The 56,983-nt window shown below is 70.8% G+C and carries 51 protein-coding genes and 7 tRNA genes (1 of these 58 only partly in view); 43 read left to right on the forward strand and 15 right to left on the reverse strand.

Going from position 1 to position 56,983, the window contains the following annotated elements:
- Positions 1-53: 53 nt before the first annotated feature.
- The 6 genes from ACFQ6S_RS34845 (at position 54) to ACFQ6S_RS34870 (ending at position 9,070) form a co-directional block, all read left to right on the forward strand.
- Positions 54-692 (forward strand): GNAT family N-acetyltransferase, encoded by a 639-nt coding sequence (locus ACFQ6S_RS34845; RefSeq protein ID WP_383418691.1) that lies wholly within the window; start codon positions 54-56, stop codon positions 690-692.
- Between the two features lie 113 nt (positions 693-805).
- A complete protein-coding gene (gene cbiE / locus ACFQ6S_RS34850; protein ID WP_383418693.1) occupies positions 806-2,017 on the forward strand; it encodes a precorrin-6y C5,15-methyltransferase (decarboxylating) subunit CbiE in 1,212 nt (403 codons plus the stop codon).
- A gap of 368 nt (positions 2,018-2,385) precedes the next feature.
- The gene (gene cobT, locus ACFQ6S_RS34855; RefSeq protein WP_383418695.1) at positions 2,386-6,393 is read left to right on the forward strand and encodes a nicotinate-nucleotide--dimethylbenzimidazole phosphoribosyltransferase; all 4,008 of its coding nucleotides are present in this window, start codon (positions 2,386-2,388) and stop codon (positions 6,391-6,393) included.
- Positions 6,394-6,551: 158 nt separating this feature from the next.
- Positions 6,552-7,784 (forward strand): uroporphyrinogen-III C-methyltransferase, encoded by a 1,233-nt coding sequence (gene cobA, locus ACFQ6S_RS34860; protein WP_383418697.1) that lies wholly within the window; start codon positions 6,552-6,554, stop codon positions 7,782-7,784.
- A gap of 64 nt (positions 7,785-7,848) precedes the next feature.
- Complete coding sequence (locus ACFQ6S_RS34865; protein ID WP_383418699.1) at positions 7,849-8,667, forward strand: TrmH family RNA methyltransferase; 819 nt, start codon at positions 7,849-7,851, stop codon at positions 8,665-8,667.
- A 10-nt stretch (positions 8,668-8,677) separates the two neighbouring features.
- Positions 8,678-9,070, forward strand: coding sequence for an NUDIX domain-containing protein (locus tag ACFQ6S_RS34870; protein ID WP_383418701.1), 393 nt, complete (start codon positions 8,678-8,680; stop codon positions 9,068-9,070).
- Positions 9,071-9,107: 37 nt separating this feature from the next.
- Here ACFQ6S_RS34870 and ACFQ6S_RS34875 read toward each other — a convergent pair whose 3' ends face one another.
- Entirely contained in the window at positions 9,108-10,553 is a 1,446-nt protein-coding gene (locus ACFQ6S_RS34875) for a protein kinase (protein WP_383419023.1), read from the reverse strand.
- A gap of 196 nt (positions 10,554-10,749) precedes the next feature.
- On the opposite strand from ACFQ6S_RS34875, the gene ACFQ6S_RS34880 reads away from it, so the two are divergent.
- The 4 genes from ACFQ6S_RS34880 to ACFQ6S_RS34895 all read left to right on the forward strand — a co-directional run bounded on the left by ACFQ6S_RS34880 (position 10,750) and on the right by ACFQ6S_RS34895 (position 13,126).
- Positions 10,750-10,989, forward strand: a complete 240-nt coding sequence (locus tag ACFQ6S_RS34880; RefSeq protein WP_383418703.1) for a hypothetical protein — start codon at positions 10,750-10,752, stop codon at positions 10,987-10,989.
- A gap of 235 nt (positions 10,990-11,224) precedes the next feature.
- Positions 11,225-11,422, forward strand: a complete 198-nt coding sequence (locus ACFQ6S_RS34885; RefSeq protein WP_383418705.1) for a hypothetical protein — start codon at positions 11,225-11,227, stop codon at positions 11,420-11,422.
- Positions 11,423-11,813: 391 nt separating this feature from the next.
- Positions 11,814-12,752 (forward strand): phosphotransferase family protein, encoded by a 939-nt coding sequence (locus ACFQ6S_RS34890; protein ID WP_383418707.1) that lies wholly within the window; start codon positions 11,814-11,816, stop codon positions 12,750-12,752.
- A gap of 80 nt (positions 12,753-12,832) precedes the next feature.
- The gene (locus ACFQ6S_RS34895; protein WP_383418709.1) at positions 12,833-13,126 is read left to right on the forward strand and encodes a zf-TFIIB domain-containing protein; all 294 of its coding nucleotides are present in this window, start codon (positions 12,833-12,835) and stop codon (positions 13,124-13,126) included.
- 53 nt (positions 13,127-13,179) lie between these two features.
- On the opposite strand, the gene ACFQ6S_RS34900 is transcribed toward ACFQ6S_RS34895, so the two are convergent.
- From ACFQ6S_RS34900 to ACFQ6S_RS34920, 5 genes are all read right to left on the reverse strand, one after another.
- Positions 13,180-13,251 (reverse strand) — tRNA-Val (locus ACFQ6S_RS34900).
- Between the two features lie 46 nt (positions 13,252-13,297).
- Positions 13,298-13,369 (reverse strand) — tRNA-Val (locus ACFQ6S_RS34905).
- Between the two features lie 20 nt (positions 13,370-13,389).
- Positions 13,390-13,461: transfer RNA gene (locus tag ACFQ6S_RS34910), tRNA-Val, on the reverse strand.
- A gap of 1 nt (position 13,462) precedes the next feature.
- Positions 13,463-13,536 (reverse strand) — tRNA-Cys (locus ACFQ6S_RS34915).
- Between the two features lie 38 nt (positions 13,537-13,574).
- Positions 13,575-13,647: transfer RNA gene (locus tag ACFQ6S_RS34920), tRNA-Gly, on the reverse strand.
- Between the two features lie 178 nt (positions 13,648-13,825).
- Here ACFQ6S_RS34920 and ACFQ6S_RS34925 point away from each other — a divergent pair.
- The 3 genes from ACFQ6S_RS34925 (at position 13,826) to ACFQ6S_RS34935 (ending at position 16,694) form a co-directional block, all read left to right on the forward strand.
- On the forward strand, positions 13,826-14,965 hold the full coding sequence (locus ACFQ6S_RS34925) for a chorismate-binding protein (RefSeq protein WP_383418711.1): 1,140 nt from the start codon (positions 13,826-13,828) through the stop codon (positions 14,963-14,965).
- A 6-nt stretch (positions 14,966-14,971) separates the two neighbouring features.
- On the forward strand, positions 14,972-15,793 hold the full coding sequence (locus tag ACFQ6S_RS34930; RefSeq protein ID WP_383418713.1) for an aminotransferase class IV: 822 nt from the start codon (positions 14,972-14,974) through the stop codon (positions 15,791-15,793).
- Positions 15,794-15,869: 76 nt separating this feature from the next.
- A complete protein-coding gene (locus tag ACFQ6S_RS34935; RefSeq protein WP_383418715.1) occupies positions 15,870-16,694 on the forward strand; it encodes a GNAT family N-acetyltransferase in 825 nt (274 codons plus the stop codon).
- 8 nt (positions 16,695-16,702) lie between these two features.
- Here the strand turns inward: ACFQ6S_RS34935 and ACFQ6S_RS34940 are convergent, their stop codons facing one another.
- Positions 16,703-17,230: a DsbA family protein gene (locus ACFQ6S_RS34940; protein WP_383418717.1), complete on the reverse strand. Its 528-nt coding sequence runs from the start codon at positions 17,228-17,230 to the stop codon at positions 16,703-16,705.
- A 216-nt stretch (positions 17,231-17,446) separates the two neighbouring features.
- Here ACFQ6S_RS34940 and ACFQ6S_RS34945 point away from each other — a divergent pair, with 216 nt between their 5' ends.
- Entirely contained in the window at positions 17,447-17,902 is a 456-nt protein-coding gene (locus ACFQ6S_RS34945) for a hypothetical protein (protein ID WP_383418719.1), read from the forward strand.
- Between the two features lie 155 nt (positions 17,903-18,057).
- Entirely contained in the window at positions 18,058-18,210 is a 153-nt protein-coding gene (locus tag ACFQ6S_RS34950; protein ID WP_004002639.1) for a hypothetical protein, read from the forward strand.
- Between the two features lie 101 nt (positions 18,211-18,311).
- Here ACFQ6S_RS34950 and ACFQ6S_RS34955 read toward each other — a convergent pair whose 3' ends face one another.
- Both ACFQ6S_RS34955 and ACFQ6S_RS34960 read right to left on the reverse strand, forming a co-directional pair.
- Positions 18,312-18,872 (reverse strand): CGNR zinc finger domain-containing protein, encoded by a 561-nt coding sequence (locus ACFQ6S_RS34955; RefSeq protein ID WP_383418721.1) that lies wholly within the window; start codon positions 18,870-18,872, stop codon positions 18,312-18,314.
- A 307-nt stretch (positions 18,873-19,179) separates the two neighbouring features.
- Positions 19,180-19,593: an SsgA family sporulation/cell division regulator gene (locus ACFQ6S_RS34960; RefSeq protein ID WP_004002642.1), complete on the reverse strand. Its 414-nt coding sequence runs from the start codon at positions 19,591-19,593 to the stop codon at positions 19,180-19,182.
- A gap of 191 nt (positions 19,594-19,784) precedes the next feature.
- On the opposite strand from ACFQ6S_RS34960, the gene ACFQ6S_RS34965 reads away from it, so the two are divergent.
- From ACFQ6S_RS34965 to ACFQ6S_RS34995, 7 genes are all read left to right on the forward strand, one after another.
- A complete protein-coding gene (locus ACFQ6S_RS34965; protein ID WP_383418724.1) occupies positions 19,785-20,243 on the forward strand; it encodes a TIGR02611 family protein in 459 nt (152 codons plus the stop codon).
- Between the two features lie 87 nt (positions 20,244-20,330).
- Positions 20,331-20,402: transfer RNA gene (locus tag ACFQ6S_RS34970), tRNA-Val, on the forward strand.
- Positions 20,403-20,807: 405 nt separating this feature from the next.
- Positions 20,808-22,097 (forward strand): ABC transporter substrate-binding protein, encoded by a 1,290-nt coding sequence (locus tag ACFQ6S_RS34975; RefSeq protein ID WP_383418726.1) that lies wholly within the window; start codon positions 20,808-20,810, stop codon positions 22,095-22,097.
- Positions 22,097-23,098, forward strand: coding sequence for a carbohydrate ABC transporter permease (locus ACFQ6S_RS34980; RefSeq protein WP_383418728.1), 1,002 nt, complete (start codon positions 22,097-22,099; stop codon positions 23,096-23,098). Before ACFQ6S_RS34975 ends, ACFQ6S_RS34980 begins: the two co-directional genes overlap by 1 nt.
- Positions 23,095-23,973: a carbohydrate ABC transporter permease gene (locus ACFQ6S_RS34985; protein ID WP_383418729.1), complete on the forward strand. Its 879-nt coding sequence runs from the start codon at positions 23,095-23,097 to the stop codon at positions 23,971-23,973. The genes ACFQ6S_RS34980 and ACFQ6S_RS34985 overlap by 4 nt, the downstream gene beginning before the upstream one ends.
- 13 nt (positions 23,974-23,986) lie before the next feature.
- A complete protein-coding gene (locus tag ACFQ6S_RS34990) occupies positions 23,987-24,586 on the forward strand; it encodes a hypothetical protein (RefSeq protein ID WP_383418731.1) in 600 nt (199 codons plus the stop codon).
- Between the two features lie 97 nt (positions 24,587-24,683).
- Positions 24,684-27,419, forward strand: a complete 2,736-nt coding sequence (locus ACFQ6S_RS34995) for a Tat pathway signal sequence domain protein (protein ID WP_383418733.1) — start codon at positions 24,684-24,686, stop codon at positions 27,417-27,419.
- 69 nt (positions 27,420-27,488) lie between these two features.
- On the opposite strand, the gene ACFQ6S_RS35000 is transcribed toward ACFQ6S_RS34995, so the two are convergent.
- Complete coding sequence (locus tag ACFQ6S_RS35000; RefSeq protein WP_383418735.1) at positions 27,489-29,924, reverse strand: SCO7613 C-terminal domain-containing membrane protein; 2,436 nt, start codon at positions 29,922-29,924, stop codon at positions 27,489-27,491.
- A gap of 101 nt (positions 29,925-30,025) precedes the next feature.
- Here ACFQ6S_RS35000 and ACFQ6S_RS35005 point away from each other — a divergent pair, with 101 nt between their 5' ends.
- Positions 30,026-30,484, forward strand: a complete 459-nt coding sequence (locus tag ACFQ6S_RS35005) for an SRPBCC family protein (protein ID WP_383418737.1) — start codon at positions 30,026-30,028, stop codon at positions 30,482-30,484.
- A gap of 39 nt (positions 30,485-30,523) precedes the next feature.
- Positions 30,524-30,595 (forward strand) — tRNA-Val (locus ACFQ6S_RS35010).
- A gap of 55 nt (positions 30,596-30,650) precedes the next feature.
- Here ACFQ6S_RS35010 and ACFQ6S_RS35015 read toward each other — a convergent pair.
- Complete coding sequence (locus ACFQ6S_RS35015) at positions 30,651-31,376, reverse strand: 3'-5' exonuclease (RefSeq protein WP_383418739.1); 726 nt, start codon at positions 31,374-31,376, stop codon at positions 30,651-30,653.
- 169 nt (positions 31,377-31,545) lie between these two features.
- Here ACFQ6S_RS35015 and ACFQ6S_RS35020 point away from each other — a divergent pair, with 169 nt between their 5' ends.
- From ACFQ6S_RS35020 to thrS, 3 genes are all read left to right on the forward strand, one after another.
- Entirely contained in the window at positions 31,546-32,112 is a 567-nt protein-coding gene (locus ACFQ6S_RS35020; protein ID WP_383418741.1) for a DUF4365 domain-containing protein, read from the forward strand.
- The gene (locus tag ACFQ6S_RS35025; RefSeq protein ID WP_383418743.1) at positions 32,109-33,338 is read left to right on the forward strand and encodes a hypothetical protein; all 1,230 of its coding nucleotides are present in this window, start codon (positions 32,109-32,111) and stop codon (positions 33,336-33,338) included. The genes ACFQ6S_RS35020 and ACFQ6S_RS35025 overlap by 4 nt, the downstream gene beginning before the upstream one ends.
- Positions 33,339-33,469: 131 nt before the next feature.
- Positions 33,470-35,446, forward strand: coding sequence for a threonine--tRNA ligase (gene thrS, locus ACFQ6S_RS35030; RefSeq protein ID WP_383418745.1), 1,977 nt, complete (start codon positions 33,470-33,472; stop codon positions 35,444-35,446).
- Positions 35,447-35,481: 35 nt separating this feature from the next.
- On the opposite strand, the gene ACFQ6S_RS35035 is transcribed toward thrS, so the two are convergent.
- Entirely contained in the window at positions 35,482-36,141 is a 660-nt protein-coding gene (locus ACFQ6S_RS35035) for a potassium channel family protein (protein WP_383418747.1), read from the reverse strand.
- Positions 36,142-36,219: 78 nt separating this feature from the next.
- On the opposite strand from ACFQ6S_RS35035, the gene ACFQ6S_RS35040 reads away from it, so the two are divergent.
- Positions 36,220-36,768 carry an HIT family protein gene (locus ACFQ6S_RS35040; protein WP_383418749.1) on the forward strand — a complete coding sequence of 183 codons (549 nt, stop codon included), beginning with the start codon at positions 36,220-36,222 and terminating at the stop codon, positions 36,766-36,768.
- 128 nt (positions 36,769-36,896) lie between these two features.
- Here the strand turns inward: ACFQ6S_RS35040 and ACFQ6S_RS35045 are convergent, their stop codons facing one another.
- The gene (locus ACFQ6S_RS35045; RefSeq protein ID WP_383418751.1) at positions 36,897-38,558 is read right to left on the reverse strand and encodes a hypothetical protein; all 1,662 of its coding nucleotides are present in this window, start codon (positions 38,556-38,558) and stop codon (positions 36,897-36,899) included.
- Between the two features lie 203 nt (positions 38,559-38,761).
- A complete protein-coding gene (locus ACFQ6S_RS35050; RefSeq protein WP_383418753.1) occupies positions 38,762-40,960 on the reverse strand; it encodes an elongation factor G-like protein EF-G2 in 2,199 nt (732 codons plus the stop codon).
- A 279-nt stretch (positions 40,961-41,239) separates the two neighbouring features.
- Here ACFQ6S_RS35050 and pgsA point away from each other — a divergent pair, with 279 nt between their 5' ends.
- The 15 genes from pgsA (at position 41,240) to ACFQ6S_RS35125 (ending at position 56,617) form a co-directional block, all read left to right on the forward strand.
- Positions 41,240-41,929 (forward strand): phosphatidylinositol phosphate synthase, encoded by a 690-nt coding sequence (pgsA, locus tag ACFQ6S_RS35055; protein ID WP_383418755.1) that lies wholly within the window; start codon positions 41,240-41,242, stop codon positions 41,927-41,929.
- On the forward strand, positions 41,926-42,852 hold the full coding sequence (locus tag ACFQ6S_RS35060) for a phosphatidylinositol mannoside acyltransferase (RefSeq protein ID WP_383418757.1): 927 nt from the start codon (positions 41,926-41,928) through the stop codon (positions 42,850-42,852). Before pgsA ends, ACFQ6S_RS35060 begins: the two co-directional genes overlap by 4 nt.
- Positions 42,849-44,030, forward strand: a complete 1,182-nt coding sequence (locus tag ACFQ6S_RS35065; RefSeq protein WP_383418759.1) for a glycosyltransferase family 4 protein — start codon at positions 42,849-42,851, stop codon at positions 44,028-44,030. Before ACFQ6S_RS35060 ends, ACFQ6S_RS35065 begins: the two co-directional genes overlap by 4 nt.
- A gap of 89 nt (positions 44,031-44,119) precedes the next feature.
- Positions 44,120-44,662 carry a hypothetical protein gene (locus ACFQ6S_RS35070; RefSeq protein WP_383418761.1) on the forward strand — a complete coding sequence of 181 codons (543 nt, stop codon included), beginning with the start codon at positions 44,120-44,122 and terminating at the stop codon, positions 44,660-44,662.
- 128 nt (positions 44,663-44,790) lie between these two features.
- The gene (gene pdxS / locus ACFQ6S_RS35075) at positions 44,791-45,696 is read left to right on the forward strand and encodes a pyridoxal 5'-phosphate synthase lyase subunit PdxS (protein WP_383418763.1); all 906 of its coding nucleotides are present in this window, start codon (positions 44,791-44,793) and stop codon (positions 45,694-45,696) included.
- A gap of 12 nt (positions 45,697-45,708) precedes the next feature.
- On the forward strand, positions 45,709-46,317 hold the full coding sequence (gene pdxT / locus ACFQ6S_RS35080) for a pyridoxal 5'-phosphate synthase glutaminase subunit PdxT (RefSeq protein WP_383418765.1): 609 nt from the start codon (positions 45,709-45,711) through the stop codon (positions 46,315-46,317).
- 49 nt (positions 46,318-46,366) lie between these two features.
- The gene (locus ACFQ6S_RS35085; protein ID WP_383418767.1) at positions 46,367-47,119 is read left to right on the forward strand and encodes a YebC/PmpR family DNA-binding transcriptional regulator; all 753 of its coding nucleotides are present in this window, start codon (positions 46,367-46,369) and stop codon (positions 47,117-47,119) included.
- A 138-nt stretch (positions 47,120-47,257) separates the two neighbouring features.
- Positions 47,258-47,797: a crossover junction endodeoxyribonuclease RuvC gene (ruvC, locus tag ACFQ6S_RS35090; protein ID WP_383418769.1), complete on the forward strand. Its 540-nt coding sequence runs from the start codon at positions 47,258-47,260 to the stop codon at positions 47,795-47,797.
- Positions 47,794-48,399, forward strand: a complete 606-nt coding sequence (gene ruvA / locus ACFQ6S_RS35095; protein WP_383418771.1) for a Holliday junction branch migration protein RuvA — start codon at positions 47,794-47,796, stop codon at positions 48,397-48,399. The genes ruvC and ruvA overlap by 4 nt, the downstream gene beginning before the upstream one ends.
- Positions 48,400-48,457: 58 nt before the next feature.
- Positions 48,458-49,528, forward strand: a complete 1,071-nt coding sequence (ruvB, locus tag ACFQ6S_RS35100; RefSeq protein ID WP_383418773.1) for a Holliday junction branch migration DNA helicase RuvB — start codon at positions 48,458-48,460, stop codon at positions 49,526-49,528.
- 175 nt (positions 49,529-49,703) lie between these two features.
- Positions 49,704-50,204, forward strand: a complete 501-nt coding sequence (gene yajC, locus ACFQ6S_RS35105) for a preprotein translocase subunit YajC (RefSeq protein WP_383418775.1) — start codon at positions 49,704-49,706, stop codon at positions 50,202-50,204.
- Positions 50,205-50,336: 132 nt separating this feature from the next.
- The gene (gene secD, locus ACFQ6S_RS35110) at positions 50,337-52,088 is read left to right on the forward strand and encodes a protein translocase subunit SecD (RefSeq protein WP_383418777.1); all 1,752 of its coding nucleotides are present in this window, start codon (positions 50,337-50,339) and stop codon (positions 52,086-52,088) included.
- A 1-nt stretch (position 52,089) separates the two neighbouring features.
- The gene (secF, locus tag ACFQ6S_RS35115; protein WP_383418779.1) at positions 52,090-53,214 is read left to right on the forward strand and encodes a protein translocase subunit SecF; all 1,125 of its coding nucleotides are present in this window, start codon (positions 52,090-52,092) and stop codon (positions 53,212-53,214) included.
- Positions 53,211-53,750: an adenine phosphoribosyltransferase gene (locus tag ACFQ6S_RS35120; protein ID WP_383418781.1), complete on the forward strand. Its 540-nt coding sequence runs from the start codon at positions 53,211-53,213 to the stop codon at positions 53,748-53,750. Before secF ends, ACFQ6S_RS35120 begins: the two co-directional genes overlap by 4 nt.
- A 347-nt stretch (positions 53,751-54,097) precedes the next feature.
- Positions 54,098-56,617, forward strand: coding sequence for a RelA/SpoT family protein (locus ACFQ6S_RS35125; RefSeq protein WP_383418783.1), 2,520 nt, complete (start codon positions 54,098-54,100; stop codon positions 56,615-56,617).
- 76 nt (positions 56,618-56,693) lie between these two features.
- Here ACFQ6S_RS35125 and ACFQ6S_RS35130 read toward each other — a convergent pair whose 3' ends face one another.
- Positions 56,694-56,983 carry the final stretch of a DUF349 domain-containing protein gene (locus ACFQ6S_RS35130; protein ID WP_383418785.1) on the reverse strand. It continues 940 nt past the right edge of the window, so 290 of the gene's 1,230 nt are visible here — the last part of the coding sequence; its start codon lies off the right edge, out of view; its stop codon occupies positions 56,694-56,696.

Raw genomic sequence — 56,983 nt, forward strand, 5'->3', positions numbered from 1 at the left:
ATGCTGGGCAGTTCAGCGGCATTGAACGTTCGTCGAAGGTTACGGAGCGGCGCATGACTAGCACCTTCCCCAACATCTCCATCAGCACGGAGCGGTTGGTGCTGCGTCCCCTCGACGAGGACGACGTGCCCGCACTGGCCGAGATGATGAACGACGAGCAGGTCGGTGCCTGGACCGATGTCCCCCAGCCCTTCACCGAGGACGGCGCACGTACCTGGATCACCGAGTACGCCCCCACCGAGCGGGAGGCCGGCCGCGGACTCGACCTCGCCGTCACGGAGTTCCTCACCCAGCGCCTGGTCGGCATCGTCCAGCTGACCAAGACCAACTGGCACATCCGGTCCACCGAACTGTCGTACACCGTCGCCCCCTGGGCCCGCGGCGAGGGCTACGCCTCCGAGGCCGCGCTCGCCACCGCCCAATGGCTCTTGGGCGACCAGAAGTTCGAGCGCATCGAGATCCGCACCGCCGCCGACAACACCGCCTCCCAGCAGGTCGCCCAGAAGATCGGCTGCATCAGCGAGGGCGTCCTGCGCAACGCGTGCATAGCGCACGTCCGCACGGACGACGGCAGCTGGGCCGATGTACGCACCGACTTCATCGTGTGGAGTCTGCTCCCGGAGGACCTCGACGGTGCCGGCGAGCAGCTGGCCGACTCCGGCGGCTTCACCTCGTTCGGTGAGTGGAACTGACGGAAAACGAACCCCTGGGCACCAGGGGTGCCGAATCGGCGACCGGGTACCCTCACGGAGCCTGCCCCTCGGGCTGCCCTACGACTACCTGCGCAAACCCTGGAGACTGACGAATGGCCGACCGCGTCACGGTGATCGGCTGGGACGGCTCGCCGCTGACCGCCGCGGCACGCTCCGCCCTCGGTGCCGCCACGCTCGTGGCCGGTGCCGCACACCACCTGGCGCTGGCCGAGGTGCCGCGCGCCGCCGAGCGCATCCGCCTGGGCAGCGTCGCCCTCGCCGCCCGCCGGATCGCAGGCCACCGTGGGACCGCGGTGGTGCTGGCCGACGGCGACCCCGGCTTCTTCGGAGTCGTACGGACCCTGCGCGCGCCCGAGTTCGGCCTGGAGGTCGAGGTCGTCCCCGCCGTCTCCTCGGTCGCCGCCGCATTCGCCCGCGCCGGTATGCCCTGGGACGACGCACAGGTGGTCGTCGCACACCGTCGCACCCTGCGACGCGCGGTGAATGTGTGCCGCGCCCACACCAAGGTCGCGGTCCTCACCTCACCCGGCGCCGGACCCGCCGAACTCGGCCTGCTGCTGGAAGGCGTCCACCGCACCTTCGTGATCTGCGAGGAGCTGGGCACCGAGCGCGAGCAGGTCACCGTGGTGACCTCCGACAAGGCCGCCGACCACAGCTGGCGCGATCCGAACGTCGTCATCGTCATCGGCGGCCCGGCCGGGGCGACGGAGTCCGGCGGCTGGCTCGCCGGACGCGATCCGAGCGCCGGCCCGCGCGGCTGGACGCTGCCCGCCGAGGCCTACGGAGGCCTCATGGGCGAGAGCGAACTGGAACCGCTGCGCGCGGCCCAACTCGCCCGGCTCGGCCCGCGCGTCGGCGACCTCGTGTGGGACATCGGCTGTGCCAGCGGCGCCTTCGCCACCGAGGCCGCCCGGGCCGGCGCGGCCGTCATCGCCGTCGACCGCGACCCGCAGGCCTGCTCCCGCACCGAGGCCAACGCACGCGCCTTCGGCGTCCAGCTCCAGGTCGTCGACGGCACGGCCCCGCACATCCTGGAGAACCTCCCCGAACCGGACGTCGTCCGCGTCGGCGGCGGGGGAGCGGCCGTCGTGTCCGCCGTCGCCGACCGGCGCCCGCAGCGCATCGTCACGCACGCCGCGACCCGCGACGACGCCGAACTCATCGGCCGCGACCTCACCTCGCACGGATACGACGTCGAGTGCGCCCTTCTCCAGTCCGTCGAACTCGACACGCGGGCCTGGACGGAACGCGAGCGCAGTGTCGCCTTCCTGCTCAGCGCGGTACTGCCCGATCGCACGGTGTGACCGTCCACCCCTCCCGGTGATCCGGTTGTCGTACCGCGCGCGGTAGGCTGGCCGATCGTTGTACCGCACGCGGTCGCCCGGCTTTTCGTCGGTCAATGTCCGGGAAAACACGCCCCGTTTGGGGTGGGTGTGGTACGGCGGAACCGGAGGACGCGCAACGTGGCGCAGTCCACAGCGGCCTGTCGCGGATCAACCTGTCGCGACGGCCGAACGGCCACGACAATGCCACTCAATGGCTTTGTCGCCATTTTGGTGCGGGTCGTTCGTGCCGCTGAGCACGCACGCTCGTTCTTCACTGCGGGGGCGGTCGGTGCGCCGTTCCCGGTGAGCTGGTCGTAGAAGCACTAACCGATGGGCGAGGGGTACGCATGACCGACACCGGCCAGGTCCCGGGCGAGGGACTGCCGGAGAGCGCAGGCATGGCGGAGCACCCGGGCGCCCCCGCGGCGCACGGTGCGTACGGCTACCTCTCCGAGACCACCGCCGAGGACGAAGACCTGCTGATGCCCGGCTCTCACGGCGCCTGGGGCAACGAGGTCGCCCCGCCCGCGCCGGAGCCGGTCGTCGAGGCCGTTCACCAGCCGGGAGCGCACGAGATCTCCGGCCGCGACAGCGGTTCGGTCGACCTCAGTGACGTCCGCCTGTCGACGCCCACGGCCCCCTCGGCGCCCATCCCGCCGATCACTCCCCGGCGTCCCCTGCACCTCGGCCCGCTCATTCCGGACGCCTCCGCCAGCCCGGTCCGCTCCCTCGCCGACCGCGGCGCCGTCGCCGGGCCGGCCCGTCAGCCCGGCCTGGCCCCGGCCGGCCCGGAGTACCTCGACGCCACGGTCCCGCAGCCGGCGACGGCCTGGCCCGCCCCGGCCCCGTCCGGAGTCCAGGCCCAGGTTCCGGCTCCCGTGCCGGTGGGCGCGGAGGCGGCGGCTGCCGAAACGGTTGTCCCCACCGAACAACCGGTGGGCGCCGCTCAGGCGGTCGTGGCGAGGGTCGCCACCGAGGCAGGTGCGGTGACGGGCGCGGCTCAGGAGGCCGCGGCCGTTGACGCCGGTCAGGAGGCTGTGGCCGCTCATCCCTCGGGCGCCGGTGTTCCGGGTGCCGACGAGGATGCCGGGGTCGTGTCCGCTCCCGCGGTCGAACAGGTAGAACAGGTCCACCAGGTCGCACAGGTCGCCTTCGTCGGAGAGGCGCCCGAGGGTGGCCAGGGTGTCGAGGACGGTCCGGTGCTTGTCGGTGCCGAGGCCGCCGACGCCGTTGTGGGCGAGGTGGCGCAGATCGCCGAGGTACCGGTGGCTGCGGTCGGTCAGGTTCCCGATGGCTCGGGTCCCGGGGACGCTCCGGTTTCCGAGGTGCCGCTTGTCGCTGAGGCCGGCCAGGTGGTCGGGATGCCTGCCGCCGAAGCCGGCCAGGTGGTCGGGATGCCTGCCCCCGAGGCCGGCCAGGTTGTCGAGATGCCGGTGGCCGAGGTCGGCCAGGCCGCCGAGGGCGCTGTTCCGGGGACGGGTCATGGCGCCGCCCCCGAGAGCGAACCGCTGCCGGAGGCGCTTGCCCCGCAGGCCGTGTCGGTTCCGGACGCCCCGGCCCCTGACGCCCCCGCCCCGGAGGCCGTCCAGTTGCCGGACGCCCTCGCTCCCGAGCCCGTTCACGTACTCGGCGATGCCGTGCCCGAGGCCCCCGCGCAGCTCTCCGAGCCCCTCGCCCCGGAGGCCGTCCAGGCTCCTGAGGCCGCTCAGGTCCTGCCGGACGCTGCCCAGGCGATCCCGGAGGCCGCCCCCCTCCCACCCGCACCGGATGCCGCCCAGGCCCCCCAGCCCGTGGACGCCGACCCCGTCGTACCGGCACCGCAGCCGACCGACGCCGGCCCCGCCCCCGTCGACGACGCCCCCGTCGTCGTAGCCCCCGAACCGGTGCCGCATCCCGCCGACGCCGATCAGGCAGCCCAGCAGCAGAGCGCACCCCTTGCCCCGGCCGAGCTGCCCGCTCAGGCCCCGGAGGCCCTCATGGACCCGAACCTCGCGCAGCAACCGACCCAGGACGGCGCCGACGCCGAAGCGCACGCCGTGCCCGTGAGCGCGCCCGCCGTCGAGGTGGGAGCCCCCGTGGCGGACCCGGCGCCCGTCGCGGAGCCCGACGCGGGCCAGATCCCGGACGCCCCGCGGGCCCCGGATGTGGCCGCCGAGTCGGCCGTGGCCCCCCAGCCCCTCCCCGCCGCCGCTCCGCAGCCGGCCGCGGTCGAGACCCCCGAGCCCTTCGTCGCCGAACCCGCCGGCCCGCAGCTCCGGTCCGCGCAGGTCGTCGAGGTTCAGGCCGCACCGTCCGTCCCGCTCGCCGAGTACGGCGAGGGCGAGGCCACCGACGTACTCACGACCGGCATGGCCCAGGAGCCCGCGCCCGAGCAGCCGCTGGGCCAGTTCGTGGCGGTCGAGGGCTCGGTGCCGACCACCCCGCACCTCGCCCCCACTCCGCCGCAGCCGATCGTCCTGCCCATGGAGCAGGGGCCGGGTCCCGTTCCCATGGTCCCGGCGCCGCGCGAGGGCGACCCCGAACTCGTACAGCACGCGGACGACCTGGACACCCGGGCCGCCGACCAGGAAGACCAGGCAGAAGAGAGCACGGCCGTGGTCGAGGAAGCACGACAGTCCACCGGCCCCGCGGCGCCCGCCTACGACGACGCCGAACGCGAGGCCGTCCTGAAGGTCATGCGCGAGCGCCGGGACATCCGCAACGGCTTCCGCAGCGACCCCATCCCGCACGAGGTACTGCTGCGCGTCCTGGAGGCCGCCCACACCGCGCCCTCCGTCGGCCACTCCCAGCCCTGGGACTTCGTGGTCATCCGCTCCTCGGACACCCGGCGCACCATGCACGAACTGGCCATGCGCCAGCGCGAGGCGTACGCCAAGTCGCTCCCCAAGGGCCGGGCGAAGCAGTTCAAGGAACTGAAGATCGAGGCCATCCTCGACACCCCGGTCAACATCGTCGTCACCGCCGACCCCACCCGCGGCGGCCGGCACACCCTCGGCCGGCACACCCAGCCGCAGATGGCGCCCTACTCCGCCGCGCTCGCCGTCGAGAACCTCTGGCTCGCCGCCCGCGCCGAGGGCCTCGGCGTCGGCTGGGTCAGCTTCTTCGACGAGCGCGAGATGGTCCGCGCGCTCGGCCTGCCCGAGCACCTGGAGGTCATCGCCTACCTGTGCGTCGGCTACGTCGACGAGTTCCCGGACGAGCCCGAGCTGATGCAGGCCGGCTGGTCCAAGCGCCGCCCGCTGTCGTGGGTCGTGCACGAGGAGACGTACGGCCGTCGCGCGCTGCCCGGCGAGGAGCCGCACGACCTGCTCGGCGAGACCGTCGCCCAGATCCGCCCGCTGGACGCCAAGGCTCTCGGCGAGGCCTGGGAACGCCAGAAGCGGATGACCAAGCCGCCGGGCTCGCTCGGCATGCTGGAGATCATCTCCGCCCAGCTGTCCGGGCTGTCCCGGCAGTGCCCGCCGCCGATCCCGGAGCCCGCGGCCGTCGCGATCTTCGCCGGCGACCACGGCGTGCACGCCCAGGGGGTCACCCCCTGGCCGCAGGAGGTGACGGCCCAGATGGTGGCCAACTTCCTCGGCGGCGGGGCGGTCTGCAACGCCTTCGCCGGACAGGTCGGCGCGGAGGTCTGCGTCGTCGACGTGGGCGTCGCCGCCGACCTGCCCGCCACCCCCGGTCTGCTGCCCCGCAAGGTCCGTGCGGGCACCTCCGACATGACGACCGGCCCCGCGATGACCCGCGAGGAGGCCAAGCAGGCCATCGAGGTCGGCATCGAGACGGCCCGCGACCTGGTGGCGGCCGGCAACAAGGCGCTGCTGACGGGTGAGATGGGCATCGCCAACACCACCGCCTCGGCCGCCCTGATCTCGGTGTTCACCGGCGCGGAACCGGCCGAGGTCACCGGCCGCGGCACCGGCATCAACGACGAGACCCTCGCCCGCAAGACCGAGGTCGTCCGCCGCGCCCTCGAGCACCACCAGCCGGACCCGGCCGACCCGATCGGCGTCCTCGCGGCGATCGGCGGCTTCGAGCACGCCGCGATCGTCGGCCTCCTGCTGGGCGGTGCCTCCCTGCGTACGCCGGTGATCCTGGACGGCGTCAGCGCCGGCGCCGCGGCCCTGGTCGCGCGTGCCATTGCCCCCGAGGTCCTGGCCGCCTGCATCGCGGGCCACCGCAGCGCCGAGCCCGGCCACGTGGCCGCCCTCAACAAGCTGGGCCTGCGCCCCCTGGTCGACCTCGACCTCCGGCTCGGTGAGGGCACGGGCGCGCTGCTGGCACTGCCGCTGGTGCAGAGCACGGCGCGGGCGATGCACGAGGTGGCGACGTTCGACTCGGCAGGGGTCACCGAGAAGTAGATCGGCAACAGGGGGGCCCGGGGAGTGCAACCCCGGGTCCCCCGTCACGTCGCCGTGGTCGCCCAGCCACCGGACGCCCGAACCGTCACCAGCGCCCGCAGCATAAAATCCGCACGTCAGGGCATCGCACCGCCGCCGCGAAAGGGAGCCGCACCCTCATGGCCGAAAACCCCGCCTACCCCGTAGGCCTCCGCCTCTCCGGCCGCAAAGTGGTCGTCCTGGGCGGTGGCCAGGTGGCCCAGCGCCGCCTCCCGGCCCTCATCGCAGCGGGCGCCGACATCGTCCTCGTGTCGCCCGAGGCGACCCCGTCGGTCGAGGCCATGGTGGACGCGGGCGAGATCACCTGGCACCAGCGCCCCTACGAGGACGGCGACCTCGCCGACGCCTGGTACGCCCTGATCGCCACCGGCGACAAGGAAGCCAACGCACGGGCCTCTGCCGAGGCGGAGCGGCACCGCGTCTGGTGCGTCCGCTCCGACGACGCGGACCAGGCGACGGCCTGGACCCCCGCCACCGGCCACAGCGAGGGCGTCACCATCGCCGTCCTCACCACCGAGGCCCGCGGCCGTGACCCCCGGCACACCGCCGCCATCCGCGACGCGGTCGTCGAGGGCCTGCGCGACGGCTCGCTCGTCGCCCCGCACCACCGCACCCGTACCGCGGGCGTCGCCCTGGTCGGCGGCGGCCCCGGCGACCCGGACCTCATCACCGTGCGCGGCCGTCGTCTGCTCGCCGAGGCGGACGTGGTCATCACCGACCACCTGGGCCCGCGCGACCTGCTCGCGGAACTTCCCGCGAGCGTCGAGGTGATCGACGCGGCGAAGCTGCCGTACGGCCGCTTCATGGCCCAGGAGGCCATCAACAACGCGCTGATCGAACACGCCAGGCAGGGCAAGTCGGTCGTACGTCTCAAGGGCGGCGACCCCTTCGTCTACGGCCGTGGCATGGAGGAGGTCCAGGCGCTGGCCGAGGCCGGTGTGCCGTGCACGGTCGTGCCCGGCATCTCCAGCTCGATCTCGGTGCCCGGCGCCGCCGGCATCCCGGTCACCCATCGGGGCGTGGCCCACGAGTTCACGGTGGTCAGCGGCCACATCGCACCCGACGACGAGCGTTCCCTGGTCGACTGGCCGGCACTCGCCAGGCTGACCGGCACGCTGGTGATCCTCATGGGCGTGGGCACGCTCGCGAAGGTCGCCGAGACCCTCATCGCCCACGGCAAGTCCCCGGACACCCCGGTCGCCCTGGTCCAGGAAGGCACGACCGCCGCCCAGCGCCGGGTCGACGCGACCCTCGCCACGGCCGGCCAAGCGGTGGCGGACCACGAGGTGAAGCCGCCGGCGGTCATCGTCATCGGCGAGGTCGTCACGGTAGGACCCAGCGCCTCAGAGTAACCGCGGGTAACGCAACCCGTTCCGAACCGTTGGCACCGCATCCAGGACAAGGCAGTATCACTCTGTGGCCGATCTCATCACCGTCGATGACCCCACCGACCCGCGCCTGCGCGACTACACAGGCCTGACCGACGTCGAACTGCGCCGCAAGCGCGAGCCGGCCGAGGGACTGTTCATCGCCGAGGGCGAGAAGGTCATCAGACGGGCGAAGGAAGCCGGCTACGAGATGCGGTCGATGCTGCTGTCGGCCAAGTGGGTCGACGTCATGCGCGACGTCATCGACGAGATGCCGGCCCCGGTCTACGCGGTCAGCCCGGAGCTCGCCGAGCAGGTCACCGGCTACCACGTGCACCGCGGGGCGCTCGCGTCGATGCAGCGCAAGCCGCTGCCGACGGCGACCGAACTGCTCCAGACCGCACGCCGCGTGGTCGTCATGGAGTCGGTCAACGACCACACCAACATCGGCGCCATCTTCCGCTCGGCCGCCGCCCTCGGCATGGACGCGGTCCTGCTCTCGCCGGACTGCGCGGATCCCCTGTACCGCCGTAGCGTCAAGGTCTCCATGGGCGCGGTCTTCTCGGTGCCGTACGCCCGCCTGGAGACCTGGCCCAAGGGCCTGGAGTCGGTCCGCGAGGCGGGGTTCACCCTGCTCGCGCTCACTCCCGACGAGAAGGCCAAGAGCCTCGACGAGGCCGCTCCGCAACGGATGGACCGGGTCGCCCTGATGCTGGGCGCCGAGGGCGACGGCCTGTCCACCCAGGCCCTGGTGGCCGCCGACGAATGGGTCCGCATCCCGATGTCCCACGGCGTCGACTCCCTCAATGTCGGCGCGGCGGCCGCGGTCGCCTTCTACGCGGTGGCCACCGGCCGCCCGCAGGCCTGAGGGGCCGTAGATGAGCCGGGGCGAGGCGATCGTCGCGGTCCTGCTCCGCGCCGACCGCCTGCTCGCCATCCGGCGCGGCCCGGGTGTCGCGCGTCCCGGCTACTGGCAACCCGTCAGCGGCAGGATCGAGCCGGGGGAGACCCAGCGCGAGGCGGTCGTCCGGGAGGTCCGCGAGGAGGTGGGCCTCACCGTCGCGCCGCTGGCCAAGGTCTGGGAGTCGGAGACGGACGACGGCCGCTTCCGCCTCCACTGGTGGACGGCACGCGCCGACACCGGCGATGTGGTCCCCGACCCCGACGAGGTCGGCGAGGCCCGCTGGGTCACGCCGGCGGAGTTCCTGGCCCTGGACCCGGTCTTCGAGGGCGACCGGGAGTTCTTCGAACGGATCCTGCCGGGTTTGTGAGCCCCGTCCGTGCCAGGCGGTCGCCCTCGCCCGTCGTCTAGTCGCGGATCTCGAGCGTCGACTCGTACCGCTCGGACATCAGATCCCCGTCCAGCGGTGTGAATCCGGGGTCCACCCGCCCCTGCTGCGGCCGTACGACGTCCCCCTCGTCGCCAAGGCCGCGATCCGGGCCCTGGCAGCCCTGCGCCGCCGCGATGCCGAGCGCCACGAGCACCGTCACCACGACGAACACGAACAGCCGCTGCCGGAGCAGCTGAGGGTTGGCGGGCCGCCGTCCCGCTCCCGTGTTCCGGGGCGCCGGACGTCCGTTGCCGCTCCGCTGGACGGGCCTGCCACCGCCCGGCTGGACGGGCCTGCCGCCGTTGGCCGAGCGGGAGGTGGTGCGGGGGCCGGGCATCGGCGGCCGGGCCCCGGCGCGGGACGACGCCGTACCGCCCTGGGGGACCCCGCCGCCCCTCGACGGAGCCGCGTCGCGCGCCGGGCCGGGGCCGCGCGAGTTGCCGTTTCCCCGTGGCATGGCGGTACCGCGGGGCGGGGGAGCGCCCTGCGCGCGCCGCTGGACACGCTGCTGATCGGCGTAGGTGTCGGCGAGCCGCCCGGTCGGCCGGTCCGCCTCCCCGGAACGCGGCGCGGGCGGACGTACGTCCGCGAATCCCTGCGCCTCCCGGGCCGCGATCTCCTTCAGGCGCAGCGACAGCTGAAGCGTGCTGGGCCGGTCCTCCGGGTCCTTCGCGAGGCATGCCCGGACGAGGGGGGCCAGGGCGTCCGGTACGCCGTGCAGCTGCGCCTCCTCGTGTACGACGCGGTACAGCATCACTTCCGAACTGCCGTGCCCGAAGGGGGAGTCACCCATCGACGCGTACGCGAGCGTGGCGCCGAGGGAGAACACGTCCGTGGCCGGGGTGACGGCGGCACCGCGCACCTGCTCGGGGGCGAGGAAGCCGGGCGAGCCGACCGCCGTGCCGACGTGGGTGAGGGTCGAGGCACCCGTCGCCCAGGCGATGCCGAAGTCGATGATCCTCGGGCCCTTGGGGGACAGGAGGATGTTCGAGGGCTTGAGGTCCCGGTGGACGACCCCGGCCTCGTGGACGGCGACCAGCCCCTCGGACAGGGCGGCCCCGACGGCGGCGACCTCCGCGGCGCCGAGCGCGCCCTCGTCTGCGACCCTGTCGTGCAGGGACGGGCCGGGCACGTACTGGGTGGCGAACCAGGGCCGTTCCGCCTCGAGGTCGGCGGCCACGAGCCGTGCCGTGCACCCGCCGCGAATCCGCCGGGCCGCCGAGACCTCACGCGCGAACCGCGAACGGAACTCCTGGTCCTCCGCCAGATCGGGCCGGATCACCTTCAGCGCGACCCGCTGCCCCTTCTTGTCGGAGCCCAGGTAGACGACGCCCATTCCGCCCGCGCCGAGCCGTCTGTGAAGCCTGAACGAGCCGACGACGCGCGGGTCCTCGCGCCTCAGGCGCATCATCGCCATGTTCATCCCCGCTGCCCGGTCCGTGTGACGAGCCACAGCTTACGTTTCCGCGGGCCGCCGTGCGCAGAGGCCGCGCCCTCTCGGGGTGATGGATTGTCAGTGCCGGGTGGGAGACTTGAAGGGTGGTCAGGGGGTCGGTGAGCAGGGCGACTTAGGTGTGCCGCGACCTCCAACCACCCGTCGCAGAAGGGGGATTGAACCCGTGAAGGGTGATCGCGTGGAGATAGTCGTGGACGCAGGCGACACGACGCGTACGTATGAAGTGGTGGCGAGCAGGGCGGGGCGCCGGGTGGAGACGGCGGTGCGTCGAGGTGTCGTGGAAGTGAGCGAAGTCACCAGAAACGGATCCGTGGTGCGTACGGCCCGCTTCATGGCGAACCGGGTCCTTGCGCTGGTCGAACAGCCGGTGCCGCGGGAGGACAGCTCGGAGAAAACGGGGTAGACCGGGCGTCCCCTCCGGGAAGACCCCGAGACCTAGGTCCTCGTCTCCACCCAGGGGAGTACTCCGCAGGTGGTGGCTCATCCTCCGGGAGGCCCGGCAATCGGTACGAGGGCATGACGTGCCCGGGGTGGCCACGGGCCTAGATTTGAGGTCAAGCGGCGGGTGCAGCACTCGTCCCCCGAGGTCAGACACCCGCCGCTGCCAACGACAACTGACACAGGTCAGGAGAGGGACCATGGCCCAGACGGCACCGCGGACACTGATCCGCATGCAGGAGCGCACGATGCTGCGTACCCGTCGCCAGGGCCGCCGCCATCCGCTGGTGGCGACACTCATGGCCCTTCCCCTGGCGGCCCTCCTCCTCCTCGTCTTCGACGGCTGGGAGACGGTGGCCACACAGGCGTCGTCCGTGGGCGTGATGCTGGGGCGCTGAGCGGCGACCCCAGGCCCGGAAGAGCGGTCCGGGCGGGGACATCCACCCATGAAACCCCGTGGGGACGGGGGTGCGGCGGACGGCACAAATGCCGGCGCAGCTGGGGAGCTGCGCCGGCATTGCTTTTGCCTCCGGCGGGTTGGGGCGGTCCATAGCCGGCCCCAACCCACCGGAGCGCTCACATCCCCGACGCAGGCCAGCACCTCTCAGCCTGTCCGGCGTTTGAGGACGAGGCCCGTCCAGGGCCGAAGCGGGGGGCCGGGGCGGCAGCCCCCAGGCAGGGCCCGCGCAGACGCCGGAGCACCCGCACAGCCGCGGTACCGATGACCCGGTCCGGCGACGCGGTCACCCCGTACCCTCGGCCCAGACCATCCGCGCACAAGGGACGCCCGTGACCCCGAACCCGCTACTGCCCGACCTCACCGCACGAGCCATAGCCGCGGCTCACTCGCGTACGTCCGCCTGTCCCTGCGGAACAACCGTCACCCTCGCCGAGCGGCCCGACGCCACCGTCGTCCGTCACGCGGACACGGTCGCCAAAGCCCACGCCCCGGGCATCACGGTCACCGACCTGGCGCCCCGCCTGGCCACCGCCACACACCTCCCCGAGATATTCCTGCCCCCGCTCACCACCCGACCCGTCGACCTGCACGACCGGCGCGTGAGCCTGTGGCCGTACGGCACCCCTGTGGACCCGGAAGATCCGGACGCGGCCCCCTGGGAAGCGGCCGCGACCCTGCTCGCCCACCTCCATCGCACCCCCGCACCCACCCCGCTGCCTCCCATGCGCGGACCCGCCAAGGCAGCCCTCGCCCTGTCCCGCCTCCGCGCGACCACCGAGGGCGGCCCCGCCGCCGCGGTCCGCCGCGCCTGGGACGCCCTTCCCTCCTGGGCCCGCGACGAGGCCCCCCAGCCCGACACCGCCACCCTGTGCCACGGTGACCTCCACCTCGGCCAGCTCGTGCGGTACCCGGCCCCGGACGGTCCCTGGCGGCTCATAGACGTTGACGATCTGGGCGTGGGTGTGCCGGCCTGGGACCTGGGCCGGCCGGCCGCCTGGTACGCCTGCGGGTTGCTCCCGCCCGAGGAGTGGAAGCGGTTCCTGGCCGCCTACCGAGCCGGCGGCGGCCCGGCCGTTCCCGCCGACGGTGACCCCTGGCCCGCGCTGGACGTCCCCGCCCGCGCCCTCACCGCGCAGACCGCCGCCCGTGCGATCACCAAGGCCGTGGCCGAGAGGCGTGACCTGGACGAGGTCGAGCAGGCCCTCGTCGACGCCTGTGACCGAATGGCTTCCGTCCCCCCGGAGTTGGTTCGCGAACCGGCGAAGTAGGGTGCAACCGACCGCAGCCGGACAGAGTCTGTCCTGGCGAAACACGAAGCAGGACCGACCGGCGAGGAGTTGAGCCGACCATGCAGTGTCCGAAGTGCCATGCGCCGATGCACACCTACAACCGCAATGGCGTTCAGATCGAGCAGTGCAGTGGCTGCCGCGGGATCTTTCTCGACTACGGCGAGCTGGAGGCGCTGACCCGCGTGGAGTCCCAGTGGTCCCAGCCGGCCCCGCCGCCCCCGGGTGCCCCGCAGGCGTACCCGGCCGCCGCCCCGCAGGCTCCTGCCTGGGGTGCCCCGCACGGTGGCCACCACGGCGGTCACTACGGCCACAAGCGGCACAAGAGCTTCGGCCACATGCTGTTCTCCAGCTGAGCCCATCAGGCCACGAAGAAGCCCCCGGTCGTCTGACCGGGGGCTTCGGAGTGTGGACGATACTGGGATTGAACCAGTGACCTCTTCCGTGTCAGGGAAGCGCTCTCCCGCTGAGCTAATCGTCCTGGCGGGTCGTGATCGACGATCGATCCGAAGATCACGAGTGCTGCGTGCGCGATACTGGGATTGAACCAGTGACCTCTTCCGTGTCAGGGAAGCGCTCTCCCGCTGAGCTAATCGCGCGGGAGGATCCGAAGATCCAGTGGACGATACTGGGATTGAACCAGTGACCTCTTCCGTGTCAGGGAAGCGCTCTCCCGCTGAGCTAATCGTCCTTGGAGGTGGAGACGGGATTTGAACCCGTGTAGACGGCTTTGCAGGCCGTTGCCTCGCCTCTCGGCCACTCCACCAGGAGTGTAGGGGGTCGGGAAGATCCCCTGTTCCTTCGAGCGGACGACGAGGCTCGAACTCGCGACCTCAACCTTGGCAAGGTTGCGCTCTACCAACTGAGCTACGTCCGCTTGTCGTTTCGTTCCGCTCTCACGGCCCGGCGACGAGTTGAACTCTAGCGGATTCCGGGGCCAGCACAAAAACGCGTTTGTGCAGCGTGCTGCGCCTCACCTGCTCAGGGACCCGGCGAAGCCCACCGCAGGGACATGGCCAGGTCACCGGCAGGACACCCGCCATAGACTCGACTGCGTGCCCGACCTCCCTCCTCTCGCCCGCTTCGGCGACCGCGTCGCCACCGGCCTCCTCGATGTCACCAGTGATCCCGCGGCCCTTGACTCCAGTGGCTTCTGGGCCGTCTGCGCCGACTTCGAGGGCGGTCTGACCTGCGCCCGCTTCCGGGACGTACATGAGGAATCCGTGCCCGCGCCCGTGCCGGGTGAGTGGCGGGGCCCCGCGGTCGGTGACTGGACGTCCTCGCTCGATCGCGCGGCGTACACGGCGGGCGTACGGCGCATCCGTGAGCACATCGCGGCCGGCGAGGTGTATCAGGCCAACCTGTGCCGGGTGCTGAGCGCACCCGTCGGGCCGGACGCCGACGTGGACGCCCTGACCGCCCTGTTGGCGCGTGGCAACCCGGCGCCGTATGCAGGAACGATCCGGCTGCCGGAGTGCGGCGTGGAGATAGCCACCGCGTCACCCGAACTCTTCCTGCGGAGTGCGGGGCGGATCGTCGAGTCCGGGCCGATCAAGGGGACCGGGCGCACCGAGGCGGACCTGCTGGAGAAGGACTTCGCCGAGAACGTGATGATCGTGGATCTGGTGCGCAACGACATCGGCCGCGTGTGCGCCACCGGCACGGTGACCGTCCCCGATCTGTGCGCCGTCGAGAAGCATCCCGGGCTCGTGCATCTGGTGTCCACCGTGCGCGGTGAGCTCGCCGAGGGCGCAGGCTGGCCCGAACTGCTCGATGCCGCCTTCCCGCCCGGCTCGGTCACCGGCGCGCCCAAGTCGAGTGCGCTGCGGATCATCGACGCGTTGGAGACGGCGCCGCGCGGGCCGTACTGCGGTGGTATCGGATGGGTCGACGCCGACCGGGGCTTCGGTGAGCTGGCCGTCGGCATTCGTACCTTCTGGATCGACCGGGGCGAGGGGATGCTGCGGTTCGGCACCGGCGCGGGGATCACCTGGGGGTCGGACCCCGAGTGGGAGTGGCGGGAGACGGAGCTGAAGGCGTCCCGGCTGCTCGCGGTAGCGTCGGGTGCGTACGACGTGAGTGGAGAGGGACTGACGACGTACTGTGCCGACCCGGGGGACGCCGCATCGAACAGCGGCTCCGCCGCGGGCCCGACCCGGCCGACTCCACATGCCCGGCCGAATCTTGCGAGGTAGAGACCAGTGAAGCTTTGGCTCGACGGCGAGCTGCAGGACATCGAGTCCGCCCGTGTCTCCGTCTTCGACCACGGGCTGACCGTGGGCGACGGCATCTTCGAGACCGTGAAGGCGGTGCACGGCCGTCCGTTCGCGCTGACCCGGCACCTCGACCGGCTGACGCGCTCGGCGGCGGGACTCGGGCTGCCGGAGCCCGACCACGACGAGGTCCGCCGCGCCTGCGCCGCCGTCCTCGAGGCCAACCCGATGCCGCTCGGCCGGCTGCGTATCACCTACACCGGCGGTCACGGCCCCCTCGGCTCCGACCGCGGCGACCACGGCCCCACCCTCCTCGTCGCCCTCGGCGAGACCAAGCGTCGACCCGACTCCACGGCCGTGATCACGGTTCCCTGGACGCGCAATGAGCGCGGCGCGCTCACCGGCCTGAAGACGACCTCCTACGCCGAGAACGTCGTCGCCCTCGCCCGCGCCCATGAACACGGCGCGACGGAAGCCCTGTTCGCGAACACCGTCGGCCAACTCTGCGAGGGCACCGGCTCGAACGTCTTCGTCGTCCTCGACGGCGAGATCCACACCCCGCCGCTCGCCTCCGGCTGCCTCGCGGGCATCACGCGCGCGCTCACGATCGACTGGACCGGCGCCAGGGAGACCGACCTGCCCATGGACGCGCTGGAGCGGGCCGAGGAGGTCTTCCTCACCTCCACCCTGCGGGACGTCCAGGCCGTGCACCGCGTGGACGACCGCGAACTGCCGGGCGCACCCGGCCCGGTGACCGCCAAGGCCCTGCGGATCTTCGAGGAGCGGTCCGGAGACGACCTGGATCCGTGAGGGCGCGGACACCGGATCGGCAAAGGGCGCGGATAATCGGCTGACCTCGGGCGCCGCGACGGGTAGAACTCCCCTGATGACCACGACCCTGCGGCCGACCGAGCCGCTTCAGCACAACGACGACGGGACGCGTTCGCGCCGCTATCAGGTCTGCGTGAACGGCCGTCCCATCGGGGCCCTCCAGCTCGGGACGCATCCCGTCTTCGGAGACGCGGTGGCCCGGATAGGGCAGCTGCGGATCGAGGAGCCGGACCGGCGCCGCGGCCGCGGCACGGTGGCAGCCCTCGCCGCCGAGGAGGTGGCCAGGGGGTGGGGCTGCCGGCGCATCGAGGTCACCGTCACCGGTGACACCGGACCGGCACTGCGGCTCGCCACGGCCCTCGGCTACGTCGTACGCAACCGCGGCATGGAGAAGCCGCTCGGCACCACCCCGCCCGCCCTGCCCCGGGGCAGCGCGGCGAGGCCCATGACGGAGGCGGAGTACGGGCCCTGGCTGGCCGCCAGCCACGAGGGCTACATCCGGAGCTGGGTCGAGCGCGGGGTCCCGCAGGCCGAGGCCCGGGCCAAGTCCGAACGGGACCACGCCGAACTGCTGCCGGAGGGCCCGCGCACCCCGGACGTGTTCCTCAGCGTCCTCGAACACGAGGGCACGCCGGTGGGCACCCTGTGGGTGGGCACACGCGACGGCTGTGCCTTCGTCTACGACGTGGAGACCGACGCGGCCCACCGCGGCGAGGGACACGGCCGCACGCTGATGCTGGTGGCCGAGGCCTACGCGATCGAGGCCGGACACCGCACCATCGGCCTCAATGTCTTCGCGGGCAACACCCCGGCCGAGCGGCTGTACGAGTCACTCGGCTACGAGACGACGCTCCGGGCCATGTACAAGACGCTGCTGTAGCGGGCCGGTCAGGCGCCCGCGCGCTCGGCCAGCAGCCGATCCACGATCTCCTCGATGCGCTCGCGCAGACCCTCCTGGCTCTTGCCGCCGTCGAGGCGCTCGCCGTCGATCACGTACGTCGGTGTGCCGGTCACGCCGATCGCCTTGCCCTCGGCCTGGTCGGCGTCGACGATCAGGATGTGCCGGCCGTTGATCAGCGCGGTGTCGAACTCCTCGGCGTCCAGGCCGAGTTCCCCGGCCGCCTCGACCAGGAAGGGTTCGCCCTTGCGGTCCAGCTCCTCGACCCGGCCCAGCACGGCCTCGACGTACGGCCACCCCTGCCCCTGCTCAAGAGCCTCCTCGGCGGCCTGCGCCGCGGCGAAGGCGTGCTTGTGCTTCTCCAGCGGGAAGTGCCGCAGCCGCAGCTCCAGCCGGTCGCCGTAGCGGGCGTGCAGGGCACGGAGATCGTCCAGGGCGCTGCGGCAGTCGGGGCACTGGAGCTCGCACCAGACCTCGAGGACGGGGGCGGCAGGACGGGCGGGGGAGGAGTCGCTCATGGCCCCAGTCTCCCAGCCCCGGCCCGCACGACCCAATCCGACCTGGGGCTTCGGGCCGGGGCGGCCCGGGCGGCACGACCCCGACCGGGACCTGCGGAGGAGATGACCCGGAGATGTCCCTGATGTCGGGCCGAGGCATGGCCGGGCGGGGTTGCCACGGTGCAGGATGGAAGGGACGAAGTGCCCTGACCCGACCCGGCATGCCTGGAGGCACGGATGATTGCCGAGACCGTTTGTTCAGCCGTCGCCGCGGCCGGCCTGGGCATCGCGGCGGTCACGGCGTACCGCAAGCGTTTCCTCGCGGCTACGCGCATCGCCGCTTACTCACTGGTGCCCCTCGGCCTGGTCATGACCGGAGTCGTCGACTGGCTGGCGGACACCGCGTTCAGCCCGACGGCCTGGGCGGGCTTCGGAGTCCTGGGTGTGTCCTGGCTGCTGTTCGCGACCACCCGTGCGGTGGATCGCCGCCGCGGCGGCACCCGCAAGGAGCGCAAGGAGCGCAAGGAGGCGGGCGCCGCAGCCCAGCGCGACGCGGTGGCTCCGGCGGCCTCGGCGCCCTCGCTCGGCGCGGGCACCCGTCAGTCGACCCGGCCCGCGACCGCACCCCGGACGGACGCATCATCGGACGACTTCAGCGACATCGAGGCCATCCTCAAGAAGCACGGCATCTGACCGCCGCACGCCGGACTGAAACGACACAGTGGGTCGCCGCCCGGCCGTAAGCGATCACGACTCGAACCGGACATCACGGAATCCAGCGAACTCCCGCTCATTCCGGGCGTGTTGATCGCCAGGGAAGGCGTATTTACGCCATCATCACCCGCGAGATGCTGGACACGACACAAAGCGAGGCCGCGCCACCTCAGGACGAGCCTCGCGGGTGCCTCTTCGCCCTTTCCCAGCCACCGCTGATGATCTTCCTTGCGGTGATCGGGTGTCTGCTACTCATGGCTGCGCTGCACGATCTGCTGCTGCTCTGAGCCGTACCCGCGGCCCCCGGCGCCACCCGCCGGGGCCCGCGTCGACACAGGGTCCGGATGGAGTCCTACCTGTGCCGCGCCGGACGCCCCGCCCTCACGGCTCAGCCGGCCGCTTCCTTGCGTCGCGCCCGGTATGCGGCCACATGCAGACGGTTTCCGCAGGTACGGCTGTCGCAGTAGCGCCGTGAACGGTTGCGGGAGAGATCCACGAAGGCGTGCCGGCAGTCCGGCGCCTCGCATCGCCGCAGCCGCTCCTCCTCCCCGGCCACCACGAAGAACGCCAGCGCCATGCCGCCGTCCGCCGCCAGATGGTCGGCGACCGAGGCGCCGGGCGCGAAGTAGTGCACATGCCAGTCGTAGCCGTCGTGGTCCGTCAGTCGCGGGGTGGTGCCCGCGGCGGCGACCAGTTCGTTGATCAGCCCCGCGGCGGTCCGGGCGTCCGTCGCCGCGAAGATCGCGGCGAACCGCCCGCGCACCTTGCGCACCGCCGACAGATCGAACTCCGACAGCACCCCAACGTCGCTGATTTCGTGCTTTCGCACGAAATCTCCGAGAGCCGCGACGTCCGGCAGGCCCTCCGGGGTCTCGTCGTCCTCCGGTGCGGTGTTCACCAGCTCCACCACGGCGTCGAGCGCACACCGGGTGTCATGGGTGATCAGCACGATTCGCTCCCTGGCCTGGTGGTCGGGCGGGGTGCCCGCCGATGCTGGCCGATGGTAGTGGCTCACAGAGCCCTCACACGGGCCGCGCCCGCACGCGGCTTCGAATACAACGCCGCAGCGGCGCCGACGCTTCCCGCCTGCGAGCCGCCCAAGGGGCCCTTGACGCCCCACGGGCCCCGCCGGTCACACGCACACCAACGCCGCCCCCGCGGAGCGGAGACGGCGCTGCTGCGTGCCATATGCGGTTGTCTTGGCCCGAGCCGTCTCCCCGAGTCGACGGCGCCGGGCGGCTTCGTGGGGCCTCGCCCTAGCTTTCCGCCAGGATGTGGGAGAGCTCCTGATCGAGATCGAAATGCCGATGTTCCGTGCCGGGAGGCACGGCGGCATCCGTCCGCTTCAGGAACGACTCCAGAGCCCGTGCAGGGGCCTCGAGCAGCGCCTCGCCCTCCGGAGAGCTCAGCGCGATGCAAACGACGCCCTGACCATGACTGCGCGATGGCCAGACGCGGACGTCGCCGGTGCCGGTGGGCCGGTGCAGGCCCTCGGCGAGGAGGTCGCGGGCGAACACCCACTCGACGGTCTCCTCGGCTCCGGTGTGGAAGGTGGCGTGCACGGCGTAGGGGTCGGCCGTGTCGTACCGCAGGCCTGCGGGGACAGGCAGGGAGGACTCGCTCGACACAACGAGGCGCAGGTGCAGCTCGCAGCTGACCGTGGTGTTCATAAGCGCCAGGGCCTTTCGCTCAGTGTGCGCTCGGGGATTCGCACGTCGGCGAAATCGACATGCCACCTACGGTGCCGTTGTAAACCCCTCTGAGTGTTTTGCGTGGCTTTACGTAACTCTTCCGGCCGAGAACCTGTTCGCGAGGTACGCCCATTCCGGTGACTCGATTCGGTCCGGTAGGGTTTGGCCGTATGAATACGGGGAGTAACGAGCCGGGCAACGTTGCCGTGGCTACCAACGAGGTCGAAGTGGACGGTGTGAAGGACGACGGCGAGCAGGGGCTCGGGTCGAGAGCGCCGGAGTTCGTCAAGGCGCGTAGAGCGCTGCATCTGAGCTGGCAGGTGGGCGTCTTCATCATCGGCCTGGCCATAGTCGGCGCCGGCATCGTCCTGCTGCCGTTGCCGGGTCCGGGATGGGTGATCATCTTCGCTGGCATGGCGGTCTGGGCGACCGAGTTCGTGTGGGCCCAGCTCGTGCTGCGCTGGACCAAGCGCAAGGTCACCGAGGCGGCCCAGAAGGCCCTCGATCCGAAGGTGCGGCGCCGCAACATCATCCTGACGTCGATCGGCCTCGTGATCGTGGGCGCGATACTCGGCTTCTACCTCTGGAAGTTCGGCTTCGTCATGCCCTGGAAGATCAAGGACCAGTGATCCGCGAGGGGGTGCGGACGCCGGCCGGGGCGGCTTCGCGCTGGTCACACGCACCCCCTGACATGGGGTAATGTTCTCCGTGCGCCCGGGCGATTAGCTCAGTGGGAGAGCGCTTCGTTCACACCGAAGAGGTCACTGGTTCGAACCCAGTATCGCCCACCCGGATCCGACGGCCCGTCTGCGACAACGCAGGCGGGCCGTCGGTTTTTGCGTACCGCGCACCTCGATGCGGGTCTCATGGGTGAAGCCCCGTAGGGCCTCGCCCCGTCGCGAGATCACGTTCCGTCAGCTCACCGGCGACCGGACCGCCCCTGGCCGGCCGATGCCCGCCTACGGGCCGCCCACTCCCCGTTCGGCCCATCGACCGCACGCCCCTCACCTGCGGCATCGCGTCCCCGGCCCGGCCGCTCCGCCCTCACGCGCCGTCAACTCGCCCCGCAGGCCCGCAAGAAATTCCTGTCCGAATCATTGACGCACTCCGAGGCCCTTCGTACCTTGTGCCAGCAAGCGCTTACTTGAAACGATTCATGCAGGCGGTATCGACACTGCGGGGAGGGCCCGACTGTGGGAACCAACAGGAATGTCGACAGGCGCACGATCCTGAAGGCGGCAGGCGCCACGGCTGCCACACTCGGACTGGCCGCGACCACGGCGTGCGGCGGCGACGGGGGAGCCGCCGCCGACGGGACGGTGACGATCCGTTACGCATGGTGGGGTGCCGAGGATCGCGCTCAGCGCATCAACAAGACCATCGCGCTCTTCGAGAAGAAGTACCCGAAGATCAAGGTCAAGACCGACTTTCAGCCGTACAGCGACTTCTGGAAGAAGTTCAACACCCAGGCTTCCGAGGGGAATCCGCCGGACGTGTTCCAGAATGCCATCGGATTCCTGCGTAAATACGACGCGAAGAATGTGCTGCTCGATCTCGGTGAGCAGGTCGAGGCCGGCAACCTCTCCATGGACGGCTTCCGCGCGGGCCTGGAGAAGTTCGGTGAGATCGACGGAAAGCTCCTCGGTGTCCCGGTCGGCTCCAACTCCATGGCCCTCGTCATCGACAAGCCCGTCTACACCAAGGCGGGGGTGAAGCCGGAACAGGGCTGGACCTGGGACGACTTCGACGCGGCGATGAAGAAGATCCGCGACAGGACGGGGCGCGCGGGCGACAGCGGCATGTACGGCGTCATGTACCTCTACGACCTCTACCTGCGCCAGAACGGCAAGGCCTTCTTCACCGAGGACGGACTCGGCTTCACCGAGGCGGACCTGACCAACTGGTGGACCAAGGCCGAGAAGGGCGTCGAGGAGGGCGTCTACGCCGACGCCAAGAAGGTGGCCCAGATCAAGCCCAAGTCGGCCGTTTCCGCCGAGCTCGCCGGTGGCGAGTTCACCTGGGACAACTTCACCGTGCGCTACACCTCCGAGGGCAAGAGCGAGTACGGCCTCGCGCCCATCCCGACGACGGACGGCAAGAAGACCGGCCAGTACCTCGGCTCCCTGATGCTCAGCGCCTCCAGGCGCACCGAGCACCCGAAGGAGGTCGCCCAGTTCATCGACTTCATGGTGCACGACCCCGAGGTCGCCAAGATCATGGGCTACGACCGGGGTGTACCCGCCACCCAGGCCCAGTTCGACGCGTTCCAGCCGACGGACGAGGTCAACAAGGGGATCGCCGCCTACGAGACCTCCCTCGTCGAGGCGGGCGTCCTGGAGCCGATCACCCCGCACCCGAACGGCGCGGACATCTGTGAGGCCGCGTTCCTGCGCATCGCCGAGGAACTCGCGCTCGGCAAGCGCTCGGTCGACGAGGCCGTCAAGCAGTTCTTCACCGAGTCGAAGACGGCTCTCGTCGTCTGATGGGGATGACCGTGACACACGCCCCCGCGATGGAGGGCCTGACCAAGGACTCCGAGCCGCGGCACGGACCGGTGAAGCCCGAGCGGCCCGCCGCCCTCAAGCGGCGGGTCCGCCGCGAGAACCTGGCCGGCTATCTCTTCATGTCCCCTTGGATCGCCGGGTTCCTGCTGCTCACCGCGGGCCCGATGGTCGCCTCGCTCTATTTCGCCTTCACCGACTACAACCTCTTCGACGCGCCCCAGTGGATCGGTCTCGACAACTTCTCCGAGATGTTCGGCGATCCCCGCTGGCGCCACTCGGTACAGGTGACGCTCTGGTACGTCGTCGTCGGCACGCCCCTGAAGCTGCTCGCGGCGCTCGGCGTGGCGCTGCTCCTCGCGCAGAAGCGGCGCGGCCAGGCCTTCTACCGGGCCGCCTTCTACGCGCCGTCGCTGATCGGGGCGAGCGTCTCCGTCGCGATCGTATGGAAGGCGATCTTCTCGGACGACGCGATCGTCGACCGGACCCAGAAGATCTTCGGGATCGACGTCGGCGGCTGGACCGGTGACCCGGACCTGATCATCTACAGCCTGGTGGCGCTCACCGTCTGGCAGTTCGGCGCCCCGATGGTCATCTTCCTCGCCGGCCTCAAGCAGGTCCCGCGCGAGCTGTACGAGGCGGCCGAGGTCGACGGGGCGGGCAAGTTCCGCCGGTTCTGGAACATCACCCTGCCGATGATCTCTCCGGTCCTCTTCTTCAACGTCCTGCTGGAGACCATCCACTCCTTCCAGATCTTCAGCTCGGCGTACATCGTCGGCGGCGGCGCCGGAGGCAACGCCTGCGGTCCGGCCGACGGTTCGATGGTCTACACCTGCTACCTGTACGTCCAGGGCTTCGAGAACAGCCGGATGGGCCTGGCGTCCGCCATGGCGTGGATGCTGCTCGTCGCGGTCGCCCTGGTCACGGCGGTGCTGTTCTGGTCCCAGAAGCGCTGGGTGCACTACGAGGAGGGCGCCCGATGAGCACCCCCGATCTCTCGACCGCGCGGGCCGGGGCGCTGCGCCGCAGGCTGCCCGGCTCCGTCGCCTGGCACCTGGGGTCCCTGCTCGTTCTCGCGGTGATCCTCTATCCGGTGATCTGGGTCATCGGCGGCTCCTTCAAGAACAGCGAGGACATCGTCGGCAGCCTGGACCTCTTCCCGGGCGACCCGATCCTGTCCAACTACACGAGCCTCGCCGACGGCATCGCCGACATCTCCATCTCCACCTTCTTCCTCAACTCGCTCTTCCTCGCGGTCGGCTCGGTGATCGGGATCGTGGTGTCCTGCTCGCTGACCGCCTACGCCTTCGCGCGGATCAGGTTCGCGGGACGGAATCTGCTCTTCACGCTGATGATCGGCACGCTCCTGCTGCCGTATCACGTGCTGCTGATCCCGCAGTACGTGCTGTTCCGCAACATGGAGCTGATCAACACCTACACCCCGCTGCTGCTGGGGAAGTACCTCGCCACGGAGGCGTTCTTCGTCTTCCTGATGGTGCAGTTCATGCGGAACCTGCCCAAGGAACTCGACGAGGCGGCCCGGCTCGACGGCTGCGGGCACTTCCGGATCTACTGGTCGATCATGCTGCCGCTGTGCCGGCCGGCCCTGATCACCAGCGCGATCTTCACCTTCATCAACTCATGGAACGACTTCATGGGCCCGCTGATCTATCTCAACGAGCCCGACAAGTACACCGTCTCCCTCGGTCTGAAGATGTTCGTCGACCAGGAGGGCCTGGCGAACTACGGCGGCATGATCGCCATGTCGCTGGTCGCCCTGCTGCCGGTGCTCACCTTCTTCCTCGCCTTCCAGCGCTACCTGATCGACGGTATGGCGACGTCCGGACTGAAGGGCTGAGGGGGCGGTCGCGTTGGCTCAAGCGCGCGTGAAAGCTCGTCCGGCCGGCGGGGAGTCGGTCTTCGCCGAGCGGTTCGGTGTGTTCGCCGAGTGCCTGCTCACCGGGGTGTGGATCGCGGTGGCCGCCTTGGGGGTGGTCACCCATCCGGCCGCCTTCGCCGCCGGGGCGCGGCATCTGCGGCGCCGTATCGCCCACGAGGACGGAGGGCTGCGGGAGTTCGTCGCCGACTTCCGGGTCGCCCTGCGCCGCGGATGGGTCGTCGGGCTCGCCGGGTGGGCCGTGGTGGCCGCGGTCTGGATCGACGTCCAGGCCGTGCGCGCCGGGATTCCCGGTGGGCCGCTCGTCGGGGCGATCGGGGTGTGCGCGCTGATCGGTGCCGTCGTGGCCCTGCTGCGGGCGGCGGCCCTGTGGACGCCGGGCGCCGGCTGGTGGGCGCTGCTCGCCGGCGCCGGGCGTCGTACCGTGCTCGATCCCGCCGGGTCGTTCCTGATCATCGGCGGGCTGGCCGTCGTGGCCGCCTCCGCCTGGTTCGCCGCGCCGCTGGCGGTGCCTGTCCTCGGGGCCGTCGTGGCGGCGGCCGTCGCCGTGGAGGAGCGGTACCGGCACCGCTGACGAGCGGTGTCTTTCCCAAGGTCGGTGCCCTGAGCGCCGTACCTCTCTCTGTCATGCCCTTGACCATCCCCTTGCACCCGCACGGAAAGGAAAGGCCATGTCCCCCATCCCTCGCAGGTCCCTCCTCAAGGCGGCCGCCGTCGCCGGAGCCGCCGCTCAGTTCAGCTGGGCGCTGGGCGCGAAGGACGCACAGGCCGCACCCGGCGCCGAAGCCGCCGACGCGGACCCCGTGACCCTCGACTGGCTGGAGGACGGCGGCCTGGGCGCCGCACCCGGCTCCACCGTCGGTGTCCCCTGGCCGAAGGGCGCGTACCAGGAAGAGCAGACGTTCGCGCTGACGGACGCCGACGGCAAGGCCGTCCCCGTGCAGTCGTGGCCGATCGCCTACTGGCCGGACGGATCCCTCAAGTGGACGGCCCACGCGGTGAGTTCGGGCAACGGCAAACTCACGTTGAGCCCTGGTGAGGCCACCGCCCCGGCCAAGAAGGTCACCGTCGACAAGAGCGGCGGCACCATCGACGTCTCGACCGGTGTCATCACCGCGAGGATCGGCAAGTCCGGCGCGACCCTCGTCAAGTCGGTCAGCCGTGGCTCCACGGAGATCGCAAAGAACGGCCGGCTGGTGCTGATCCGCCAGCCGGAGATCGAGGACGAGGACCAGGGCGCGGTCAAGACGGAGCGCTTCGAGGGCGCGATCTCCGAGGTCACCGTCGAGCAGGAGGGACCCGTCCGCGCGGTCGTCCGCATCGACGGCAAGCACCGCAAGGGCAGCCGGAGCTGGCTCCCCTTCTCCATCCGGCTCTACTTCTACGCCGGCGCCGACTCCTTCCGCATGGTGCACACCATCACCTACGACGGCACGCAGGAGCCGGGCAGGGCGAGCGGAGACTTCATCCGGGGCATCGGGGTGCGCTTCACCGTGCCGATGCGCGACGAGTCGTACGACCGCCACATCCGCATCGGCGGCGAGGGCACCGGCATGCTCCGCGAGGCCGTCAAGGGCATCACCGGACTGCGCCGCGACCCGGGGGCCGCCGTACAGGCCGCGCAGTTCGCGGGGGAGAGGCTGCCCGACCCCGCCACCTGGGACCAGCGGGTCACCACCCGTCTCCAGTACATCCCCGAGTGGGGCGACTACACCCTCTCCCAGCTCTCCGCCGACGGCTTCACGCTGCGCAAGCGCACGAAGAAGGGCTACGGCTGGATCGGTGCCGGCGGTGGCAGGCGGGCCTCCGGATTCGCCTACGTCGGTGGGGTCAGCGGCGGACTCTCCTTCGGGCTGCGGGACTTCTGGGAGAAGTACCCCGCCCAGCTCGACATCCGCGACGCCCACACCGACCACGCCGAGGTCACCATGTGGCTCTGGTCGCCCGAGGCCCAGCCCATGGACCTGCGCTTCTACCACGACGGCATGGGCCAGGACACCTACCCCGAGCAGCTCGAAGGCCTCAACATCACCTACGAGGACTACGAGCCGGAGTTCGGGACGCCGTACGGCATCGCTCGTACGTCGGAGCTGTTGTTCTGGGCCAACGAGTCGACGCCGTCACCGGAGGCGCTGGCTCAGCAGGTCGAGGCCGTACGGGTGCTGCCGCAGCTCGCCGCCCCGCCCGCGCAGCTCATCAAGGCCAAGGTCTTCGGGCCGGGGCTGTACTCCGAGCCGGACCGCTCCACCCCCGCGAAGGCCAAGATCGAGGACCACCTCGACTTCCTCTTCACCTACTACAAGGACCAGGTGGAGCAACGCCGTTGGTGCGGCTTCTGGGACTACGGCGACATCATGCACACCTACGACACCGTCAGACACCAGTGGCGGTACGACATCGGCGGCTACGCCTGGGACAACTCCGAGCTCTCACCCGACCTGTGGCTCTGGTTCGCATACCTGCGCTCCGGCCGAGCGGACATCTTCCGCTTCGCCGAGGCGATGACCCGGCACACCGGCGAGGTCGACGTCTACCACCTCGGCGAGTGGGCCGGCCTCGGCACCCGGCACGGCGTCCAGCACTACGCCGACAGCGCCAAGCAGCAGCGCATCGCCAACACCACCTACCGGCGCTACTACTACTTCCTCACCGCCGACGAGCGGGTCGGCGACCTCATGCACGCCAACGTCGACTCCGACGAGACGTTCCTCGTCCTCGACCCCATCCGCAAGATCCGCACCGAGCCGTACACGCCCGACCGGCACGCGCTGTCGATCGGCTTCGGCACGGACTGGAGCGGGCTGGTCTCGGCCTGGCTGACCGAGTGGGAGCGCAGGGGCCCCAAGTGGGAGAAGGCCAAGGCGCGGGTGCTGTCGACGATGGAGACGATCGCCGCGCAGCCGAACGGGTTCGTGCAGGGGAGCGGGCTGTACGACCTCGACACGGGCAGGTTCGCGATCGCGTCCCAGCCGGTGGTCGGGGTCTCGCACCTCTCCGCGGTCTTCGGCCTCAACGAACTGTGCGCCGAGCTCATCGACCTCGTCGACATGCCGGAGTTCAACGACGCGTACTTCGACTACTGCCGCCACTTCAACGCCACGAAGGCGGAGCAGGCGGCGCGGTACGGGTCCAACTTCGGTTCCCTGCTGCTGTTCCAGGGCCACTCGCGGCTGGACGCGTACGCGGCCGTGCAGACCGGGGACGCGAAGCTCGCCACCCGTGCGTGGGAGAAGTTCTACAACTCCGACGGGTACAAGGAGTCGGCGCCCTGGAAGACGGAGTCGCTGAGTGGGCCGGTGGCGCTGGTGGCGGGGAGTGAGGCGAGCTGGGTGTCGACCAACGACACCGCGCTGTACGGCCTGGCTGCCATCGAGAACCTGGCGTTGTTGGGGGACAGGATGCCGTAACGGGTAGTGGGGAACTGCGGGTCCGTTGTGGCTGGTCGCGCAGTTCCCCGCGCCCCTTTCAGGAGCGTTTCAGTGCATGTTGCCCAGGAAGTCCCGCATCTTTCGGGCGTCCCTGAGGCGTTGCTCGTACGTCGCTCCTATGGCGAGGAGCAGGAGACCGGCCAGGGCGGGCGGTACCCAGCGGGGGAGTGCGTCGGTCACCTGGGCGATGTGCGGGGCTAGTTCGTGCAGGGCGTCCAGGGCGAGCACCGTGCCGCCGAGCAGCAGCGGTGCCTTGAGGTGGTGCCGGGCGCCCAGCAGGGTGACCGCCAGGGCCGCGAGGCCCAGCAGCAGGGGACGCGTCCAGTGCGCGTCGCTCCAGGCCGTGAGGAGGCTCGGCACGAGGGTGGCGGCGAGACCGGGGCCGTACGCCGTCCAGGACGGGACCTCGGGGTCGCGGCGCCTGCGCAGGGCGCCGACGAGCAGCGCCGGGACGCTGACCGGCAGGGTGTACGCCTCCGGTGTCCCGACGTCCCAGGCCGCGAGGCGTACCCACGTGGCCAGGACGAAGAGCGCGGCCGAGGCATAGGAGAGGTGGCGGCGGTCGGGGCGGATCGCGGTACCGGCGGTGATCACACCGCAGAGCGCCAGCACCAGGGCGAGCATCGGCAGATCGGCGGCGGCCGCGGCCAGTCCGACGGCGAGCAGTGCGGCGAGCGCTCCCGTCACCTCGACCGGGATCGTCGCCCGCGCGTCACCGAGCCGCAGCGCGAGCAGCGCCGCCGCCACCGGGACCGCCAGGACCGGCAGGGCGATGTACTGCGGCTCCCAGCCGGCCGCGGCACCGGTGGCACAGGCGAGCGCGGTGGCGTACGCGAGCGCGGTCGGGGCCGTGACCGGGGCCAGGTGCGACTTCCAGGACGCCGCCGCGAAGAGGGCGGTCAGAGCCGCGAGTACGGCGAGGGTGGCGGCCTCGGCGGTCAGGGAGAGGAAGGCCAGGGGGAGGGAGGTGAGGAGGGCGAGGACCGTGGCGGTCGCGCGCGAGGTGGGGAAGGCAACCGCCGGGGCTGTGGCCTCCGCGGGCTCCTCCGCCGTTTCCGGCTGCTCGGAGGGTCGTATCCACGCGGCTGCCGCGAGTGCGCCGGCTGTGGTGAGGGCGAGAGCCACCAGGCCCACGGCATAGGGGACTTCGAGCACCGGCGGAAGGACGAGTGCCGTCGCCCACGCCGTCACCAGCACACCGGTCAGGGCCCGAGGCCGCCAGACCGCATTACGCACCGCGAGGAGCAGTACCACGGCGACGACCGCCAGGACGACGGGTACCGTCTCCGCGTCCGGCGGCCACGGTGCGTCGACCGCCACCGCCTCGCGTACGCTCCCCGGCGTCCCGGACCACACCTGCTCCGCCCACGCGACCGGACCCACCAGCGAGATCCCCAGCACCGGCAGCGTCCACAGCAGGGCGAGACCCTGTACGGCGACGGAGGCCCGAGCGAATCCGCCGCGGACCGTCTCCGGCAGCCGCTCCAGCCGTACCGCGGCGAGCAGGGCGATCCCGCACACCAGGTACGCCGGAACCGTCCACGCGTCCGGCAGCACCGAGCGGGCCGTGCCGCCGAGCGCGGCGACCGTGAGGAGACCGGCGGTGACACTGAGGCCGACCGCCTGCTTCCCGGCGACCTCCTGCCGCGCCGCCGCGACCGCGATGCCCGCGGCCAAGAGGAGGAGCGCCGCCGCACGGGCGGCGGCGCTCGGGCCGGTGGCCGTCCAGGACAGCCAGCCGGCGGCCCAAACGCCCCAGGCACCCAGACCGTACGCGCCGACAGCGGCGGTGATCCGTACGGACCCGGTGGGCACCTTGAGCGCCACACCCGTGTCGAGACCGGCCGTCACCAGCACGGCGGCCGTGACGCCGTACAGACCGGCGTCGGCCGCCACCGCCCAAAGAACGAGGGGCAGTTGGGCGGCGGTCAGTGCGGCGGGCAGAGGCAGACGCAGCTCGGAGGTGCGCGGCAGCAGGCCGTACGCCGCCCACAGGGCCGCCAGCACCGCCGAGGCGGCGGCGACATAGCCCGTGGGGTCCACGTCGGTCAGGGCGACCTGGTGCAGCGCGTACGCGTCGAGCACGGTCAGCGCGAGCCCGAGGCCCGCCACCGCCTCGGCCGTCGACCGCAGCCCGTGCTTCAGCAGCGGCACCGGCGCGGCCAGCACCGCCACCGTGACCCCGCCGAGCACCAGGGCACGCCCGGCGATCCCCATGTGCCCCCAGCTGACCAGCGTGAACGCCATCGCGGCGATGGTGAGCAGGACCCCGCCCAGCACCAGCAGGACGTTCTGGACCCGGGGCGCCGAGGCCTCGGGGCGCGGGGATGCGACGGGGGCCGGGGTGATGGGCCGGGGCGTCGCTTGCAGTGCGGTGACCAGCCAGGCCCGGCGGTGCAGCAACTGGGCGCGGCGGGCGTCCAGTTGGCGCAGCTCGAGGTCGAGGAGCCGCAACTCCTCGGCCGGCGGCGGAAAGTGCGTCATGTCTGGAGTGTGGCCCGCGTCACGTCGTACGGCATGAGTCCGGGTACTCAGAACGTACTCAGGTGCGACGGAAACCCACTGACCGGGGGCACACTCGGCCCATGGACTGGAGCCGCTACCGCTTCCGCAGCCTGTGGGCCCTGCCCGCGCCGCCCGCCGCCGTCTACGACGTGCTGGAGCAGGCCGAGGACTACCCCCGCTGGTGGCCGCAGGTGCGAGAGGTGACCAAACTCGATGACACCACCGGCGTGATCACGATCCGCTCCGTCCTGCCGTACGACATGGTCTTCACCGCGCGCGAGGTGCGGCGGGACCGGGAGGCCGGAGTGCTGGAGATCGCCATGTCCGGTGACATCGACGGCTGGGCGCGGTGGACCCTCATCCCGCAGGGCGGCGGGACCCTGGCTCGCTACGACCAGGTCGTCGAGGTGAACAAGCCGTTGCTCAGGCGGTTCGCGGTGCCCGGGAGGCCGGTCTTCCGTGCCAACCACCGGCTGATGATGCGCGCCGGCCGGCGCGGACTGCTGGCGTACCTGGCCGGCGGTCGGCAAGCGGTTTGAAGGAAACGCGCGGGGGCCTGTATTGTTCAGTCCGTTCCCGGGCGATTAGCTCAGTGGGAGAGCGCTTCGTTCACACCGAAGAGGTCACTGGTTCGAACCCGGTATCGCCCACCGGGGAAAGGCCGGTCCGCCATCGCGGACCGGTCTTTTTGTGCGGCTGGTGCAGTCAGGCCGCCGCCGGCATGTCCGGGCGCAGTGGCCACGCCGGGTCCACCGCCTCCTCGCTGCCGCTGCGTGCGAACCACGCCTGCAAGCCGCGTGCCTGTGCCGCGTGCCACACCGCCTGGAGGGTGTGCAGCTCGGCGGGGGACAGGCGCTCGAGGCGGGCCGCGAATCGGCGCCCCACCGCTCGTACGACCTCCAGGGAGGCCAGCGCGTCGGCCCCCGCGTCGTGCGCGCCGTCCAGCGTGACGCCGTAGTGCGCGCACAGGTCGGTCAGAGTGCGCCGGCCCTTTCGATAGCGGTCCAGATGTTTGTCGAGAACCCGCGGGTCGAGCACCAGCAAGGGCGTCGTCTCGAACCAGCGGTCCAGCGACGACGCACGATGCCGGCGCAACTCGCGGTCCAGCAGCGTCAGATCGAACGGCGCGTTCATCACCACTATGGGCCTGGCCACCGCCGCCTGTCCGGCCAGCTCCTCGGCTATCTCCTGCATCACCGGCGCCGGCCACCGGCCATTGCGCTGGAGATGATCCTGCGTCAGTCCGTGCACCGCCGTCGCCGCCTCCGGCACCGGCACACCCGGGTTCACCAGCCACTGGGTCATCCGCGGCCGGGTCCCCGGGGCGTCCTGGACGACGACGGCCGCCGAAACGATCCGGTCGGTCTCGACGTCCACACCTGTCGTCTCCGTGTCGAATGCCGCCAGCGGGCCTTCATACCAGCACGCCATATCCACACAACCCCTCGTTCACCCACGGCAGCTGACGTACCGTCTTCTGCCCGTTTGGTGATACCCGGCCCGTTTGCGGCGTACGCCGGGAGGACACAACAGGAGTGCGGGTCTTTGCAGTTCAGCGGCCCGGTACGGGGATTCACTTGGCTTGGAAGGCTGTTTGGTCATGGCGATAGCGCAGCCCGAACGGGGCGGGCTGCTGCCCGAGCGTACGGGCCCCCATCGCGGTTCACTCGCCACCACCGCCTGCATGGAGACACTGCAGGTGGGCTATCTGCACGCCGTCGCGGCGGCGGCCGGATGCTCGCTGTCGCAGCCGTTTCCGGACAACGGCATCGACTGGCACGTCAGCCACAGCGCGCCCGGCCACACGGTCGACGACGAGGTCACCATCAAGGTGCAGCTGAAGGCGACGTACCAGCTGGCGCCGAACCCGCCCGGCCGCTTCTTCTCGTTCACGCTCGACAACGACCATCTGGCGAAGCTCGCCCGCACCCCGGTCTCGGTGCACAAGATCATGGTCGTGATGATCGTTCCACGGTCGCAGGAGCAGTGGCTGCGGGCCGGCCACGACCGGCTCGACCTGCGGCACTGCTGCTACTGGGTCAACCTGGCCGGGCAGCCGATCACCGGGCGGCGTCGCACCACCGTGCGGATACCGACCTCACGCATCTTCGACGACCGGGCGCTCTGCGAGATCATGACGCGGGTCGGAACGGGAGGCAAACCATGACGCATCGCCCCCTGGAGGAGCCGGTACGACCAGCGAGGCCGCACCCGGTCGAAGCGTCCTGGGACCGTCCCCCCGAGCCCGGCGAGGTCGACCCGGCCGTGCTCAGCGCCCTGCTGCACCGGCATGGCTGGCAGCGGCGCGGGGGAGCGGCGGGGCGGTACGGCCGCTGGACGCCGCCCGGTCCGGGTGGCGGCGGCACCAGCCTGCTCGTCCCCGAGTCCCGCGCCTTCCCCGACAGCGACGACCTGCTCGGCGAGGCGCTGGTCGCCCTGTCCCGCAGCGGCATGCCCTCCGCGCGCGAGGTGCTGGTCGGACTCGCCGTGCCCAGCGACGAGGTCCGCTGGTGGCGGGACACGCCGAGGGGGCCGGCCGGGGCCGCGCCCTGGACCGTCGAGGAGGAACTGCGCACCGCCGCCCGCCAGATGCTGCTCGCCGCGGGGCTCGCCACCCGCGCGCGTGCGGGCTATTACGGCGCCCGGCACCGCCGCTCGGCCGCCGCGATGCTGGAGAGCGTCCTCGTCGGCGCCGCGTCGGGCGGGCGCGGCCTCGCCGCCTTCGTGCCGGTCGGCACCGGGCGGCCCCTCGCCGTACGCCTCCACCAGGCTCTGTACGCCGCCCGAGAGGCCATCGACTACCAGCGGGCCACGGGCGGCATGGACGCCTTCGACGGCGCCGTCGAGGCCGGCGTCAGCCGCGAGCTGACCGAGGCCCTGATCGTCCTCGTCCGCGGTACGGAGGGCGCGCGCATCGCCGTCGAGTGGGCGCCCGCGGCCGGCGTGCCCGAGGACTGCGGGGCCGGTGTCGAGCCGGTCGAGTTCTCGCCGGGCGATCTGCCCGTGCTGCGGGAGGCAGGTGCCCGCTATCTGCGCGAGGAGCCGTCCGTGCCGGTCAGGCTCACCGGCGCGGTCGTACGGATGCGCAGGTCGGGGCCGCGCGGGGAGGGCACCGTACGGCTGCGTGTCCTCGCGGGAGCCGAGGTCCCGCACGTCCGGCTGACCCTGGACGAGGAGGCGTACCGCATAGCCGGGCACGCCCATCTCGTCGGCCTGCCGGTGCGTGTGCACGGCCGCCTGGAGAGCCGCGGCGGCTTCCGCAAGGTCACCGGGGCCTCCGGAGTCGTACCGGTACAGGTGGACGAGGCCGAGCGGGACCGGCTGATGAAGTCGCTCCAGGAGGATCTGGACTTCTTCGAGGAGGCGTGCGGCGGGGAGGATGCCGGGGACTGACGGGGGCCCGGGGCTGAGGGAGCGGGCGTGCTGATGACCGTTTCGCGGTCGGGCGTCCGGGGTCGGTACGATCGCGTAATGCGCGCGCTCCTGGTATGGCGCCGCACCCCACCTTCAGTCAGGAGAGACCGGTGTCAGACGTCCGTGTGATCATCCAACGCGATTCCGAGCGGGAAGAACGCGTGGTGACGACGGGCACTACGGCCGCCGACCTCTTCGCCGGCGAGCGCTCGATCATCGCCGCGCGCGTGGGCGGCGAGCTCAAGGACCTGTCGTACGTGCTCTCCGACGGCGAAGAGGTCGAGGGCGTCGAGATCTCCTCCGAGGACGGTCTGGGCATCCTTCGCCACTCCACGGCGCACGTGATGGCGCAGGCCGTGCAGGAGCTCTTCCCCGACGCCAAGCTGGGCATCGGCCCGCCGGTCAAGGACGGCTTCTACTACGACTTCGACGTCGAGAAGCCGTTCACGCCCGAGGATCTCAAGGCCATCGAGAAGAAGATGCAGGAGATCCAGAAGCGCGGGCAGAAGTTCGCCCGCCGCGTCGTCACCGACGAGGCCGCCCGCGAGGAGCTCGCCGCCGAGCCCTACAAGCTGGAGCTGATCGGCCTCAAGGGCTCCGCCTCGTCCGACGACGGCGCGGACGTCGAGGTCGGCGCCGGCGAGCTGACGATCTACGACAACCTGGACGCCAAGACCGGCGAGCTGTGCTGGAAGGACCTCTGCCGTGGTCCCCACCTGCCGTCGACCCGGGCGATCCCGGCGTTCAAGCTGATGCGCAACGCCGCCGCCTACTGGCGCGGCAGCGAGAAGAACCCGATGCTCCAGCGCATCTACGGCACCGCCTGGCCGTCCAAGGACGAGCTCAAGGGCTATCTCGACTTCCTCGCCGAGGCCGAGAAGCGCGACCACCGCAAGCTGGGCAACGAGCTCGACCTGTTCTCGATCCCCGAGCAGATCGGCTCCGGCCTCGCGGTCTTCCACCCCAAGGGCGGCATCATCCGCCGGGTGATGGAGGACTACTCGCGCCGCCGTCACGAGGAGGAGGGCTACGAGTTCGTCTACACCCCGCACGCGACGAAGGGGAAGCTCTTCGAGACGTCGGGTCACCTGGACTGGTACGCCGAGGGCATGTACCCGCCCATGCAGCTCGACGAGGGCGTGGACTACTACCTCAAGCCCATGAACTGCCCGATGCACAACCTGATCTTCGACGCGCGCGGGCGTTCCTACCGTGAACTGCCGCTGCGCCTCTTCGAGTTCGGGACCGTGTACCGGTACGAGAAGTCGGGGGTCGTGCACGGCCTCACCCGCGCGCGTGGCTTCACGCAGGACGACGCGCACATCTACTGCACGCGTGAGCAGATGTCGGAGGAGCTCGACAAGACGCTCACCTTCGTCCTCGGCCTGCTGCGTGACTACGGTCTGACCGACTTCTACCTGGAGCTCTCCACCAAGGACCCGGAGAAGTTCGTCGGCTCCGACGAGGTCTGGGAAGAGGCGACCGAGACCCTGCGCCAGGTCGCCGAGAAGCAGGGCCTGCCGCTCGTCCCCGACCCGGGCGGCGCCGCCTTCTACGGCCCGAAGATCTCCGTCCAGACCAAGGACGCCATCGGCCGTACCTGGCAGATGTCGACGATCCAGCTCGACTTCAACCTGCCGGAGCGCTTCGATCTGGAGTACACCTCCGCGGACGGCTCCAAGCAGCGTCCGGTCATGATCCACCGCGCGCTGTTCGGCTCCATCGAGCGGTTCTTCGCGGTGCTGCTCGAGCACTACGCGGGCGCCTTCCCGGCGTGGCTGGCCCCGGTCCAGGCGATCGGCATCCCGATCGGCGACGGGCACGTGGACTACCTGGAGAAGTTCGCCGCGGCCGCCAAGAAGAAGGGCCTGCGGGTCGAGGTCGACTCCTCCTCGGACCGTATGCAGAAGAAGATCCGCAACGCCCAGAAGCAGAAGGTGCCCTTCATGGTCATCGCGGGCGACGAGGACATGGCCAACAACGCCGTCTCCTTCCGCTTCCGTGACGGCTCGCAGGAGAACGGCATCCCGTTCGACGAGGCCATCGCGAAGATCGCGCAGGTCGTCGAGGAGCGGGCGCAGGTCTGATCCGGCCGACCACGATCACGAGGCCCCCGGGAGGCTCAGCCCTCCGGGGGCTTCGTGTCGCTCTCGCGGGAGAAGATCTGCAGCAGCCAGGAGGAGAACGACCCCGTCACCGCGCCGAGCAGGGCCAGGCCGCCGGCCATCATCGCCATCGCGATCGCCCGGCCGCCCGTGGTCACCGGTGTGATGTCGCCATAGCCGACCGTGCTGATGGTCTCGGCGGCCCACCACACCGCATCCCCGAACGACCGCATGGTCGCGCCGGGCGCGCCACGTTCCTGCTGATAGACGGCGAGGGCGCCGGCGAAGCCGAGGAGCAGGGTCGACAGGCTCGCGTAGGCGATCACGCGTGCGTGCAGGGAGAGCCGGGGCTCCCCCTGCTTGTGCTGGATGGCGTCGTAGAGCGGGACGATCCGCAGCGGTCGCAAGAGCGGCAGGAGGACCACGACCGTGTGCAGGAAGTGCGTCCTGGCGAAGCGCGGGAAACGCTGCCCGCTCAGGCGCCAGCGCACCACGTAGTCCGTGGCGAACAGCACCCAGAGCGCGAGCATCGTGATCCAGCACAGGTCCTTCCAGACGGACGGCATGCTCACGGCAAGCACGCGGGCGGCATAGGCGGCCAGGAAGACCAGCGACGCCAAGAACAGGGGGATCTCGGTGCGCTGCTCCCAGCGGGCGTAGGTGCTCTCGTCGTCCACCGGGCCAGCTTGGCGGGTGGCCGCTCGCCCGTCGCCCCGGCGACACGCCACGAACGGACGAAGCAATATGCTGCACGCATGACGAGTGAGCCGGAGCAGCAGTGGGGAGTGGGGATCCAGGACGCGTTCCAGCGTCTGTGGACGCCCCATCGGATGGCCTACATCCAGGGTGAGAACAAGCCGACCGGTCCCGGAGCGGACGACGGCTGCCCCTTCTGCTCGATCCCGGCCAAGTCCGACGAGGACGGGCTGATCGTCAAGCGCGGCGCGCAGGTGTACGCGGTTCTCAACCTCTATCCGTACAACGGTGGCCACCTCATGGTCGTGCCCTACCGCCACGTCGCCGACTACACCGACCTCACCGAGCCGGAGACCATCGAGCTCGCGGCGCTGAGCAAGCAGGCGATGACCGCCCTGCGCACCGCCTCCGGCGCCCACGGCTTCAACATCGGCATGAACCAGGGCACGGTCGCGGGCGCCGGCATCGCGGCGCACCTGCACCAGCACATCGTCCCGCGGTGGGGCGGCGACACGAACTTCATGCCGGTGGTGGGGCACACGCGGGTGCTGCCGCAGCTGCTCGCCGATACGCGGAAGATGCTGGCGGAGGTCTGGCCGGCGGCCTGATGGTGCCGCGGCTCAGCCCGGCCGGCGTGGACGGGGCCGTTCAGGCCGAAAGCGGGGTCTGGGGGCGCAGCGCCCAGGGCACGGTCGCCCAGACCCAACCCGAACCCACCGGCCAGACCGGCAGAGCCCTACGCGTCGTAGACGTCCGCCTTCCGCGGCATCGGATCCTGCACAGCCGTGCTCAGGAACGAGGACCGCGAACCGAACTTCTCGGTGTCCACGCCGTTCTCGCCCAGCACCCTGATCGCCGCCGCGTGCACCACCCGCAGCACCGGCGTGGCCGCCCGCAGCGCGTCGTCGGCCATGAACCGGTGGCGCCACGGCTGGTCCGCCCACGCGTGCCGCAGTCCGAACGGCTCGGGGAGCCCCATCGTCCCGCCGAGCCAGTTCAGCAGCGGCGGGTACCAGGAGATCGGGGCCCGCACCGCCAGCCGTACCACCTCGTCGGTGTTGACCAGCGGAAGCTTCACCTTGCGGGTCTCCCACGGCTTGAACGACTTGGTGACCTCCTTGGTCGGCGCCTCGGGCTTCTCCTGGAAGAGCCCGTTCACCGGGCCGAGGGCGTGGCCGGTCACCTCGATGCGCAGCGTCTCGTGCAGCACGGTCACCGTGATCAGCATGGTGATGATCAACTGGCCGTCCCACAGCGTCCACTGGACGCCCAGGTAGTGCCGGTCCCCGCTGCCGAACTGCTGCTTGTTGCAGATGTCCTGTATCGCGTGCTGCTTGACCTGGTACGCCTCGACGTCCGTGCCCTCCGGCCTGGACACCGCCTTGGCGCCCTCGGCGATCGGCGTGACCACCCAGTGCCGTATCGAAGGCTTCGGGAAACCACCGGTGTTCAGGGGGCCGCGCTCCAGCATGCGCAGCTGGTCGTGGATCGCCCGGATGACGTCCCAGCTGCGGAAGGGATGGATCTCCCGGGTGGAGTCGGCGGCCACCAGGTCCTCGGCCAGCTGCCAGCTGCCCCAGCGCGTGCCCATGCCCAGTATCCCCTTGGGCCCGGCGTAGAACACGGAGTTGGACTGCTGCTCGGCGCTCAGCTTGGCGAGGGACTGGCGCAGCTGCTCGGCCTGCGTCTCGGTGGGACTGGTCGGCACCGCCTCCGGCACCTTCGCGCCGACGCTGCTGCCGGCCAGCAGGCTGTCCCAGCGCTCCCGCAGGTCCCGTGCCGTGCGCTCGCAGACCTGCTTGGCCCAGAACCAGCCGAGGACGGGCATGAGGACCGAGGCCCGCGCATACCAGGCCCAGAAGCCGGTGAACGGCATGCGGAGCAGGAAGAGCACGGCGAGCGCGCCCACCGCCACGAGCAGCACGGAGGCCAGGGCGCCGCCGCGCTTCTCGTCCCGCTTGACGATGGTGGTGCGCAGCGTGAAGACCAGCAGCCACACCAGCAGCCCGGGCAGGAACAGCACACCGCAGATCACGGTGATGGCGCTGAGCATCCGGTCGCGCGCCTTGCGGATGTTGTTGGCGGCCAGACAGTGCTCGACCACGACCTGCGGCTCGGTGCCGAAGGACTGGATCAGGGGCTTGCGGCCGCTGCCGAGCATGCGGTCGACCACCGCCCGCGAGAAGGCCTCACCCAGGTTGGGCCGGAAGATCCTCGCCCAGCCGCGGCCCGCCTTGATGTCGGTCTGGTGCCATTCGTTGTCGGCCTTCTTGATGTCGTCGTACGGATTGTCGCGATAGGCCGCCGAGGCCAGCGCGAACGTCGCCGTCTGGCCCTCGCCGGCCGTGCGAGGCACCTGCGGACCGAAGATGTCCGCGTAACCGCTCTCAACGGTCATTCCCGCCCCCGATCGCCGCACTGTCGCTTCTGCGGCCTTCCCGACTTCCGTACCGCGCACACCTGTTGATCAATGATCAGAGTATCCTCCGCCACCGACATTCGTCGGCGGACGGCCGAAGCCGCCCGCCGACGCGGAGGGGAGCGTTCCACAAGGGCGCTCAGGAGCGCCCTCCGGGGCCACTTGGTGGCGCCGGGCGCCAACTACGAGGCGTCGCGCGCCTCTTCACGAACCCTTTCGGCAATCTGCGCCGGCATCGGTTCGTGCCGCGCGTACGCCCGGTCGAAGCGCGCGGTGCCGTGCGACAGCGACCGCAGATCGACGGCGTACCGTCCGATCTCGATCTCGGGTACCTCCGCCTTGATGAGGGTCCGGCCGCCGTTGGTCTGTTCGGTGCCGAGGACGCGGCCGCGCCGTCCGGACAGGTCGCTCATCACGGCTCCGACGAAGTCGTCGCCGACGAGCACCGACACCTCGGCCACCGGTTCCAGCAGATGGATCTTCGCGTCGGCCGCCGCCTCCCGCAGCGCGAGCGCGCCGGCCGTCTGGAACGCGGCGTCGGAGGAGTCCACCGAGTGCGCCTTGCCGTCGAGCAGCGTGATCCGGATGTCGACGAGCGGATGGCCCGCGGCCACTCCCTTCGCGGCCTGGGCCCGCACGCCCTTCTCGACCGACGGGATGAACTGCCGGGGCACCGCGCCGCCGACCACCTTGTCCACGAACTCGATGCCCGAGCCGCCGGGCAGCGGCTCCACCTCGATCTCGCAGATGGCGTACTGCCCGTGGCCACCGGACTGCTTCACATGCCGGCCCCGGCCCGCCGACTTGTCCGCGAACGTCTCCCGCAGCGAGACCCGGTGCGGCACGACGTCGACCTGGACGCCGTAGCGACTGCGCAGCCGTTCCAGGGCGACGTCCGCGTGCGCCTCGCCCAGCGCCCACAGCACGACCTGGTGGGTCGACTGGTTCTGTTCCAGGCGCATGGTCGGGTCCTCGGCGACCAGCCGGGACAGGCCCTGCGACAGCTTGTCCTCGTCCGCCTTGCTGTGCGCCTGGATGGCGAGCGGCAGCAGCGGATCCGGCATCTGCCAGGGCTCCATCAGCAGCGGGTCGTCCTTGGCCGACAGCGTGTCGCCGGTCTCCGCGCGGCTCAGCTTCGCCACGCACGCCAGATCGCCGGCGATGCAGTGGCTGAGCACGCGCTGCTGCTTGCCGAAGGGCGCGGACAGGGCGCCGATCCGCTCGTCGACGTCGTGGTCCTCGTGTCCGCGGTCGGCCAGCCCGTGCCCGGAGACGTGCACGGTCTCGTCGGGGCGCAGGGTGCCGGAGAACACGCGCACCAGCGACACCCGGCCGACGTACGGGTCGGACGCCGTCTTCACGACCTCCGCGACCAGCGGCCCGTTCGGATCGCACAGCTTCAGCTCGCGTGCCTTGCCGTCCACCGTGGTGACCTGGGGTGCCTCGCGCTCCAGCGGGGTCGGGAAGCCCCCCGTGATCAGCTCCAGCACCTCGACCGTGCCGAGGCCCTGCCGGGCCCCGTCGGTGGCGGGGGCGGCGGCCAGGACCGGGAAGAACGTGCCGCGCGCCACGGCCCGCTCCAGGTCCTCGATCAGTGTCCTGACGTCGATCTGCTCGCCGCCGAGATAGCGGTCCATGAGGGTCTCGTCCTCGCTCTCCGCGATGATCCCCTCGATCAGCCGGTTACGGGCCTCCTCGATCTCGGGCAGCTGGTCCTCGCCCGGCTCGGACTCCTTGCGCTCCCCGGTGGAGTACTCGAACAACTTCTGCGACAGCAGCCCGATCAGACCGGTCACGGGCGCGTGCCCGTCCGGGCCCTGTGGGCCGTGCAGCGGCAGATACAGCGGGAGCACCGCGTCGGGGTCGTCCCCGTCGAAGGCCTCCGCGCAGATCCGCGTCATCTCCTCGTAGTCGGCCCGCGCGGACTCCAGGTGCGTGACGACGATCGCGCGCGGCATGCCGACGGCCGCGCACTCCTCCCACACCATGCGGGTCGAGCCGTCCACGCCGTCCGAGGCGGAGACGACGAAAAGGGCCGCGTCCGCGGCTCGCAGACCGGCCCTGAGTTCCCCGACGAAGTCGGCGTATCCGGGGGTGTCCAGAAGGTTGACCTTGATGCCGTCCCATTCGACCGGCACCAGGGAGAGCTGCACCGAGCGTTGCTGCCGGTGCTCGATCTCGTCGTAGTCGGATACCGTGCCGCCGTCCTCGACACGGCCCGCCCGGTTCACCGCCCCCGCGGTGAGCGCGAGGGCTTCCACCAACGTGGTCTTGCCCGATCCGGAGTGGCCGACCAGCACCACATTCCGTACGGACGCGGGGTGGTCGGCCGCTGTAGCCCTGCCGGCGGCTCCGGGGTGTGCATTCGCCTTGTCGCCCATGATCCTGCCTCCCGTGCACGGTGAGGTCACTGTGGGCGCGGACATACCGTTCCGCGTGCGATGGCGGCTCCGGTGACGCCCGCGGTCCTTCGAGCTTTCCACTCCCGTCACGGTGCGTCCATACGGCGGACGTGATCGCGCCATCCGACGGCGGCGGACCGGGTCGCCGGCCCCGTGTACGAGTGCCCGGCGGTCGCACTCACGCGCGCCTGGCTACGATGGGCCAGCCGGTGTGGCCAGCAGGGGCCGCACGGCGCCACACCGACCCTCGGGAAGGCCATGCTGAACAAGTACGCGCGTGCGTTCTTCACGCGTGTTCTCACGCCGTTCGCCGCGTTTCTGATCCGGCGGGGGGTCAGCCCCGACACCGTCACGCTCATCGGTACGGCCGGTGTGGTCGCGGGCGCGCTGGTCTTCTACCCCATGGGTGAGTTCTTCTGGGGCACGGTCGTGATCACGCTCTTCGTGTTCTCCGACCTCGTCGACGGCAACATGGCCCGCCAGCTCGGCCGCTCCAGCCGCTGGGGCGCCTTCCTGGACTCCACGCTCGACCGGGTGGCCGACGGCGCCATCTTCGGCGGCTTCATCCTCTGGTACGCCGGTGACGGCGACGATCTCGTGCTGTGCGCGGTGTCGATCTTCTGCCTGGCCAGCGGCCAGGTGGTGTCGTACACCAAGGCCCGCGGGGAGTCCATCGGCCTGCCGGTCGCGGTCAACGGCCTGGTCGAGCGCGCCGAGCGCCTCGTGATCTCGCTGGTCGCGGCCGGATTCGCGGGCCTGCACAAGTTCGGGGTGCCCGGCATCCAGTACCTGCTGCCCGTCGCCCTGTGGATCGTCGCCGTCGGCAGCCTCGTCACGCTCATCCAGCGCGTCGTCACGGTCCGCCGCGAGTCCGCGGAGGCGGAGGCCGAGGCCGCCGCGCAGGACAAGCCGCAGAACGCCTCCCACGGGAGCGAGGCGGCCAAGTGAGTGCCCAGGAGCGGCTCACGGACACGCTGTACGGGCTCGGCTGGGGCACCGTCAAGAAGCTCCCCGAGCCGGTCGCCGTACGGCTCGGCCGCACCATCGCCGACCTCGCCTGGAAGCAGCGGGGCAAGGGCGTCAAGCGGCTGGAGAGCAACTACGCGCGAGTGGTGCCCGACGCGAGCCCCGAGCGCCTCGCCGAGCTCTCGCGCGCGGGCATGCGCTCGTACCTGCGCTACTGGATGGAGTCCTTCCGGCTGCCCGCCTGGAGCCCCGAGCGCATAAGGAACGGCTTCGAACCCAAGGACGTCCACTACCTGACCGACGGCCTCGCCTCCGACCAGGGCGTCATCCTCGCCCTGCCGCACCTGGGCAACTGGGATCTCGCGGGCGCCTGGGTCACCACCAAACTTCAGACGCCGTTCACGACGGTCGCCGAGCGCCTCAAGCCCGAGACGCTCTACGACCGCTTCGTCGCCTACCGCGAGGGCCTCGGCATGGAGGTCCTGCCGCACAGCGGCGGCACCGCCTTCGGCACGCTCGCCCGCAGGCTGCGCGACGGCGGCCTGGTCTGCCTGGTCTCCGACCGCGATCTGTCCGCCTCCGGTGTCGAGGTGGACTTCTTCGGCGCCACGGCCCGCATGCCCGCGGGACCGGCGCTCCTCGCCCAGCAGACGGGGGCGCTCCTGCTGCCCGTCACGCTCTGGTACGACGACTCCCCGGTCATGCAGGGCCGAGTCCATCCCCCGATCGAGGTACCCGAGTCAGGTACCCGGACCGAGAAGACGTCTGTGATGACACAGGCGCTGGCCGATGCCTTCGCCTCGGGGATCGCCGAACATCCGGAGGACTGGCACATGCTCCAGCGCTTGTGGCTCGCCGACCTGGAACCACGACCGGCCGACGACCCCTCCGGGGAGCGTCCGTGAAGATCGGGATCGTCTGCCCGTACTCCTGGGACGTGCCGGGCGGCGTCCAGTTCCACATCCGCGACCTCGCCGAGTACTTCATCCGGCTCGGCCACGAGGTGTCCGTCCTCGCCCCCGCCGACGACGACACCCCGCTCCCGCCCTATGTCGTCTCGGCGGGCCGCGCGGTGCCGGTGCCGTACAACGGCTCGGTGGCCCGTCTGAACTTCGGTTTCCTCTCGGCGGCCCGGGTGCGCCGCTGGCTGCACGACGGCCGGTTCGACGTCATCCACATCCACGAGCCGACGTCGCCGTCCCTCGGCCTGCTGGCCTGCTGGGCCGCGCAGGGCCCCATCGTGGCCACCTTCCACACCTCCAACCCCCGCTCGCGGGCGATGATCGCGGCGTACGCGATCCTCCAGGCGGCCCTGGAGAAGATCAGCGCGCGCATCGCGGTCAGCGAGTACGCCCGCCGCACGCTGGTGGAACACCTGGGCGGCGACGCGGTCGTCATCCCCAACGGCGTCGACGTCGACTTCTTCGCCAAGGCCGAGCCCAACGCCGAATGGCAGGGCGACACGATCGGCTTCATCGGCCGTATCGACGAACCCCGCAAGGGCCTGCCGGTCCTGATGCGGGCCCTGCCGAAGATCCTCGCCGCCCGGCCGCAGACCAGGCTGCTGGTGGCCGGCCGGGGCGACGAGGAGGAGGCGGTGGAGTCCCTGCCCGCCGAGCTCCGTTCCCGCGTCGAGTTCCTCGGCATGATCAGCGACGAGGACAAGGCCAGTTTCCTGCGCAGCGTCGACCTGTACGTCGCGCCCAACACCGGCGGCGAGAGCTTCGGGATCATCCTGGTCGAGGCGATGTCGGCGGGCGCCCCGGTCCTCGCCTCGGACCTCGACGCCTTCGCCCAGGTCCTGGACCGGGGCGCGGCCGGCGAACTCTTCACCAACGAGGACGCGGACGCCCTCGCCGAGGCGGCCGTACGCCTGCTGGAGGACCCGGTCCGCCTGGCGGAGCTGGGCGGACGGGGGAGCGCGCACGTACGCCGCTTCGACTGGTCGACCGTCGGCGCGGACATCCTGTCGGTGTACGAGACCGTGACGGACGGTACGACGGCCGTGGCGGTGGCGGCCGACGAGCGGACCGGGGGCGGCGGCAGCGGGCTGCGGGCGAGGCTGGGACTGGCCCGGGACTGACGGCCCTTCAGCCACCGGTCGCACGCTGACCACGGCACGGGCGGACCGAACGGTTCACCGGGCGGAGCGCACCCGTAGGCTTGCCCGCCGTGACCGCAACTCTCATCTGGATCCTCGTAGCCCTCGTCGTCATCGGCCTCTACCTGAGCTGGACCGCGGGCCGTCTCGACCGGCTGCACGCCAGGATCGACGCGGCGCGCGCCGCGCTCGACGCGCAGTTGTTGCGCCGCGCCTCGGTGGCCCAGGAGCTGGCCACCTCCGGTGTGCTGGATCCGGCCGCGTCGATCGTGCTGTACGAGTCCGCCCATGCCGCCCGGCAGGCCGAGGAGGAGCAGCGGGAGGTCGCCGAGAGCGAGCTCAGTCAGGCGCTGCGGGCCGTGTTCGCCGAGTCCCAGCAGGTGGAGGCGGTACGGGAGGCGCCCGGGGGCGAGGAGGCGGCCCGTGAGCTGACCGAGGCGGTCCGCCGGGTACCGATGGCCCGCCGGTTCCACAACGACGCCGTAGGGGCGGCCAGGGCGCTGCGCAGGCATCGCAAGGTCCGCCTGTTCCGGCTGGCCGGGCACGCGCCGTTCCCGATGGCCTTCGAGATGGACGACGAGCCGCCGACGGCCCTCGCCGAAAGAGCCGCCTGACCGGCGCGTTCGCACTCGCGGGCCGGAAAAGGATCCACCGCCTGACCATTGGCCCTTGCAGTGGACTGGTCCATTCACGTTTCCTCGGTGCCTGCAGTAAACCCTCTTTTCACCGAGCGAGGTCACCCGTGTCCATCTCCGAAAACCAGGCTCCCGAGGTCGGTACCGCCCGCGTGAAGCGCGGCATGGCCGAGCAGCTCAAGGGCGGCGTGATCATGGACGTCGTCACGCCGGAGCAGGCGAAGATCGCCGAGGACGCGGGCGCCGTCGCCGTCATGGCCCTGGAGCGGGTCCCCGCCGACATCCGCAAGGACGGCGGTGTGGCCCGGATGTCCGACCCGGACATGATCGAGGGCATCATCGACGCCGTCTCCATCCCGGTCATGGCCAAGTCCCGCATCGGCCACTTCGTCGAGGCGCAGGTCCTGCAGTCCCTCGGCGTCGACTACATCGACGAGTCCGAGGTCCTCACCCCGGCCGACGAGGTCAACCACAGCGACAAGTTCGCCTTCACGACCCCGTTCGTCTGTGGCGCCACCAACCTGGGCGAGGCGCTGCGCCGCATCGCCGAGGGCGCGGCCATGATCCGCTCCAAGGGCGAGGCCGGCACCGGCAACGTCGTCGAGGCCGTCCGCCACCTGCGCCAGATCAAGAACGAGATCGCCAAGCTGCGCGGCTTCGACAACAACGAGCTGTACGCCGCCGCCAAGGATCTGCGCGCCCCGTACGAGCTGGTCAAGGAAGTCTCCGAGCTCGGCAAGCTCCCGGTGGTGCTGTTCTCCGCCGGTGGCGTGGCCACCCCGGCCGACGCCGCACTGATGCGCCAGCTCGGCGCCGAGGGCGTCTTCGTCGGCTCCGGCATCTTCAAGTCCGGCGACCCGGCCAAGCGCGCCGCCGCCATCGTGAAGGCGACGACCTTCTACGACGACCCGAAGATCATCGCGGACGCGTCCCGCAACCTCGGCGAGGCCATGGTCGGCATCAACTGCGACACCCTCCCCGAGACCGAGCGCTACGCCAACCGCGGCTGGTAAGGCACTGCATCCATGAGCGACACCCCCGTCATAGGCGTCCTGGCCCTCCAGGGCGACGTACGGGAGCACCTCATCGCCCTGGCCGCGGCAGACGTCGTGGCCAGGCCGGTGCGGCGCCCCGAGGAGCTCGCCGAGGTGGACGGTCTGGTCATCCCCGGTGGTGAGTCCACGACCATCTCCAAGCTGGCCGTCCTCTTCGGAGTGATGGAGCCGCTGCGCGCGCGTGTGCGGGGCGGCCTGCCCGTCTACGGCACCTGCGCCGGCATGATCATGCTCGCCGACAAGATCCTCGACCCGCGCTCGGGCCAGGAGACGATCGGCGGCATCGACATGATCGTGCGCCGCAACGCCTTCGGGCGGCAGAACGAGTCCTTCGAAGCGGCGGTCGACGTGAAGGGCGTCCCGGGGGATCCTGTGGAAGGCGTCTTCATCCGCGCCCCCTGGGTCGAGTCCGTGGGCGCCGAGGCCGAGGTGCTCGCCGAGCACGACGGCCACATCGTGGCGGTCCGCCAAGGCAACGCGCTGGCCACGTCGTTCCATCCGGAACTGACCGGCGACCACCGTGTGCACGCCCTGTTCGTCGACATGGTGCGCACCAAGCGGACGGCGGAGTCCTTGTAGGATCTCTGGCGTTCGTTGTTTGGATGGGTTACGCGAAGGAGACAGGCAGATGTCCGGCCACTCTAAATGGGCTACGACGAAGCACAAGAAGGCCGTGATCGACGCCAAGCGCGGCAAGCTCTTCGCGAAGCTGATCAAGAACATCGAGGTCGCGGCCCGCATGGGTGGCGTTGACATCGAGGGCAACCCGACACTGTACGACGCCATCCAGAAGGCGAAGAAGCAGTCCGTTCCGAACAAGAACATCGACTCCGCGGTCAAGCGTGGCGGCGGCCTCGAGGCCGGTGGCGCCGACTACGAGACGATCATGTACGAGGGCTACGGCCCGAACGGCGTCGCCGTGCTCATCGAGTGCCTGACGGACAACCGCAACCGCGCCGCCTCCGACGTCCGCGTCGCCATGACCCGCAACGGCGGCAACATGGCCGACCCGGGCTCGGTGTCCTACATGTTCAGCCGCAAGGGCGTCGTCATCGTCCCCAAGGGCGAGCTGGCCGAGGACGACGTCCTGGGCGCCGTCCTGGACGCGGGCGCCGAAGAGGTCAACGACCTCGGCGAGTCCTTCGAGGTCATCAGCGAGGCCACCGACATGGTCGCGGTCCGCACCGCCCTCCAGGAGGCCGGCATCGACTACGACTCCGCCGACTCCAGCTTCGTGCCGTCCGTCCAGGTCGAGCTCGACGAGGAGGGCGCCAAGAAGATCTTCAAGCTGATCGACGCGCTCGAGGACAGCGACGACGTGCAGAACGTCTTCGCCAACTTCGACGTCAGCGACGAGATCATGGAGAAGGTCGACGCGTAGCGCCGCCGCGAGCTGCACGGGCTCAACGGGCCGACGGGGCATCCCCGTCGGCCCGTCGCTTTGCCGGGAGTTGCTGCCCGGCGTTGTCGGTGGCACCGGATAGCCTGCACAAACAGGCGAGCGAAGGAGGGGCGCGGGGTGCGCGTACTGGGGGTGGACCCGGGGCTGACGCGATGCGGTGTCGGCGTGGTGGAAGGCGTCGCCGGACGCCCGCTCACCATGCTCGGTGTCGGCGTCGTCCGCACGCCCGCGGACGCCGAGTTGGGACACCGCCTCGTCGCCATCGAGCAGGGCATCGAGCAGTGGCTGGACGAGCACCAGCCCGAATTCGTCGCCGTGGAGCGGGTGTTCAGCCAGCACAACGTCCGTACGGTGATGGGCACCGCCCAGGCCAGCGCCGTCGCCATGCTCTGCGCCGCCCGCCGCGGCATCCCCGTCGCGCTGCACACCCCCAGCGAGGTCAAGGCCGCCGTCACCGGCAGCGGCCGCGCCGACAAGGCACAGGTCGGCGCCATGGTCACCCGCCTGCTGCGGCTCAGCACCCCGCCCAAGCCGGCCGACGCCGCCGACGCCCTCGCGCTCGCCATCTGTCACATCTGGCGCGCCCCCGCGCAGAACCGACTCCAGCAGGCCGTCGCCCTGCACACCGCCAAAGCACCGAAAGGCCGTACGGCATGATCGCCTTCGTCAGCGGCACAGTGGCCGCACTCGCTCCGGACGCCGCGGTCGTCGAGGTGGGCGGGGTCGGCATGGCCGTCCAGTGCACGCCGAACACGCTGTCCACCCTGCGCCTCGGCCAGCCCGCCAAGCTGCACACCTCGCTGGTGGTCCGCGAGGACTCCCTCACGCTGTACGGCTTCCCGGACGACGACGAACGTCAGACGTTCGAGCTGCTCCAGACCGCGAGCGGGGTCGGCCCGCGCCTGGCCCAGGCGATGCTGGCGGTGCACTCGCCCGACGCTCTGCGCCGAGCCGTCGCGACCGCCGACGAAAAGTCGCTCACCGCCGTCCCCGGCATCGGCAAGAAGGGCGCCCAGAAGCTGCTCCTGGAGCTGAGGGACCGCCTGGGCGAGCCCATCGGCGCGCCTGCCGTGGGCGCCCCGGTGACCCAGGGCTGGCGCGACCAGCTGCACGCCGCGCTGATCGGCCTCGGTTACGCGACCCGCGAGGCCGACGAGGCGGTCGCCGCCGTGACGCCGCAGGCCGAGGCCGTCGAGGGCGCCCCGCAGGTGGGCCAACTGCTGAAGGCGGCTCTGCAGACCCTGAACAGAGCCCGCTGACCCACGGGCCCGACGCCACCCTCGTACGCCACCCACCGCGACCCCCGAGGCACACTCCATGAACTGGGACGACACCACCGACAGCACCGCCCCCGAGCGGCTCGTCGGTGCGTCCGCCGACCGTGAGGACCAGGCCGTCGAGGCCGCGCTGCGCCCGAAGGACCTGGGCGAGTTCATCGGTCAGGAGCGGGTCCGCGAACAGCTGGACCTGGTCCTGCGCGCCGCACGCGCGCGCGGTGCCACCGCGGACCATGTGCTGCTCTCCGGCGCCCCCGGCCTGGGCAAGACCACCCTCTCGATGATCATCGCGGCCGAGATGGGCGCCCCGATCCGCATCACCAGCGGCCCCGCCATCCAGCACGCAGGCGACCTCGCCGCGATCCTCTCCTCCCTCCAGGAGGGCGAGGTCCTCTTCCTCGACGAGATCCACCGCATGTCCCGGCCCGCCGAGGAGATGCTGTACATGGCGATGGAGGACTTCCGCGTCGACGTGATCGTCGGCAAGGGCCCCGGCGCCACCGCCATCCCGCTCGAACTGCCCCCGTTCACCCTGGTCGGCGCCACCACGCGCGCGGGCCTGCTGCCGCCCCCGCTGCGCGACCGTTTCGGCTTCACCGCGCACATGGAGTTCTACGAGCCCGCCGAGCTGGAGCGCGTCATCCACCGCTCGGCCAACCTGCTCGACGTCGAGATCGAGGCCGACGGCGCCGCCGAGATCGCCGGTCGCTCCCGCGGCACGCCCCGTATCGCCAACCGTCTGCTGCGCCGCGTCCGCGACTACGCCCAGGTCAAGGCCGACGGGATCATCACCCAGGACATCGCCGGGGCCGCCCTCGCGGTGTACGAGGTCGACGTCCGCGGCCTCGACCGGCTCGACCGCGCCGTCCTGGAGGCCCTGCTCAAGCTGTTCGGCGGTGGCCCCGTCGGCCTGTCCACGCTCGCGGTGGCGGTGGGGGAGGAGCGCGAGACGGTCGAGGAGGTCGCCGAACCCTTCCTCGTCAGGGAGGGCCTGCTCGCCCGCACGCCGCGCGGACGCGTCGCCACTCCCGCCGCGTGGGCGCATGTCGGCCTCACCCCGCCCGGCACGTCAGCTGCTGGAAACGGACAACAGGACCTGTTCGGGGCGTGATGGAACGGTGACGGCGAGCTTGGTGGCCGGACGAGGAACCCCGGTGCCATGCTGAGCGTTGTTCCATGCGCGGAGACTCGCTTAGACTCCGCCGATGCCGCCTTTGTCGACGGCAGACAATCCCCCAACCATCAGGCCGCTCACCATCGCGGTCGTGTGAAGGAAGTTCCGACCCGTGAGTCTCGTGACCCTCCTCCCGTTCATCGTGCTCATCGGGGCCATGTTCCTGATGACCCGGTCGGCCAAGAAGAAGCAGCAGCAGGCCGCCAACATGCGGAACCAGATGCAGCCCGGATCCGGTGTCCGCACCATCGGTGGCATGTACGGCACCGTCAAGGAGGTCAGCGACGACACCGTCCTTGTTGACGCCGGGCCGGGCGTGGAGCTCCTCTTCGCCAAGAACGCGATCGGTGCCGTCCTCTCCGACGACGAGTACAACCGCATCGTGCACGGCATCGAGCACGACCTGAAGTCCGACGTCGTTCCGGACGACGCCTCCTCCCTCACCGCGACCGACGAGCCCGACGCTGCCGCCGCCTCCGACGAGAAGGCCGTCGACCTCGGTAAGAAGGACGAGGACGAAGAGGCCGCGGAGCCGTCCGACGCCCCCGTGGCCGCCGAGGCGAAGGCCGACGACGAGTCGAAGAAGACCGACGGCGACTCCGACGCGAAGTAGCCATGTTCCCGGGCGCGCAGGTCACGCCTGCGCGCCCCCGGGCATGCCGACTTCGCACGGGATTCCGACACCATGTCATGGCCGCCCGCCCGTGGACCCGGAGTGAGGCGGCCCGAGAGGGAGTACGAGAAGGTGGCAGCACCTAAGAAGGGCCGGAGCGCGAGCGCCCAGAGCAAGCCAGGGCGCTCGCTGGCCCTCATCCTGATCGCCATCGCGGCGCTCACCGGCGGGATGTTCGCCTCGGGGCACACCACTCCGCGACTCGGCATCGACCTGGCAGGCGGCACGAGCATCACGCTTCGCGCGGTCGCCGAGCCCGGCCAGGAATCCGCGATCAACAAGACCAACATGGACACCGCGGTCGAGATCATGGAACGCCGTGTCAATGGTCTGGGTGTCTCGGAGTCCGAGGTACAGACCCAGGGCGACAAGAACATCATCGTCAACATCCCCAAGGGCACCAACTCCAAGGAAGCCCGGGACCAGGTCGGCACCACCGCCAAGCTCTACTTCCGGCCGGTCCTGCAGCGCGAGGCCGCCGCCGGCGAGGCGACGCCCACCCCGAGCACCAGCCCCAGCGGGAGCGGCTCCCCGAGCGCGTCCACCACCGACAAGGCCAAGGACGCCGCAACGTCCGGCTCCGGCACCCCGTCGGCCACCGCCACCTCGCAGGGCCGCGCCGTCACCGACGCGCTGAAGGCGGACGCCACGCCGTCCGCGAGCGGCAGCCCCGAAGCCTCCGGCAGCCCCACGCCGTCCAGCACCGCCGGCTCCTCGTCGAGCGAGCTGGAGAAGCAGTACGCGGCACTCAACTGCGCCGACCCGAAGCAGCGCGCCACCGCCGGCCAGGGAGCCAAGCAGGGCGAGCCCACCATCGCCTGTGGCCAGGACGGCAAGGCGTGGAGCAAGTTCCTGCTGGGCCCGGTCGACGTCGACGGCACCGAGATCAAGAAGGCCCAGGCGACCTTCGACACCCAGGGCGCCGCGGGCTGGCAGGTCGACATGACCTTCAACTCGGCCGGTGCCAAGAAGTTCGCCGCCACCACCGCCAATCTGGCGAAGCAGACCACCCCGCAGAACGAGTTCGCGATCGTTCTGGACGACGAGGTCGTCTCCCACCCGTTCGTCCAGGGCGCCATCAGCGGCGGTAAGGCGCAGATCTCCGGCAGCTTCACCCAGGAGGAGGCCCAGAGCCTCGCCAACATGCTGTCGTACGGCGCCCTGCCGCTGTCCTTCGAGGAGGACAGCGTCACCACGGTGACCGCCGCGCTCGGCGGTGAGCAGCTGCACGCCGGTCTGATCGCCGGCGCGATCGGCCTCGGCCTGGTCGTGATCTACCTGCTGGTCTACTACCGCGGGCTGTCGCTGATCGCCCTGCTGTCGCTGCTGGTCTCCGCGGCCCTGACCTACACGATCATGTCGCTGCTCGGCCCGACCATCGGCTTCGCGCTGAACCTGCCGGCCGTCTGCGGTGCCATCGTCGCCATCGGCATCACAGCGGACTCGTTCATCGTGTACTTCGAACGCGTCCGAGACGAGATCCGCGAGGGACGCTCGCTGCGCCCCGCCGTGGAGCGGGCCTGGCCGCGTGCCCGGCGCACCATCCTGGTCTCCGACTTCGTGTCGTTCCTCGCCGCCGCGGTGCTCTTCATCGTCACCGTCGGCAAGGTCCAGGGCTTCGCGTTCACGCTCGGCCTGACCACCCTGCTCGACGTGGTGGTCGTGTTCCTGTTCACCAAGCCGCTGCTGACGCTCCTGGCGCGCACCAAGTTCTTCTCGAGCGGTCACCCGTGGTCCGGCCTCGATCCCAAGCGACTGGGAGCCAAGCCGCCGCTGCGCCGCAACCGCCGTCCCTCCGCCCCCGTCGAGACGAAGGAGGCGTGAGATGTCGAAGCTCGGCAACCTCGGCGCCCGACTGCACCGTGGCGAGGTCGGCTACGACTTCGTCGGCAACCGCAAGATCTGGTACGGCCTCTCGATCCTGATCACCATCACGGCCATCGTCGGCCTGGCGGTGCGCGGCCTGAACATGGGCATCGAGTTCCAGGGCGGAGCCGTCTTCAACACCCCGAAGACCAGCGTCTCGGTCTCGCAGGCGCAGGAGTACGCGGAAGAGGCGTCCGGCCACGACGCGATCGTCCAGAAGCTCGGCAGCGGCGACAACGCCAAGCTGCGCATCCAGGTCTCGGGCATCGACACCAACCAGGCCGACAAGGTCTCGGCGGAGCTGGCCGAGAAGCTGGGCGTCAACGAGAGCGACGTCACCGGCGAGCTGGTCGGCCCCAGCTGGGGTGAGCAGATCGCCAACAAGGCCTGGCAGGGTCTCGGGATCTTCCTGGTCCTTGTGGTGATCTATCTGGCGATCGCGTTCGAGTGGCGCATGGCGCTCGCCGCGTTCGTCGCGCTGATCCACGACATCACCATCACGGTCGGCATCTACGCCCTCGTGGGCTTCGAGGTCACGCCGGGTACGGTGATCGGTCTGCTGACCATCCTCGGTTATTCGCTCTATGACACGGTCGTCGTCTTCGACAGCCTCAAGGAGCAGACGAAGGACATCACCAAGCAGACGCGCTGGACCTACAGCGACATCGCCAACCGTTCGATCAACAGCACCCTGGTCCGCTCCATCAACACCACGGTGGTGGCGCTGCTGCCGGTGGGGGGCCTGCTGTTCATCGGTGGCGGCTTCCTCGGCGCCGGCATGCTCAACGACATCTCGCTGTCGCTGTTCGTGGGTCTCGCCGCCGGTGCGTACTCCTCGATCTTCATCGCCACGCCGCTCGTCGCCGACCTCAAGGAGCGCGAGCCGCAGATGAAGGCCCTGAAGAAGCGCGTGCTCGCCAAGCGGGCCCAGGCCGCAGCGAAGGGCGAGTCCCCGGAGGCTCCGGCCACCGACGAGTCGCCCGACGACGACCCGGAGGACGCCGCCCCCGCGGTCGTCGGCCCCCGCAACCAGCCCGCCTCCCGCAACCGCGGCCGCGGCCGTCCCTCGGGGAAGCGTCGATGACCGAGATCAGGGAGCTCCTGCTCAGCCGGATCCGTGATGTGGCGGACTACCCGGAGCCGGGGGTGATGTTCAAGGACATCACCCCGCTCCTGGCGGACCCGGCCGCCTTCACGGCGCTCACCGACGCGCTGGCGGAGATCGCCGGGAGCACCGGCGCCACGAAGATCGTCGGCCTGGAGGCCCGGGGCTTCATCCTCGGCGCTCCGGTCGCCGTCCGCGCGGGCGTCGGCTTCATCCCCGTACGCAAGGCGGGCAAGCTCCCCGGGGCGACCCTCAGCCAGGCGTACGACCTGGAGTACGGCTCCGCCGAGATCGAGGTCCACGCCGAGGACCTGACCGCCGACGACCGGGTCCTCGTCATCGACGACGTCCTGGCGACCGGCGGCACCGCGGAGGCCTCCATCCAGCTGATCCGCCGGGCCGGCGCCGAGGTGGCGGGCCTCGCCGTCCTGATGGAGCTGGGCTTCCTCGGCGGCCGAGCCCGTCTGGAGCCGGCCCTGGCCGGGGCCCCGCTGGAGTCGCTGCTCACGGTCTGAGCGACCGGCCCTTTCGCCGCAAGTGATGCCGCGCGCCCGCAGTCGAGGGCGCGCGGCATTCGCGTATGCAGAGCGAGGTAGGCCCCATGGCTCAAAACCGGTGCCGCGAGCCGGCCCGAAAAGATCCGGCGCGAGGACGTACGCAAGCCCCACGACAGCCACGGGAAACACTCACGCCACCCGCAGGACACGGCCCGGAGGGCCCGACGGAATCCGGCGGCAGTCCCTCGTGTTTCTCCGGTAGACGGCCCTCACATCGGCCTGAAGGCGATCCTGAGCCGCAGGATCGCTACCATGGGGTCTCCGGAGCCTGACCGGGGGACCCGGATCGCGCACGAGGAGTCCTCTTGCCAGACGAGGCCCAGCACCTGACCGCCGCCAAGCCCGAGTCCGCCTCGGCCCCCGCGGCGAAGCCCGCGCCGAGCGCGCCGCACGCGAAGAACGACACGCGCGGGACGGTCGAGCATGCCCAGTCGGCGCCCGTCGACAAGCCGGCCGAGCCGCCTCGTCCCAAGCCCGCCTCGTCCACGCCTGCCGTGCGTCCGAACACGGGCCAGCCCGCACGCACCGGCTCCTCCAACCGCGTCCGCGCCCGTCTCGCCCGCCTCGGAGTCCAGCGGTCCAACGCGTACAACCCGGTCCTGGAACCGCTGCTGCGCATAGTCCGCAGCAACGACCCGAAGATCGAGACCGCCACGCTCCGCCAGATCGAGAAGGCCTACCAGGTCGCCGAACGCTGGCACCGCGGCCAGAAGCGCAAGAGCGGCGACCCGTACATCACGCACCCGCTGGCGGTCACCACCATCCTCGCCGAGCTGGGTATGGATCCGGCCACCCTGATGGCGGGCCTGCTGCACGACACCGTCGAGGACACCGAGTACGGCCTCGACCAGCTCCGCCGCGACTTCGGCGACTCCGTCGCGCTGCTCGTCGACGGCGTGACCAAACTGGACAAGGTCAAGTTCGGCGAGGCCGCGCAGGCCGAGACCGTGCGCAAGATGGTCGTCGCCATGGCCAAGGACCCGCGCGTCCTGGTCATCAAGCTCGCCGACCGCCTGCACAACATGCGCACCATGCGTTACCTCAAGCGCGAGAAGCAGGAGAAGAAGGCGCGCGAGACGCTGGAGATCTACGCGCCGCTCGCCCATCGCCTCGGCATGAACACCATCAAGTGGGAACTGGAGGACCTCGCCTTCGCGATCCTCTACCCCAAGATGTACGACGAGATCGTACGGCTGGTGGCCGAGCGGGCACCGAAGCGTGACGAGTATCTGGCCATAGTGACCGACGAGGTCCAGCAGGACCTGCGCGCCGCCCGCATCAAGGCGACCGTCACCGGCCGCCCGAAGCACTACTACAGCGTCTACCAGAAGATGATCGTCCGCGGCCGTGACTTCGCGGAGATCTACGACCTGGTGGGCATCCGCGTCCTCGTGGACACCGTCCGCGACTGCTACGCCGCCCTCGGCACCGTGCACGCGCGATGGAACCCGGTCCCCGGCCGGTTCAAGGACTACATCGCGATGCCCAAGTTCAACATGTACCAGTCGCTGCACACGACGGTCATCGGCCCCAACGGCAAGCCGGTCGAGCTCCAGATCCGCACGTTCGACATGCACCGCCGCGCCGAGTACGGCATCGCCGCGCACTGGAAGTACAAGCAGGAGGCCGTCGCCGGCGCCTCCAAGGTGCGTTCGGACGCACCGAAGAGCACCGGCAAGGACGACCATCTCAACGACATGGCGTGGCTGCGCCAGCTCCTCGACTGGCAGAAGGAGACCGAGGACCCCGGGGAGTTCCTGGAGTCCCTGCGCTTCGACCTGTCGCGCAACGAGGTCTTCGTCTTCACCCCCAAGGGCGACGTCATAGCGCTGCCGGCCGGCGCCACACCCGTGGACTTCTCGTACGCGGTGCACACCGAGGTGGGCCACCGCACCATAGGAGCCCGGGTCAACGGACGCCTCGTGCCGCTGGAATCGACGCTGGACAACGGCGACCTCGTGGAGGTCTTCACGTCCAAGGCACCCGGGGCCGGACCGTCCCGGGACTGGCTGAACTTCGTGAAGTCGCCGCGCGCCCGCAACAAGATCCGTGCGTGGTTCTCCAAGGAGCGCCGCGACGAGGCCATCGAGCAGGGCAAGGACGCCATCGTCCGCGCGATGCGCAAGCAGAACCTGCCGATCCAGCGCATCCTGACCGGTGACTCGCTGGTCACGCTCGCGCACGAGATGCGCTACGCGGACATCTCGGCGCTGTACGCGGCGATCGGCGAGGGCCATGTCTCCGCGCAGAACATCGTGCAGAAACTGGTCCAGGCCCTCGGCGGCGAGGAAGCCGCCACGGAGGAGATCGACGAGACGGTCCCGCCGGCCCACGGCCGCCGCCGCAAGCGCCGCTCCAATGCCGACCCCGGCGTCATCGTCAAGGGCGTCGAGGACGTGTGGGTCAAGCTGGCCCGCTGCTGTACGCCGGTGCCCGGCGACCCGATCATCGGCTTCGTCACGCGTGGTAGCGGAGTATCGGTTCACCGCAGCGACTGTGTGAACGTGGAGTCACTGTCCCGCGAGCCCGAGCGCATCCTCGAGGTCGAGTGGGCGCCCACCCAGTCCTCGGTCTTCCTGGTCGCCATCCAGGTCGAGGCACTGGACCGCTCCCGGCTCCTGTCGGACGTCACCCGCGTCCTGTCCGACCAGCACGTCAACATCCTCTCCGCGGCCGTCCAGACCTCCCGCGACCGCGTCGCCACCTCCCGCTTCACCTTCGAGATGGGCGACCCGAAGCACCTCGGGCACGTCCTGAAGGCGGTCCGGGGAGTGGAGGGCGTGTACGACGTGTACCGCGTGACGTCGGCGCGCAGCCGGTCGTAGAGAAGCCGTACGACGACGAGAAGGGCCCCGCACCGTGAGGTGCGGGGCCCTTCTCGTCGTCGTGTCGAACCGCCTGTCAGCCGCCGAACTCGTGCAGGCCCTTCAGAGCCTGGTCCAGCAGTGCCTGGCGGCCCTCGAGCTCACGCTCCAGCTTGTCGGCCTTCGCGTTGTTGCCCTGGGCGCGTGCCTGGTCGATCTGGCCCCGCAGCTTGTCCACGGCGGCCTGGAGCTGACCGGTCAGCCCCTCGGCACGCGCGCGTGCCTCCGGGTTGGTGCGGCGCCACTCGGACTCCTCGGCGTCCTGCAGAGCCCGCTCGACGGCGTGCATCCGGCCCTCGACCTTCGGGCGGGCGTCGCGCGGCACAT

Source organism: Streptomyces sp. NPDC056479 (genome assembly GCF_042795335.1).
Taxonomy (GTDB): domain Bacteria; phylum Actinomycetota; class Actinomycetes; order Streptomycetales; family Streptomycetaceae; genus Streptomyces.

Coding starts and splice junctions, on each gene's coding strand:
- ACFQ6S_RS34845 (WP_383418691.1), top strand. CDS start 54: ATGACTAGCACCTTCCCCAACATCTCCATCAGCACGGAGCGGTTGGTG.
- cbiE (WP_383418693.1), top strand. CDS start 806: ATGGCCGACCGCGTCACGGTGATCGGCTGGGACGGCTCGCCGCTGACC.
- cobT (WP_383418695.1), top strand. CDS start 2,386: ATGACCGACACCGGCCAGGTCCCGGGCGAGGGACTGCCGGAGAGCGCA.
- cobA (WP_383418697.1), top strand. CDS start 6,552: ATGGCCGAAAACCCCGCCTACCCCGTAGGCCTCCGCCTCTCCGGCCGC.
- ACFQ6S_RS34870 (WP_383418701.1), top strand. CDS start 8,678: ATGAGCCGGGGCGAGGCGATCGTCGCGGTCCTGCTCCGCGCCGACCGC.
- ACFQ6S_RS34875 (WP_383419023.1), bottom strand. CDS start 10,553: ATGAACATGGCGATGATGCGCCTGAGGCGCGAGGACCCGCGCGTCGTC.
- ACFQ6S_RS34885 (WP_383418705.1), top strand. CDS start 11,225: ATGGCCCAGACGGCACCGCGGACACTGATCCGCATGCAGGAGCGCACG.
- ACFQ6S_RS34895 (WP_383418709.1), top strand. CDS start 12,833: ATGCAGTGTCCGAAGTGCCATGCGCCGATGCACACCTACAACCGCAAT.
- ACFQ6S_RS34935 (WP_383418715.1), top strand. CDS start 15,870: ATGACCACGACCCTGCGGCCGACCGAGCCGCTTCAGCACAACGACGAC.
- ACFQ6S_RS34940 (WP_383418717.1), bottom strand. CDS start 17,230: ATGAGCGACTCCTCCCCCGCCCGTCCTGCCGCCCCCGTCCTCGAGGTC.
- ACFQ6S_RS34945 (WP_383418719.1), top strand. CDS start 17,447: ATGATTGCCGAGACCGTTTGTTCAGCCGTCGCCGCGGCCGGCCTGGGC.
- ACFQ6S_RS34950 (WP_004002639.1), top strand. CDS start 18,058: ATGCTGGACACGACACAAAGCGAGGCCGCGCCACCTCAGGACGAGCCT.
- ACFQ6S_RS34960 (WP_004002642.1), bottom strand. CDS start 19,593: ATGAACACCACGGTCAGCTGCGAGCTGCACCTGCGCCTCGTTGTGTCG.
- ACFQ6S_RS34965 (WP_383418724.1), top strand. CDS start 19,785: ATGAATACGGGGAGTAACGAGCCGGGCAACGTTGCCGTGGCTACCAAC.
- ACFQ6S_RS34980 (WP_383418728.1), top strand. CDS start 22,097: ATGGGGATGACCGTGACACACGCCCCCGCGATGGAGGGCCTGACCAAG.
- ACFQ6S_RS34985 (WP_383418729.1), top strand. CDS start 23,095: ATGAGCACCCCCGATCTCTCGACCGCGCGGGCCGGGGCGCTGCGCCGC.
- ACFQ6S_RS34995 (WP_383418733.1), top strand. CDS start 24,684: ATGTCCCCCATCCCTCGCAGGTCCCTCCTCAAGGCGGCCGCCGTCGCC.
- ACFQ6S_RS35000 (WP_383418735.1), bottom strand. CDS start 29,924: ATGACGCACTTTCCGCCGCCGGCCGAGGAGTTGCGGCTCCTCGACCTC.
- ACFQ6S_RS35005 (WP_383418737.1), top strand. CDS start 30,026: ATGGACTGGAGCCGCTACCGCTTCCGCAGCCTGTGGGCCCTGCCCGCG.
- ACFQ6S_RS35015 (WP_383418739.1), bottom strand. CDS start 31,376: ATGGCGTGCTGGTATGAAGGCCCGCTGGCGGCATTCGACACGGAGACG.
- ACFQ6S_RS35020 (WP_383418741.1), top strand. CDS start 31,546: ATGGCGATAGCGCAGCCCGAACGGGGCGGGCTGCTGCCCGAGCGTACG.
- ACFQ6S_RS35025 (WP_383418743.1), top strand. CDS start 32,109: ATGACGCATCGCCCCCTGGAGGAGCCGGTACGACCAGCGAGGCCGCAC.
- ACFQ6S_RS35040 (WP_383418749.1), top strand. CDS start 36,220: ATGACGAGTGAGCCGGAGCAGCAGTGGGGAGTGGGGATCCAGGACGCG.
- ACFQ6S_RS35045 (WP_383418751.1), bottom strand. CDS start 38,558: ATGACCGTTGAGAGCGGTTACGCGGACATCTTCGGTCCGCAGGTGCCT.
- ACFQ6S_RS35050 (WP_383418753.1), bottom strand. CDS start 40,960: ATGGGCGACAAGGCGAATGCACACCCCGGAGCCGCCGGCAGGGCTACA.
- pgsA (WP_383418755.1), top strand. CDS start 41,240: ATGCTGAACAAGTACGCGCGTGCGTTCTTCACGCGTGTTCTCACGCCG.
- pdxT (WP_383418765.1), top strand. CDS start 45,709: ATGAGCGACACCCCCGTCATAGGCGTCCTGGCCCTCCAGGGCGACGTA.
- ACFQ6S_RS35085 (WP_383418767.1), top strand. CDS start 46,367: ATGTCCGGCCACTCTAAATGGGCTACGACGAAGCACAAGAAGGCCGTG.
- ruvA (WP_383418771.1), top strand. CDS start 47,794: ATGATCGCCTTCGTCAGCGGCACAGTGGCCGCACTCGCTCCGGACGCC.
- ruvB (WP_383418773.1), top strand. CDS start 48,458: ATGAACTGGGACGACACCACCGACAGCACCGCCCCCGAGCGGCTCGTC.
- secF (WP_383418779.1), top strand. CDS start 52,090: ATGTCGAAGCTCGGCAACCTCGGCGCCCGACTGCACCGTGGCGAGGTC.
- ACFQ6S_RS35120 (WP_383418781.1), top strand. CDS start 53,211: ATGACCGAGATCAGGGAGCTCCTGCTCAGCCGGATCCGTGATGTGGCG.